This is a genomic window from Leucobacter muris, from assembly GCF_004028235.1.
Taxonomy (GTDB): Bacteria; Actinomycetota; Actinomycetes; order Actinomycetales; family Microbacteriaceae; genus Leucobacter; species Leucobacter muris.
Genome location: NZ_CP035037.1, coordinates 1,354,960 through 1,410,252, shown reverse-complemented (window position 1 = coordinate 1,410,252; position 55,293 = coordinate 1,354,960). Strand labels below are relative to the sequence as shown.

General features: G+C 70.1%; 54 protein-coding genes, 1 tRNA gene and 2 pseudogenes (2 of these 57 cut by a window edge). 23 read left to right on the top strand and 34 right to left on the bottom strand.

Annotated elements, in window-relative coordinates; translation table 11 throughout:
- The 3 genes in view from pepN to Leucomu_RS06660 are tightly spaced (each overlapping or abutting the next) and all read left to right on the top strand, a layout consistent with a single transcriptional unit that may run on beyond the window.
- Window positions 1–497 carry the final stretch of an aminopeptidase N gene (gene pepN / locus Leucomu_RS06670; protein WP_128386733.1) on the top strand. It extends 2,089 nt beyond the left edge of the window, so 497 of the gene's 2,586 nt are visible here — the last part of the coding sequence; its start codon lies off the left edge, out of view; it ends in the stop codon at window positions 495–497.
- A complete protein-coding gene (locus Leucomu_RS06665) occupies window positions 497–1,426 on the top strand; it encodes a mechanosensitive ion channel family protein (RefSeq protein ID WP_017884960.1) in 930 nt (309 codons plus the stop codon). The genes pepN and Leucomu_RS06665 overlap by 1 nt, the downstream gene beginning before the upstream one ends.
- Window positions 1,423–1,863, top strand: coding sequence for a globin (locus tag Leucomu_RS06660; protein ID WP_323368311.1), 441 nt, complete (start codon window positions 1,423–1,425; stop codon window positions 1,861–1,863). The genes Leucomu_RS06665 and Leucomu_RS06660 overlap by 4 nt, the downstream gene beginning before the upstream one ends.
- Before the next feature lie 78 nt (window positions 1,864–1,941).
- Here Leucomu_RS06660 and Leucomu_RS06655 read toward each other — a convergent pair whose 3' ends face one another.
- The 3 genes from Leucomu_RS06655 to Leucomu_RS06645 are packed head-to-tail and all read right to left on the bottom strand — an operon-like array spanning window position 1,942 to window position 4,195.
- Window positions 1,942–2,865, bottom strand: a complete 924-nt coding sequence (locus tag Leucomu_RS06655) for an NAD-dependent epimerase/dehydratase family protein (RefSeq protein WP_128386732.1) — start codon at window positions 2,863–2,865, stop codon at window positions 1,942–1,944.
- Between the two features lie 41 nt (window positions 2,866–2,906).
- Window positions 2,907–3,596, bottom strand: coding sequence for a type 1 glutamine amidotransferase domain-containing protein (locus tag Leucomu_RS06650; RefSeq protein ID WP_128386731.1), 690 nt, complete (start codon window positions 3,594–3,596; stop codon window positions 2,907–2,909).
- Window positions 3,593–4,195, bottom strand: coding sequence for a TetR/AcrR family transcriptional regulator (locus Leucomu_RS06645; RefSeq protein ID WP_128386730.1), 603 nt, complete (start codon window positions 4,193–4,195; stop codon window positions 3,593–3,595). The genes Leucomu_RS06650 and Leucomu_RS06645 overlap by 4 nt, the downstream gene beginning before the upstream one ends.
- Before the next feature lie 115 nt (window positions 4,196–4,310).
- Between Leucomu_RS06645 and Leucomu_RS06640 the strand changes: the two genes are divergently transcribed.
- Window positions 4,311–4,883, top strand: a complete 573-nt coding sequence (locus Leucomu_RS06640) for an HhH-GPD-type base excision DNA repair protein (protein ID WP_128386729.1) — start codon at window positions 4,311–4,313, stop codon at window positions 4,881–4,883.
- A 6-nt stretch (window positions 4,884–4,889) separates the two neighbouring features.
- On the opposite strand, the gene Leucomu_RS15695 is transcribed toward Leucomu_RS06640, so the two are convergent.
- Together Leucomu_RS15695 and Leucomu_RS15470 are read right to left on the bottom strand one after the other, a co-directional pair.
- Window positions 4,890–5,201, bottom strand: a complete 312-nt coding sequence (locus tag Leucomu_RS15695; protein WP_267128453.1) for a FadR/GntR family transcriptional regulator — start codon at window positions 5,199–5,201, stop codon at window positions 4,890–4,892.
- A 241-nt stretch (window positions 5,202–5,442) separates the two neighbouring features.
- A pseudogene (locus tag Leucomu_RS15470) lies at window positions 5,443–5,586 on the bottom strand (GntR family transcriptional regulator); the annotation flags it as partial.
- Between the two features lie 172 nt (window positions 5,587–5,758).
- On the opposite strand from Leucomu_RS15470, the gene Leucomu_RS06630 reads away from it, so the two are divergent.
- From Leucomu_RS06630 to gnd, 3 genes are all read left to right on the top strand, one after another.
- On the top strand, window positions 5,759–7,150 hold the full coding sequence (locus Leucomu_RS06630; protein WP_128386728.1) for a GntP family permease: 1,392 nt from the start codon (window positions 5,759–5,761) through the stop codon (window positions 7,148–7,150).
- A 1-nt stretch (window position 7,151) separates the two neighbouring features.
- Entirely contained in the window at window positions 7,152–7,709 is a 558-nt protein-coding gene (locus Leucomu_RS06625) for a gluconokinase (protein ID WP_128386727.1), read from the top strand.
- 62 nt (window positions 7,710–7,771) lie between these two features.
- A complete protein-coding gene (gene gnd / locus Leucomu_RS06620; protein WP_128386726.1) occupies window positions 7,772–8,806 on the top strand; it encodes a phosphogluconate dehydrogenase (NAD(+)-dependent, decarboxylating) in 1,035 nt (344 codons plus the stop codon).
- 121 nt (window positions 8,807–8,927) lie between these two features.
- Here the strand turns inward: gnd and Leucomu_RS06615 are convergent, their stop codons facing one another.
- The 3 genes and pseudogenes from Leucomu_RS06615 to Leucomu_RS06605 all read right to left on the bottom strand — a co-directional run bounded on the left by Leucomu_RS06615 (window position 8,928) and on the right by Leucomu_RS06605 (window position 11,811).
- Window positions 8,928–9,233, bottom strand: coding sequence for a helix-turn-helix domain-containing protein (locus tag Leucomu_RS06615; protein WP_128386725.1), 306 nt, complete (start codon window positions 9,231–9,233; stop codon window positions 8,928–8,930).
- Between the two features lie 568 nt (window positions 9,234–9,801).
- Window positions 9,802–10,599 (bottom strand): annotated as a pseudogene (locus tag Leucomu_RS06610) (IS256 family transposase); the annotation flags it as partial.
- A protein-coding gene (locus Leucomu_RS06605) for an IS3 family transposase (protein ID WP_128387751.1) occupies window positions 10,589–11,811 on the bottom strand; the annotation gives its coding sequence in 2 pieces (ribosomal slippage) (window positions 10,589–11,526 and window positions 11,526–11,811; 1,224 coding nt in all). The gene Leucomu_RS06605 and the pseudogene Leucomu_RS06610, both read right to left, overlap by 11 nt.
- A gap of 300 nt (window positions 11,812–12,111) precedes the next feature.
- Between Leucomu_RS06605 and Leucomu_RS06600 the strand changes: the two genes are divergently transcribed.
- A complete protein-coding gene (locus Leucomu_RS06600) occupies window positions 12,112–13,365 on the top strand; it encodes an IS256 family transposase (protein WP_228407350.1) in 1,254 nt (417 codons plus the stop codon).
- Here Leucomu_RS06600 and Leucomu_RS06595 read toward each other — a convergent pair.
- A complete protein-coding gene (locus Leucomu_RS06595) occupies window positions 13,356–14,222 on the bottom strand; it encodes a tyrosine-type recombinase/integrase (protein WP_128386724.1) in 867 nt (288 codons plus the stop codon). The two genes, Leucomu_RS06600 and Leucomu_RS06595, sit on opposite strands and share 10 nt — an antisense overlap.
- A gap of 89 nt (window positions 14,223–14,311) precedes the next feature.
- Window positions 14,312–14,686, bottom strand: a complete 375-nt coding sequence (locus tag Leucomu_RS06590; RefSeq protein WP_128386723.1) for a hypothetical protein — start codon at window positions 14,684–14,686, stop codon at window positions 14,312–14,314.
- 271 nt (window positions 14,687–14,957) lie between these two features.
- On the opposite strand from Leucomu_RS06590, the gene Leucomu_RS06585 reads away from it, so the two are divergent.
- A complete protein-coding gene (locus tag Leucomu_RS06585; protein WP_128386722.1) occupies window positions 14,958–15,812 on the top strand; it encodes an SDR family NAD(P)-dependent oxidoreductase in 855 nt (284 codons plus the stop codon).
- A 234-nt stretch (window positions 15,813–16,046) separates the two neighbouring features.
- Here the strand turns inward: Leucomu_RS06585 and Leucomu_RS06580 are convergent, their stop codons facing one another.
- The 4 genes from Leucomu_RS06580 to Leucomu_RS06565 are packed head-to-tail and all read right to left on the bottom strand — an operon-like array spanning window position 16,047 to window position 18,314.
- Complete coding sequence (locus Leucomu_RS06580; protein ID WP_128386721.1) at window positions 16,047–16,808, bottom strand: ABC transporter permease; 762 nt, start codon at window positions 16,806–16,808, stop codon at window positions 16,047–16,049.
- Window positions 16,805–17,605, bottom strand: a complete 801-nt coding sequence (locus tag Leucomu_RS06575) for an ABC transporter ATP-binding protein (protein ID WP_128386720.1) — start codon at window positions 17,603–17,605, stop codon at window positions 16,805–16,807. The genes Leucomu_RS06580 and Leucomu_RS06575 overlap by 4 nt, the downstream gene beginning before the upstream one ends.
- Window positions 17,602–17,985, bottom strand: coding sequence for a DUF1048 domain-containing protein (locus Leucomu_RS06570; protein WP_017884946.1), 384 nt, complete (start codon window positions 17,983–17,985; stop codon window positions 17,602–17,604). Before Leucomu_RS06570 ends, Leucomu_RS06575 begins: the two co-directional genes overlap by 4 nt.
- Complete coding sequence (locus Leucomu_RS06565; protein WP_128386719.1) at window positions 17,982–18,314, bottom strand: PadR family transcriptional regulator; 333 nt, start codon at window positions 18,312–18,314, stop codon at window positions 17,982–17,984. Before Leucomu_RS06565 ends, Leucomu_RS06570 begins: the two co-directional genes overlap by 4 nt.
- Before the next feature lie 235 nt (window positions 18,315–18,549).
- Here Leucomu_RS06565 and Leucomu_RS06560 point away from each other — a divergent pair, with 235 nt between their 5' ends.
- The gene (locus Leucomu_RS06560) at window positions 18,550–19,770 is read left to right on the top strand and encodes an MFS transporter (protein ID WP_128386718.1); all 1,221 of its coding nucleotides are present in this window, start codon (window positions 18,550–18,552) and stop codon (window positions 19,768–19,770) included.
- A gap of 161 nt (window positions 19,771–19,931) precedes the next feature.
- Here the strand turns inward: Leucomu_RS06560 and def are convergent, their stop codons facing one another.
- Window positions 19,932–20,495 (bottom strand): peptide deformylase, encoded by a 564-nt coding sequence (gene def, locus Leucomu_RS06555; protein ID WP_128386717.1) that lies wholly within the window; start codon window positions 20,493–20,495, stop codon window positions 19,932–19,934.
- A 126-nt stretch (window positions 20,496–20,621) separates the two neighbouring features.
- On the opposite strand from def, the gene orn reads away from it, so the two are divergent.
- From orn to Leucomu_RS06540, 3 genes are all read left to right on the top strand, one after another.
- Window positions 20,622–21,284 carry an oligoribonuclease gene (gene orn / locus Leucomu_RS06550; RefSeq protein ID WP_128386716.1) on the top strand — a complete coding sequence of 221 codons (663 nt, stop codon included), beginning with the start codon at window positions 20,622–20,624 and terminating at the stop codon, window positions 21,282–21,284.
- A gap of 393 nt (window positions 21,285–21,677) precedes the next feature.
- On the top strand, window positions 21,678–22,592 hold the full coding sequence (locus Leucomu_RS15170; protein WP_164884521.1) for a hypothetical protein: 915 nt from the start codon (window positions 21,678–21,680) through the stop codon (window positions 22,590–22,592).
- Window positions 22,559–24,010, top strand: coding sequence for a putative bifunctional diguanylate cyclase/phosphodiesterase (locus tag Leucomu_RS06540; RefSeq protein WP_164884520.1), 1,452 nt, complete (start codon window positions 22,559–22,561; stop codon window positions 24,008–24,010). The genes Leucomu_RS15170 and Leucomu_RS06540 overlap by 34 nt, the downstream gene beginning before the upstream one ends.
- Window positions 24,011–24,077: 67 nt before the next feature.
- Here Leucomu_RS06540 and Leucomu_RS06535 read toward each other — a convergent pair whose 3' ends face one another.
- A complete protein-coding gene (locus Leucomu_RS06535) occupies window positions 24,078–24,932 on the bottom strand; it encodes a hypothetical protein (protein ID WP_128386713.1) in 855 nt (284 codons plus the stop codon).
- A 229-nt stretch (window positions 24,933–25,161) separates the two neighbouring features.
- On the opposite strand from Leucomu_RS06535, the gene Leucomu_RS06530 reads away from it, so the two are divergent.
- Window positions 25,162–25,908 carry a GNAT family N-acyltransferase gene (locus Leucomu_RS06530; protein ID WP_128386712.1) on the top strand — a complete coding sequence of 249 codons (747 nt, stop codon included), beginning with the start codon at window positions 25,162–25,164 and terminating at the stop codon, window positions 25,906–25,908.
- Entirely contained in the window at window positions 25,908–26,840 is a 933-nt protein-coding gene (locus Leucomu_RS06525; protein WP_017884939.1) for a ThiF family adenylyltransferase, read from the top strand. The genes Leucomu_RS06530 and Leucomu_RS06525 overlap by 1 nt, the downstream gene beginning before the upstream one ends.
- A 214-nt stretch (window positions 26,841–27,054) precedes the next feature.
- Here Leucomu_RS06525 and Leucomu_RS06520 read toward each other — a convergent pair.
- A tRNA-His gene (locus Leucomu_RS06520) sits at window positions 27,055–27,127 on the bottom strand.
- 340 nt (window positions 27,128–27,467) lie between these two features.
- Between Leucomu_RS06520 and Leucomu_RS06510 the strand changes: the two genes are divergently transcribed.
- From Leucomu_RS06510 to Leucomu_RS06500, 3 genes are read left to right on the top strand one after another with little or no spacing between them, the layout of a single operon-like run.
- Entirely contained in the window at window positions 27,468–27,815 is a 348-nt protein-coding gene (locus Leucomu_RS06510; protein ID WP_017884915.1) for a metallopeptidase family protein, read from the top strand.
- Between the two features lie 14 nt (window positions 27,816–27,829).
- On the top strand, window positions 27,830–28,123 hold the full coding sequence (clpS, locus tag Leucomu_RS06505; RefSeq protein WP_031290206.1) for an ATP-dependent Clp protease adapter ClpS: 294 nt from the start codon (window positions 27,830–27,832) through the stop codon (window positions 28,121–28,123).
- Complete coding sequence (locus Leucomu_RS06500) at window positions 28,120–28,719, top strand: DUF2017 family protein (RefSeq protein WP_128386710.1); 600 nt, start codon at window positions 28,120–28,122, stop codon at window positions 28,717–28,719. The genes clpS and Leucomu_RS06500 overlap by 4 nt, the downstream gene beginning before the upstream one ends.
- Window positions 28,720–28,756: 37 nt before the next feature.
- Here Leucomu_RS06500 and dinB read toward each other — a convergent pair whose 3' ends face one another.
- Window positions 28,757–30,007, bottom strand: coding sequence for a DNA polymerase IV (gene dinB, locus Leucomu_RS06495; RefSeq protein WP_128386709.1), 1,251 nt, complete (start codon window positions 30,005–30,007; stop codon window positions 28,757–28,759).
- Window positions 30,008–30,020: 13 nt separating this feature from the next.
- Window positions 30,021–30,998, bottom strand: a complete 978-nt coding sequence (locus tag Leucomu_RS06490) for a sugar-binding transcriptional regulator (protein ID WP_128386708.1) — start codon at window positions 30,996–30,998, stop codon at window positions 30,021–30,023.
- A 108-nt stretch (window positions 30,999–31,106) separates the two neighbouring features.
- On the opposite strand from Leucomu_RS06490, the gene Leucomu_RS06485 reads away from it, so the two are divergent.
- The 3 genes from Leucomu_RS06485 (at window position 31,107) to glpK (ending at window position 35,351) form a co-directional block, all read left to right on the top strand.
- Window positions 31,107–32,828 carry a glycerol-3-phosphate dehydrogenase/oxidase gene (locus Leucomu_RS06485; RefSeq protein ID WP_128386707.1) on the top strand — a complete coding sequence of 574 codons (1,722 nt, stop codon included), beginning with the start codon at window positions 31,107–31,109 and terminating at the stop codon, window positions 32,826–32,828.
- A 123-nt stretch (window positions 32,829–32,951) separates the two neighbouring features.
- Complete coding sequence (locus Leucomu_RS06480) at window positions 32,952–33,698, top strand: MIP/aquaporin family protein (RefSeq protein ID WP_017884909.1); 747 nt, start codon at window positions 32,952–32,954, stop codon at window positions 33,696–33,698.
- 138 nt (window positions 33,699–33,836) lie between these two features.
- Window positions 33,837–35,351, top strand: coding sequence for a glycerol kinase GlpK (gene glpK, locus Leucomu_RS06475; RefSeq protein WP_128386706.1), 1,515 nt, complete (start codon window positions 33,837–33,839; stop codon window positions 35,349–35,351).
- Window positions 35,352–35,546: 195 nt separating this feature from the next.
- Here the strand turns inward: glpK and Leucomu_RS06470 are convergent, their stop codons facing one another.
- The 11 genes from Leucomu_RS06470 to Leucomu_RS06420 all read right to left on the bottom strand — a co-directional run bounded on the left by Leucomu_RS06470 (window position 35,547) and on the right by Leucomu_RS06420 (window position 49,660).
- On the bottom strand, window positions 35,547–36,695 hold the full coding sequence (locus Leucomu_RS06470) for a glutathione S-transferase C-terminal domain-containing protein (protein WP_128386705.1): 1,149 nt from the start codon (window positions 36,693–36,695) through the stop codon (window positions 35,547–35,549).
- A 182-nt stretch (window positions 36,696–36,877) separates the two neighbouring features.
- Window positions 36,878–37,210, bottom strand: a complete 333-nt coding sequence (locus Leucomu_RS06465; RefSeq protein WP_017884906.1) for a putative quinol monooxygenase — start codon at window positions 37,208–37,210, stop codon at window positions 36,878–36,880.
- Window positions 37,211–37,348: 138 nt separating this feature from the next.
- The gene (gene gatB / locus Leucomu_RS06460) at window positions 37,349–38,860 is read right to left on the bottom strand and encodes an Asp-tRNA(Asn)/Glu-tRNA(Gln) amidotransferase subunit GatB (RefSeq protein WP_128386704.1); all 1,512 of its coding nucleotides are present in this window, start codon (window positions 38,858–38,860) and stop codon (window positions 37,349–37,351) included.
- Window positions 38,860–40,395, bottom strand: coding sequence for an Asp-tRNA(Asn)/Glu-tRNA(Gln) amidotransferase subunit GatA (gene gatA / locus Leucomu_RS06455; RefSeq protein ID WP_128386703.1), 1,536 nt, complete (start codon window positions 40,393–40,395; stop codon window positions 38,860–38,862). Before gatA ends, gatB begins: the two co-directional genes overlap by 1 nt.
- A 14-nt stretch (window positions 40,396–40,409) precedes the next feature.
- On the bottom strand, window positions 40,410–40,745 hold the full coding sequence (gene gatC, locus Leucomu_RS06450) for an Asp-tRNA(Asn)/Glu-tRNA(Gln) amidotransferase subunit GatC (RefSeq protein WP_128386702.1): 336 nt from the start codon (window positions 40,743–40,745) through the stop codon (window positions 40,410–40,412).
- Between the two features lie 48 nt (window positions 40,746–40,793).
- Window positions 40,794–41,420: a DNA-3-methyladenine glycosylase I gene (locus Leucomu_RS06445; RefSeq protein ID WP_128386701.1), complete on the bottom strand. Its 627-nt coding sequence runs from the start codon at window positions 41,418–41,420 to the stop codon at window positions 40,794–40,796.
- A 226-nt stretch (window positions 41,421–41,646) separates the two neighbouring features.
- Window positions 41,647–44,082 (bottom strand): NAD-dependent DNA ligase LigA, encoded by a 2,436-nt coding sequence (ligA, locus tag Leucomu_RS06440; protein ID WP_128386700.1) that lies wholly within the window; start codon window positions 44,080–44,082, stop codon window positions 41,647–41,649.
- 112 nt (window positions 44,083–44,194) lie between these two features.
- The gene (gene mnmA / locus Leucomu_RS06435; RefSeq protein WP_017884900.1) at window positions 44,195–45,364 is read right to left on the bottom strand and encodes a tRNA 2-thiouridine(34) synthase MnmA; all 1,170 of its coding nucleotides are present in this window, start codon (window positions 45,362–45,364) and stop codon (window positions 44,195–44,197) included.
- Between the two features lie 95 nt (window positions 45,365–45,459).
- Entirely contained in the window at window positions 45,460–46,707 is a 1,248-nt protein-coding gene (locus Leucomu_RS06430; protein WP_041205805.1) for a cysteine desulfurase family protein, read from the bottom strand.
- A 26-nt stretch (window positions 46,708–46,733) separates the two neighbouring features.
- On the bottom strand, window positions 46,734–47,717 hold the full coding sequence (locus tag Leucomu_RS06425; protein ID WP_017884898.1) for a tetratricopeptide repeat protein: 984 nt from the start codon (window positions 47,715–47,717) through the stop codon (window positions 46,734–46,736).
- A gap of 2 nt (window positions 47,718–47,719) precedes the next feature.
- Window positions 47,720–49,660, bottom strand: a complete 1,941-nt coding sequence (locus tag Leucomu_RS06420) for a glycosyltransferase (protein ID WP_128386699.1) — start codon at window positions 49,658–49,660, stop codon at window positions 47,720–47,722.
- 383 nt (window positions 49,661–50,043) lie between these two features.
- On the opposite strand from Leucomu_RS06420, the gene Leucomu_RS06415 reads away from it, so the two are divergent.
- Entirely contained in the window at window positions 50,044–52,935 is a 2,892-nt protein-coding gene (locus Leucomu_RS06415; RefSeq protein WP_128386698.1) for a hypothetical protein, read from the top strand.
- Window positions 52,932–53,459, top strand: a complete 528-nt coding sequence (locus tag Leucomu_RS06410; protein WP_017884895.1) for a ribonuclease H family protein — start codon at window positions 52,932–52,934, stop codon at window positions 53,457–53,459. The genes Leucomu_RS06415 and Leucomu_RS06410 overlap by 4 nt, the downstream gene beginning before the upstream one ends.
- Before the next feature lie 132 nt (window positions 53,460–53,591).
- Here the strand turns inward: Leucomu_RS06410 and Leucomu_RS06405 are convergent, their stop codons facing one another.
- From Leucomu_RS06405 to Leucomu_RS06390, 4 genes are all read right to left on the bottom strand, one after another.
- The gene (locus tag Leucomu_RS06405) at window positions 53,592–53,768 is read right to left on the bottom strand and encodes a hypothetical protein (protein ID WP_228407315.1); all 177 of its coding nucleotides are present in this window, start codon (window positions 53,766–53,768) and stop codon (window positions 53,592–53,594) included.
- A 159-nt stretch (window positions 53,769–53,927) separates the two neighbouring features.
- Window positions 53,928–54,530, bottom strand: coding sequence for an aggregation-promoting factor C-terminal-like domain-containing protein (locus tag Leucomu_RS06400; RefSeq protein WP_017884893.1), 603 nt, complete (start codon window positions 54,528–54,530; stop codon window positions 53,928–53,930).
- 87 nt (window positions 54,531–54,617) lie between these two features.
- Entirely contained in the window at window positions 54,618–55,217 is a 600-nt protein-coding gene (locus Leucomu_RS06395; RefSeq protein WP_017884892.1) for a DivIVA domain-containing protein, read from the bottom strand.
- Window positions 55,217–55,293, bottom strand: the end of a protein-coding gene (locus Leucomu_RS06390) for a phosphatidate cytidylyltransferase (RefSeq protein ID WP_128386697.1). The gene runs 841 nt beyond the window's last position; only the last 77 of its 918 coding nucleotides appear in the window; its start codon lies beyond the right edge, outside the window; it ends in the stop codon at window positions 55,217–55,219. Before Leucomu_RS06390 ends, Leucomu_RS06395 begins: the two co-directional genes overlap by 1 nt.

Sequence of the window (55,293 nt, the reverse complement as noted above, 5' to 3'; positions counted from 1 at the left end):
TCAGCTGGGAGCTGCTCACCGCGCTCGCCGCCGGCGGTCGTGCCGACGCGGATCGGATCGAGCGCCAGCTCGAGACCGACCGCACCGCGAACGGCAACCTGTCGGCCGCGCACGCCCGCGCCGCACTGCCCACCGCCGCCGACAAGGAGCGCGCCTGGGCCTCGGTGTTCGATGAGAGCGACAAGCCCAACGCGATCGTGCGCGCGACCGGCGCGGGCTTCACGCGCGCCCACGACCGCGCGCTGCTCGAGCCGTTCATCGACCGCTTCTTCGCGGCGCTGCTGCCCGTCTGGGAGTCGCGCAGCTACGCGATCGCCGAGGAGCTGATCGACGGCTTCTACCCGGCCCCCCTCGCGAACGTCGAGCTTGCCGAGGCCACGCGCGCCTGGCTCGCCGCCCACGTCGACGCGCCCGCCGCGCTGCGCCGCATGATCGTCGAGCACCTCGCGGGCGTCGAGCGCGCGCTTCGCGCACAGCGGGCGGACCGGGAGGCCTGATGGCGGCATTCCGGTTCGAGGGCGTCGAGGACGTGCCGGAGGTGGTCGGCAACGCGTTCGTCGACTTCGTGACGGCGTATCAGGTACCGTTGCGGATCCTGCTGATCGTCGCGGTCGCGGTGGTGCTCAACTGGGTGCTCCGCAGGATCCTCATGCGCACCGTCACCCGCATCGTGCAGGGCGTGAAACGCGCGCAGGACGTCGACACCACCTCGGAGATCCAGGCCGCGCCCTACGTGAACGCGCGCGCCGTGCAGCGCACGCGCACGCTCGGCACCGTCGGCCGCGCGGTGATCACCTGGGTGGTGGTGGTGATCGCGCTGATCCTCGTGCTCTCCGAGCTCAGCGTGAACGTGGGCGCGCTCGTCGCCTCCGCCGGCATCGTGGGCGCGGGCCTCGCCTTCGGCGCGCAGAACATCGTGAAGGACATCCTGAACGGGATATTCATGGTGTTCGAGGATCAGCTCGGCGTCGGCGACATCGTCACGATCGGCGAGGTGAGCGGCACCGTCGAGGACGTGGGGATCCGGGTGACCCAGGTGCGAGCGATGGATGGCACGCTCTGGTTCGTGCGCAACGGCGAGATCCTCACCCTCGGCAACTCCTCCCAGGGGTGGGGCCGCGCGCTCATCGACGTGACGGTGCGCGCCGACAGCGATCTCGCCGAGGTGGAGCGCGTCACGCTCGAGACGGCGAAGGGCCTCGTGCACGACCCCGCGATCGCCCGGAAGATATCGGGCGAGCCCGAGATCTGGGGTGTGGAGAGCGCCTTCGGAGACCGCGCCACCCTGCGGCTCGCGGTGCGCACGCGCCCCGAGGCGCAGTGGGCGGTGCAGCGCGCGCTGCGCGCCGCACTGATCCGCCGCTTCCAGGAAGCGGGCATCCAGCTCGCCACCGAGCTGCCGAAGTACCCGGGAGGTGCAGCGTGAACGAACAGCAACCGCCCCCGCCGAGGCTGACCCTGCGGGCGAGCGAAGAGGGGCCCGCGGTGACCGACACCCTCTGGGCCCAGGTGGGCGGCATCGAGACGTTCGAGCGCATCGTGCGCGCGTTCTACGCGGGCGTGCGCGAAGACCCGGTGCTCGCGCCCATGTACCCCGACGCCGACTGGGAGGGCGCGATCTGGCGGTTGCGCGCCTTCCTCGAGCAGTACTGGGGCGGGCCGACGACCTACTCCGAGCAGCGGGGTCATCCGCGGCTGCGCATGCGTCACGCGCCGTTCCCCGTCACGCCCGACGCGAAGGAGCGGTGGCTGAAGCACATGCACGCCGCGCTCGACGAGGCGGCGCTGCCGCCGATGCACGATGCCGCGTTCCGCGACTACGTCGAGCGGGCCGCGCTCGCCATGGTCAACCGCTTCGAGTAGCCGGCGATCACGGCGGCGGGTCTGGCCCCGGTCTGCCCCTGGGCGCCGGGCCAGACCCGGGCCGACCGCCGGCGCCAGTCACCCCTCGCCGAGCATCTCCGCGATCCCGGCTCGATAGTCGGTGACCTCGAAGCCCGGGAACCGCGTCGCGAACTTCGACGAGTCGAAGATGTTGTCCTGGCGGTAGCGCGGCAGCAGTTCGGCCGCCTCCTTGGCCGCCGGGCTGACCAGCCCGCCCAGCTTGAACGCCCACTCGGGCACCGTGGTGAACGCGATCTCCCGTCCGGAGATCTCGGAGGCGATGCCGATCAGCTGCGCGTAGGTGAGGCGATCCCGGTCGATCGGCAGGTGCCACGTCTGCCCGTAAGCGTCGGGGGTGTTGCCGATGAGCGCCATGGCCCGGCTGGCGTCCGGAGTCCAGATGAGGCTGCGCTTCGCGCGGGCGTTCAGTGGGACGAGGGGCCGCTTGCCCTGCTCGATGCGATCGAACACGGCCGAGTTGGTGAGGCTCTGCGTCTTGCCCGGTCCGTAGAACTCGGGGGCTCTGCAGATCACGGCGTCGATCGCACCGGCTTCCATCTCGCGCAGCAGCATCGTGGCGATCCGGGCCCGCACCGTCGCCTTGCGCCCGACCGGCTCGAACGGAGTGCGCTCGGTCTGAGGCGCGGCGGTGCGGGGGTACATGTAGGTGTTGTCGAAGAACACGAGCCTGCTGCCGTGCTTCTGGCAGGCCGCGATCGTGTTCGCCATCATGGTGGGGAACCTCTGCTCCCAGAGGTCGGAATCCATGGGCAGGCCGACGGTGAGGTACACGACGTCGCTGCCCGCCACGGCCTGATCGGTGGCCTCGGCATCCATGAGGTCTGCGGGGACGAGCTGATCAGTGTCGTGGATCTTGCTGGGGTTCCTGCTCACGAGGCGGATCTCCTGAGTGAAGTTCCGGTGGAGTTCGCGGGCGAGCTCTTCGGCGATCTGGCCGCCGGCTCCGAGTATCGTCTGCATGGTGTGTCTCCCTGGTCGATTCGGTGTGGTCGTGCGGCGCGTCAGAGAAGCGCTGAGACCGCCGCCGCGGTCTCCTTCGCCGAGCCGGGGTTCTGCCCGGTGACGAGCCGCCCGTCGACGACCGTGTTGGAGACGAACGGCAGCAGGGCCTTCGAGTATCGCGCACCGCGGTCCTTCATTCGCTCCTCGACGTTGTAGGGCACGAGCTTCGCCACGCCCGCGAGCACTTCCTCCCGCCAGGAGAACCCGGTGATGCTGCGGCCGGCGACCAGGTGGCCTCCGTCGGAGAGTCGGGTGTTCAGCAGGCCGCAGTAGCCGTGGCAGACCGCCCCGACAACGCCACCGCGCTCGAAGATGTCGCGCGTGATCCGCTGCAGCCCCTCGCTGCCGGGGAAGTCGAACATCACCGCGTGGCCGCCGGTGAAGTAGATCGCGTCGTAGTCGGCCGAGTCGACCTCCTCGGGGGCTGCCGTGTGCTCCAGCAGCGCCATCCGCATCGGGTCGCGATACCAGGACTTGGCGGAACCGTCGAGGTTCGGGAAGGCGAGCGATCGGGGTTCCAGAGGCGATCTGCCGCCTGCGGGGCTCACCAGGGTCTGCTCGAAGCCCCGCTCGGCGAAGACGTCGAAGGCGTGGGTCAGCTCAGAGAGCCAGAGGCCGGTCGGGTGCGTCGGGTCGGCGTCGTAGTGGTCGACGTTGGTGACCGCGATCAGTACGCGTCTGGAGGTCATGAGGCTCTCGATTCGGGATCGGGTGATGGGGAGGGGGTGATTGCGGCGAAGGTCGCGCGCACGCGATCGTCGACGGCGCTCGGGTCGGCATTCGGCAGCTTGCCGTCGAGGTGCAGGAAGGCGAGCCCGTGGGCGAGCGACCAGCCGGCCGTCGCCAGAGCGACGGGGTCGGCGTGCGGGAAGACGCCGGCCATCACGCTCTCGAGGTACTCGTGCAGGGCGCCGGCCGCGCGCACCCGATCGTCGTCCTGCTCGTCGCACTCCCGCCCGAACATCAACCGGAAGAGCGCCGGACGCCGCAGGGCGAAGCGCACGTACCCGACCGCGATCTCGGCCACGTCGGCGGCGCATTCCGGCGCACGCCCATCGCCGGTGATCGCGTCCATCAGCTCGTGCAGCCCGTGCACGGCCAGCGCCGACTCGAGCGCGTCGCGATCGGCGAAGTGCCGATAGGGCGCGGCCGTGGACACGCCCGCTCGCCGGGCGATGGCGCGCAGCGAGAACGACTCGCCGGCCTCGAGCATCTCGAGGGCGGCGAGCACCAGCGACGCCCGCAGATCACCGTGGTGGTAGCCCGCCCGAGCGGATTCGGAGTCCATCGACACTCCTTCACAAAGTAAGCACTGCTTACATTAGCACGGTCTCCTCGGATCCGACCCATCCCGCAGCGCAGCGCCGCAGCGCATCGGGAGCCCCGGGTGCGATACTGGGGCCATGGATCTGCACCTCACCGACGACACCGAGGCCGACCGCCTGCTCACCGAGAACCCGCTCGCGCTCCTGATCGGCATGCTGCTCGATCAGCAGGTCGCGATGGAGGTCGCATTCTCGGGGCCGCTCAAGATCGAGCAGCGGATCGGCGCCGTCGATGCCGCCGCCATCGCCGACTGCGACCCCGACGACTTCGCCGCCGCCTTCAAGCAGTCGCCCGCCGTGCACCGGTTCCCCGGGTCGATGGCGGCGCGGGTGCAGACGCTGTGCCGCACGATCGTCGACGAGTGGGGCGGCGACGCCTCGGCCATCTGGCAGCAGGATGAGCCCGACGGCAAGACGGTGCTGAAGCGCCTCAAGGCGCTGCCTGGCTTCGGCGACCAGAAGGCGAAGATCTTCCTCGCGCTGCTCGGCAAGCAGTGCGGCTTCGACGGCGCCGGCTGGCGGGAGGCGTCGACCCCCTACGGCGAGGAGGGATCCTTCCGCAGCGTCGCCGACATCACCTCCCCCGAGACCCTGCTCAAGGTGCGAGAGACGAAGCGCGCCGCGAAGGCAGCGGCGAAGCAGCGGGGCTGACGCCGCTCAGCCGCGCCCCTCGCGCAGCATCGCGACCGCCGCCTCGTCCACGATCGAGCGGGCGCAGGCCTCGGCACGATCCGCGTCGCCCGCCCGCACGGCCGCGGCGACCTCGCCGTGCAGCGCGAGCGCATCGGCGCTCGCAACGTGCGGCATGAGCGCGTGGTGGGTTCGCCCCTCGAGCACGGCCACGACGACGCTGCCGAGGCTCGCGAACATCGGATTGCCCGAGGCCTCGAGCAGCGTGCGATGGAAGGCGATGTCGTGGGCGAGGTACTCCTCGGCGTCGGCGGATCGCGAGGTGCTCGCCATGCCCACGTAGGCGGCCGCCAGCTCGCCGCACTGCGCGGGGGTCGCGCGGTGCGCGGCGAGGCGCGGCAGCCGGCTCGACCGCCGCGCGGAGCTCGCTGAGCGTGCGGAGCAGCTCGGGGCGCTCGGGGCCGTCGAGCCGCCACCGCAGCACGCGCTCGTCGTAGGGCTGCCAGGAGCTCGAGGGCTGCACCGTGATGCCGATCCTCTGCCGCGCGGTGACCATGCCGAGCGACTCGAGCACACGCACCGCCTCGCGGATCACGCTGCGCGAGACGCCGTGGGCCGCGGCGGCCTCCTCGACCGAGAGCCGCTCGCCGGGAGCGCGCAGCCCTGCGGCGATCTCGGCGCCCCAGCGTTCGGCGATCTCGGCGTGCAGCGGTCCCTGACTCACACCCTCAGCTTACGGTTATGAACAGAGTTCATTCCACGCTCCCGAAATATACACGACTTATTTTCGAAGCATTCTTGAAATAACCGGCTTATTTGGTTAGTCTCACTTCAGCCACCTCGGCAGCCGCTCCGCAGGATTCCACCCGGAGCCCGAAGAAGGATAAGGAACGAGGATGTTTCCCACGAGTCTCTTCCCCATGGCCGACGAGGTGGTTCCCGTCGGCTCGGACGCGCAGCTCATCGTCGCGGCGCTCGCCGGCTTCGCCGTCATCATCCTGCTCATCACCTGGCTCAGGGTGCACCCGTTCCTCGCGCTCACCATCGGCGCGCTGGGCGTGGGCATCGCAGCCGGTATGGAGTCGCTGCAGGCTCTCACAAGCTTCACGGCGGGCTTCGGCTCAACCGTCGGCGGCGTCGGCGTGCTCATCGCGCTCGGCGCGATGTTCGGCAAGCTGCTCGCCGACTCCGGCGGGGCCGACCGGATCGTGGACACGCTCGTCAAGCGCTCCAGCCCCCGCATGCTGCCGTGGACCATGGGCCTCGTCGGCGCCGTCATCGGCCTGCCCATGTTCTTCGAGATCGGCCTCGTGCTGCTGATCCCGATCATCATCCTCGTCGCCCGCCGCTCAGGCCTCGCCCTCATGAAGATCGCGATCCCCACGCTCGCGGGCCTCTCGGCGATGCACGGCCTCGTCCCACCCCATCCCGGCCCCCTCGTCGCCATCGACACGCTCGGCGCGAACCTCGGCCTCACCCTCGCCTTCGGCGTCATCGTCGCGATCCCCACCGTCATCGTCGCGGGCCCCCTCTTCAGCACCTACGCCGCCAAGTGGGCCCCGGTGCCCGTGCCCGAGATGTTCGTCGGAGCCGATGGCGACCAGGCGGAGGCCCGCCCCCGCCCCTCCTTCGCGGCGGCGCTCACCGCGATCCTGCTGCCCGTCGTGCTGATGATGGTGAAGGCGCTCACCGAGGTCTTCGTCGCCGAGCCGAGCGGCTTCTGGTGGAGCATCATCGACTTCCTCGGCACTCCCGCCATCGCGCTGCTCATCACCCTGATCTTCGGCATCTTCGTGCTCGGCGGCGGCGCCCGCATGACCCGCTCCAGCGTCTCGAAGACGCTCGAGGAGAGCCTGCCTCCCATCGCCGGGATCCTGCTCATCGTGGGCGCGGGCGGCGCGTTCAAGCAGGTGCTCATCGACACCGGCATCGGCGAGGTCATCACACGGGCCGTGATCGACAGCGGCATCTCGGTGCTGCTGCTCGGCTGGGTCGTGGCGGTGCTCGTGCGCGTCGCCACCGGCTCGGCCACCGTCGCCACCGTCACCGCCGCGGGGCTCATGGCTCCCGTCGCCGCGACGCTCCCCTCCCCCGAGGTCGCCCTGCTCGTGCTCGCGATCGGCAGCGGCTCGGTGTTCCTCTCCCACGTCAACGACGCCGGCTTCTGGCTCGTCAAGCAGTACCTCGGCACCAACCTGCCCCAGACCTTCAAGACCTGGAGCGTGCTCGAGTGCCTCATCTCGGTCGCCGGCCTCATCGGCGTGCTGCTGCTGGACCTGGTGGTGTGACATGGCGCAGAACGACACCCCGACCGTGCTCGTGCTGATGGGCGTCTCCGGCTGCGGCAAGTCGACCCTCGCGGGTCTCCTCGCCGGCGCGCTCGGGTGGGATCTCGCCGAGGGCGACGACCTGCACCCCGAGGCGAACGTGGCGAAGATGGCCGCGGGCGAAGCGCTCACCGACGAGGATCGCTGGCCCTGGCTCGACAGGATCGCCGAGTGGATCCGGGATCGCCAGCAGGCGGGCATGCCCGGCATCGTCACCTGCTCGGCCCTGCGGCGCGTCTACCGCGACCGCATCGGCGGCCCAGGCGTGCTCTTCGTGCACCTCGAGGGATCGCGCGACGTGGTCTCCGAGCGGCTCAGCCGCCGCCTCGACCACTTCATGCCGCAGAGCCTGCTCGGTTCGCAGTACGCGACGCTCGAGCCCCTCGAGCCCGACGAGAACGGCATCGTCATCGGCGTCGCCCGCCGCCCCCGCGAGCTCGCGTCCGACCTCATCCGACGCCTCGGGCTGCGCCGGCTGCCCGGGGCCACCGAGGCCATCACCACGATCCCGAGCGACTGACCGGCCCCGCCCCAGCATCCGCACCGCCCCGCACCACGCCCACGCACCAGGAGGACCCCCTCATGCACTTCGGCATCATCGGACTCGGCCGCATGGGCGCGAACATCGCCCGCCGCGCCATGCGCGCCGGGCACGCGTGCGTCGCGTACGACGTCGACCCGCGATCCGTGGAGGCTCTCGCCGCAGAGGGGGCGAAGGGCGTCGCCGGGATCGCCGAGCTGGTCGAGGCGCTGCCCGCGCCGCGCGTGATCTGGCTGATGATCCCGGCCGGTCTCACCGGCGACGTCGTGGCCGAGACGGCGCGGCTGCTGAGCGCCGGCGACATCCTCATCGACGGCGGCAACTCCCACTACCGCGACGACGTGCGCCGCGGCCGGGAACTCGCCGAGCGCGGCATCCACTACGTCGACGTCGGCACGAGCGGCGGTGTCTTCGGGCTCGAACGCGGCTACTGCCTCATGGTCGGCGGCCCCGACGAGGCCGTCGCCGCCGTCGAGCCGCTGCTGCGATCCCTCGCCCCCGGCGCCGGCGACGTGGCCCGCACCCCGGGCCGCGAGGGCGAGCACAGCCCCGAGGAGCTCGGCTACCTGCACTGCGGTGCGACCGGCGCCGGCCACTTCGTGAAGATGGTGCACAACGGCATCGAGTACGGCATGATGGCGGCCTTCGCCGAGGGCCTCAACCTGCTCGAGCACGCCAACGCCGGCGCCGAGCGCGACGAGCTCTCCGTCGAGCACGCCGCCGAGGTCGCCCCGCTCGACGAGCCCGAGCTCTACCGATTCGACATCGACACCTCGAGAGTGACCGAGCTGTGGCGGCGCGGATCGGTGGTCTCGTCGTGGCTGCTCGACCTCACCGCCGCCGCGCTGCGCGAGAACCCCTCCCTCGACGGACTCGCGGGTCGGGTCTCCGACTCGGGCGAGGGCCGCTGGACCGTGAAGGCCGCCATCGACGTCGGCGTGCCCGTGCCCGTGCTGGCGGCGTCGCTGTTCGAGCGCTTCTCGTCGCGGGGCGAGGATCGCTACGCCAACCAGGTGCTCTCGGCGATGCGCCAGCAGTTCGGCGGCCACCGCGAGCTGCCCGGCTCCCGGGCGTAGCGGCTGCGAGGAGGGCGGCCGCGGCGGCCGCCGCCGCGATGGCCGATCGCGCACGGCCGCGCCCCGCTGCGCTACGCTGGAACCCTTGCCTCCGTAGCTCAGTGGATAGAGCAACGGCCTTCTAATCCGTTGGTCGCAGATCTTCTACCCTCGCAAGCGCGGGGGCTTTCTGTTGTGTGGGTACCGCGGCTTCGATCGGCGCCTTGCCGATTAGGTAGTCAATCGAGACCTCGAAGATCTCGCCAAGTGCGATTGCGTCCTCAAGCCCCCAGCTCCCTTTGCCGTGGATCTTGTTGTTCAGAGTGCTCGCGCTCATGGCAAGCCGCAGAGCGAGTTCCTTCTGTTGCAGACCATTGATGAAAATCAGGTGGTTCACCCGCACGGACACGATCTGCTGCAGGCTCTGCGAAAGTTTCGGCTCTCCCATAAGCCCAGAGTAGCGCGATTCTTCACCGCATTGGGCAGGATTCGATAATCCCTCTTAGTTCCACTTATCGAATCTTGTGCTACTGTCGGACCATGCCAACGTCAAACGATGACGCAGCTAGGGAACTCCGCGAACTTGCGAAGAAGGCTAGCCTCACGGGGTCGAGCCTGGCGCGCAAGGTCGGGAAGTCACCTCGTTGGGTTCAGCGTCGCTTCAACGGCGATACAAGACTCAGCGTGGACGACTACAACCTCCTTCGCAACGCGATCGAAAAGCAGTCCTGAAAACGAACGAACCCCCGGAGTTGCACCTCCGAGGGTTCGTGATATCCCAGAAAGGAACATCCATTCGTGTCTCGCAAGTATGACACGATCTCGCGCGCTGCCGAAACGCCTGGAAGCAATTTCACAGCACCCGAGATCTCCAATTCTCCCACGCCCGCCCTTGAATACGATAGATCAGGCCCCGCAACTGCCGATGACTTCGCTTCAGTTTCGGCGAAGCTGCTGACTATTCACGCACAGCACGCGGGTCTGTCCGATAAACGGTGTGTGGGATCCGGCGGTTTTCATTCGTGAGTGGTTTTCTCGAACCGTCCGGCGAAGGTGATCGCGAACGCGTTCAGCGCGGGCTTCCACCTCATCACCCAGCGTGCCCTTCCGCCGCCAGTCGGGTCAAGCGACCGCGTCACGAGGTAGAGACATTTCAGCGCGGCGGCCTCGTTGGGAAAGTGCCCCCGAGCTCTCACGGCGCGCCGATAGCGAGCGTTGATTGACTCGATCGCGTTGGTCGTGCAGATCACCCGCCGGATCTCGACGTCATACTCGAGGAACGGCACGAACTCCGCCCAGCTGTTCTTCCAGAGCTGCACGATCGCCGGATACCGTCCGCCCCACTCGGCGGCGAACTCCTCGAACCGATCCTTCGCCGCCTGCTCCGACGGGGCCGTGTAGACGGGTTTGAGGGAACGGACGATCGCGTCGCGGTGTTGCCGCCCGGCGTAGCGGAAGCTGTTGCGGATCAGATGGACGATGCACTGCTGGACGACCGTTTGCTCCCAAGTGGTGTTGATCGCCTCCGGGAGACCCTTCAGCCCGTCGCAGACCGCGATGAGCACGTCCTCGACACCCCGGTTCTTCAGCTCGGTGAACACCTGCAGCCAGAACCTCGCACCCTCCTGACCGTCACCGGCCCAGATGCCGAGGATGTCGCGTTCCCCGTTCACGGTGACGCCCATCACGACATAGAACGGGGTGTTCCTCACCTGCCCGTCACGGACCTTCACCACGATCGCGTCGACGAAGATCACCGGGTAGAGTGAATTGGCCTGGTTTGAGTTCCGACCGGTTTTCCTGTCAACCTGTCGGTGACAGAAGTTCCTCGGCCTCAGTATAGTAGGCCTGCTCGACCTCGATCGGGGTACGCATATCGAGCTCCCCGTGAAGGCGCTCATGGTTCCACCACCACACGTATTCGAGGGTCGCGAGTTCGACCTGCTCAACCGTCCGCCAGGGGCCCTGCTGTCGGATCAGTTCGGTCTTGTAGAGGTTGTTGACCGCCTCAGCCATGGCATTGTCAAAACTGTCGCCGACCGTCCCGGTCGAGGGCACTGCTCCGAGTTCCGCAATGCGATCCGTATAGACCATGGCGGTGTAATTCGACCCGTGATCGGCGTGATGGATCAGGCCATCGAGCCTGCCGCCCGATTGCCACGCAGCCATATCGAGTGCCTGCATCGGCAGAACCTCAGATTTCAGCGTCGCAGCGACATTCCAGCCCACGATTCTGCGCGAGTACACGTCAGTGACGAACGCGACATAGGCGAACCCAGACCAGGTGGCGACGTAGGTCACGTCGCACACCCAGAGCTTGCGCGGCCCGTCAGCGGCGAATCTCCGGTTGACGAGATCGGCAGGCAGTGCCGCCGTTTTGTTAGGGCGTGTGGTGAACACGCGCTTTGATTTCCGTACCCCGCGCACGCCGGCGAGCCGCATCAGACGCTCGGTCTGGTCGCGGCCGATCTTCCACCCCTCACGCTTCAGCAGGGCATGCATCTTCCGGCGCCCGTACACGCCATAGTGCTTCGCGTGGAGCCGCCGGATCTCAGGGAGGAGCAACTCGTCGCGCAGCTGCCTGGCTGAGGCCGACCGGGCTTTCGCGGCCCGGTATCCGCGGGAGGTGAGGAACCCACGAACTGCCGCACGCAGCGTACGACAGAGGAACTCGACCCCGAAACGATCACGGTACTCGTCGATGAATCTGATCATTTCGTTCGTGGCCGGTCGAGTTCCTTCGCGAAAAACACGCTCGCGGCTTTGAGTACCTCGTTGGCCTTACGGAGCTCGCTCACCTCGCGGCGTAACCGCCGGTTCTCCTGGGCCATATCGATCGAGGTGCCAGGCTTCGCGCCGGTATCGATGTCGTAGCGGCGCTGCCACACGCGCAGCGTCTCCGGGCTCACTCCGAGGAGCCCACCGACGTGTCGGCAGGCCGCGGTCAGCGACTCGTGCTCGGGACGGGCTTCGGCGAGCATCCGAAGTGCGCGCTGGCGAAGTTCAGGGTCATATTTGCTTGGCATCGTAGTTCCATCCTTGTATAAAGATCGGAACTCAAACCAGGCCAATTCAGTCAGCGTCTCGTCACCGGTGTTGGTTACGACCAGCCGGTAGGGGACGGTGTCACCCGCGTATCGTGTCGGATAGTCGTCCACGTTCTGCGCGTCATGCCAGCCGCCGTCGGAATCTTGCACGTACTTCTTGATCGAGATCGAGTTCACAGCCGCGATCGGGACTGTCTGAATAATGGTGTGTGAGGGTCCGGCCTGATCCGAAAGGAGATGGCCGTGGCTGACACGACCACTGTCGTTGTTGACGACGAGATGATTGATCCCGTGACCGGGGAGATCATCGATCAGAAAGAACTCGCAGAACGCTTGCTCGCGCAGGCGAAGGAGCAGGGCGTGAGCCTGACGGGGCCGGGCGGCCTGCTCAGCCAGCTCACGAAGAACGTCCTCGAGACCGCGCTGAATGCCGAGTTGACCGAGCACCTCGGCCACGAGCACGGCGGGACCCCAATCGGCGAGAACATGCGTAACGGGACGCGGGTCAAGACGGTGCTGACAGAGATCGGCCCCGTCGAGATCGAAGTCCCGCGAGATCGAGACGGGTCGTTCGAGCCGGTGATCGTCCCCAAGCGGAAACGCCGACTGGACGGCATCGATCAGATCGTTCTGTCCCTTTCCGCTCGGGGGTTGACGACCGGTGAGATCGCTGCGCATTTCGACGAGGTCTATGGGGCGAAGGTCTCCAAGGACACGATCAGCCGGATCACCGAGAAGGTCGCCGGGGAACTCGCCGAATGGTCGAGCAGGCCGTTGGATGCGCTCTACCCGGTGATCTTCGTCGACGCGATCGTGGTGAAGGTCCGTGACGGGCAGGTGAGGAACACCCCGTTCTATGTCGTGATGGGCGTCACCGTGAACGGGGAACGCGACATCCTCGGCATCTGGGCCGGTGACGGTCAGGAGGGTGCGAGGTTCTGGCTGCAGGTGTTCACCGAGCTGAAGAACCGGGGTGTCGAGGACGTGCTCATCGCGGTCTGCGACGGGCTGAAGGGTCTCCCGGAGGCGATCAACACCACTTGGGAGCAAACGGTCGTCCAGCAGTGCATCGTCCATCTGATCCGCAACAGCTTCCGCTACGCCGGGCGGCAACACCGCGACGCGATCGTCCGTTCCCTCAAACCCGTCTACACGGCCCCGTCGGAGCAGGCGGCGAAGGATCGGTTCGAGGAGTTCGCCGCCGAGTGGGGCGGACGGTATCCGGCGATCGTGCAGCTCTGGAAGAACAGCTGGGCGGAGTTCGTGCCGTTCCTCGAGTATGACGTCGAGATCCGGCGGGTGATCTGCACGACCAACGCGATCGAGTCAATCAACGCTCGCTATCGGCGCGCCGTGAGAGCTCGGGGGCACTTTCCCAACGAGGCCGCCGCGCTGAAATGTCTCTACCTCGTGACGCGGTCGCTTGACCCGACTGGCGGCGGAAGGGCACGCTGGGTGATGAGGTGGAAGCCCGCGCTGAACGCGTTCGCGATCACCTTCGCCGGACGGTTCGAGAAAACCACTCACGAATGAAAACCGCCGGATCCCACACACCGTTTATCGGACAGACCCCACGGGAGGGTTCGTTGCCATGTGTCGATCGAGGAGTCGGACACTCGGCGATAGCGAGAGAGGCTTTGGAGGTCAGAATGACGCATGCCGGCGGCGATCACTTCGGTTGGTGCTCCGGCTTCGCCGAGCTCCGTGGCATACCACGCTCTGAGATTGTGCGGGCGGTGTCCGACGATGCCGGCTCGACGCATGGCATCGCTGAGAACTCTCGAGACATTGTTGGCGGTGACGTGGCCATTGCCACTTGGGGACGGGAACCAGAGTTCGGCCCGAGGGTACTTCTGCGCCTCCTCCCACACGAGTGGGTGCATTGGGCGCCACACCTCTTTCCCACCCTTGCCTTCGGCAGAGAGGATCCGACGACGCTCCCAGTCGATACTTCGACCGCCATGCACTGCTGCGATCTCGACGGCCCGATAGGACTGATAGGCATAGAGCAGGACGTACATGCGGGTCTTCGCATAGATGCCGGAGTTGATGAGCAGTTCGAGGTCGACCGTTTCGACTGGGTTCGCTTCAGCTTTAATGACGCGTACTCGCGGGAGTCGCACCGCGGGATTGTCAAGGCGGAATCCTTCATCCTGCACCCAGGTCCAGAAGCCGTGGAAAAGGCTCCTGTACCGCTGTCGAGTGGCGGGCATGAGGTTGTCTCGTCCGAGGTCCACGATGAGGTCGTGTCGTGTCATCGAGAGGATGCTCTTGCCAGTGCGGCGCAGTGTCGCGCGAAGGCTTATGGTGTGCTCTTTGATGGTCCGCTTACGATATCCGCATGCGGTGGCAAAGGTTGCCCAGTAGGCTAGGATAGCCTCGTCGTCCATGTCTTCATTGTCTCCTGATTTGATTGGCACACGTCACTGAGTGAAATCGGAGACTAGCGAATAATGCCAATGAGGGTTTTTCGATAGGATCAGGAGTTTTGCTCCAGGAAGAGGTCTCGCATGGCATCCGCTATTGCGCATGAGCGCTCGAGCTGTCGGCGACCTTCGCCATAGTCCTCGCGCGCAGCGGCGCGGAACGCAGCAGCGTGCACGAGATCCCGAAGCGCGGCGAGGCGGACTCGCGACCGCTCGCGACGTTGGAAGTCGCTTTCGCAGCAGCCGAGGCCGGGGCACGCTTCGTCACCCCTGCCACCGCAACGCTGGCATATCTCGAGTTCGTCGCCCCAACCGCGGTCGAGCCCGGATCCGCAGCAGGCGATACACCAGTGCCGTCCGGCGGCGAGTTCGGCGACGGGGTCGCCAGCAACGTACCGGTCATTGCCGCAATCGATGACGGTCGCCACGATCAAGCCTTCGCAGCGAACCCGAGGTCGGCGGAGCGCAGACGGGGAGCGTCATAGATGCTGATCACCGGCGCGATTCGGTCACTCGAACCTGCAACCATATAATCCGTCGGTCGCAGGTTCGAATCCTGCCGGGGGCACTCACCGCTCCGCTTCGACGCGCACCGGCCGGGCGCCCCGAACCATGCCGATACACCCGCCGGAGGCCCGCTGGAACACGCACGGCTCGCTCGTTAGGCTGAAGGAAGCAGCGCGAGGTGAGGAGCGGGCGATGAGCGAGAGTCGAGTAGCGGTGGTCACCGGGGCGGCGAGAGGGATCGGCCGCGCCTCCGCGGTCGCACTCGCCAGAGCCGGGTACCGCATCGCGGGCGCAGACATCGCGGCGCCCGCCAGTTCCGCGATGGACTACGAGCCCGCGACGCCCGGCGATCTCGCCGAGACCGGTCGGCTCGTCGAGGAGGCCGGCGCCGAGTGGCTGCCGGTCGTCTTCGATCAGCGCGACAGGCGCGCCGTCCGCGAGGGCTTCGCGCAGGTCGCGGATCGGTTCGGCGGCGTCGACGTGGTGTTCGCCAACGCCGGGATCCAGGGGTTCGCCCCGCTGCTCGAGATGAGCGACGAGCTCTGGGACGACCAGATCGACATCAACCTCACCGGCACCGCGAACGTGCTGCGCGCGGCCGCGCCCCTGCTCGTGGAGCGCGGCGGCGGGCGCATCATCATCACCTCATCGACTCAGGGCCAGCACGGCACCCTCGACGGCTCCGGGTACTCGGCGTCGAAGTGGGGGCTGCTCGGCCTCATGAAGTCTGCCGCGCTGGAGCTCGGGCGGTACAGGATCACCGTGAACGCAGTGATCCCCGGCCTGATCGATACGAAGCTCACGCGGCACGAGGATCGCTACGCGCAGATCATCCGCAGCGGCGGCAACGAGCCGAGCGGCGACGTGGGGCAGGACGAACGGGCGGCAGCGGCGGCGCAGCGCAAGAAGCTGCCCCTGGGGGTGCCGTGGGTGGAAGCCGACGACGTTGCCCCGCTCGTCGTGTTCCTCGCGTCGGAGGAGGCCCGCATGGTCAGCGGCACGAGCTTCGCCGCGACGGGCGGCGACAGCGCCAACGTCACCGCGTGACGGGGCGCGCCGAGGCGGCGCGAATCGAGGCGGGGCGTGCGAACAGGATCCCGGTGCGTAGCCCGGGTCCGGCGGAGCCGGGCTCGGGAGCCGAGTCGTGCCAGCTGCATCCCGACGGATGGTCGAAAAGGGCACCGCCGAGGCGCGAGCCGAGCGCTTTTCGACCACTCGCGCCGGTCGCCGCGGCGCGGGCCACGCGACGCGCGACGCGCGTGCCGCCCCGCGCGCGGGCGCCTAGCCTGCCCGACGCCGGTACAGCACGATCGAAGCACCCGCCGCGGCGACGAGGATCCCAGCGCACCAGGCGAGCGCCACCCAGATCTCGCCGCTCACGGGCTGCTGCGCGAGCAGCCCGCGGATCGCGTCCACGATCGACGTCACCGGCTGGTGCTCGGCGAAGAACCGCACCGGCGCGGGCATGGTGCCGGTCGGCACGAAGGCGGAGCTGACGAAGGGCAGGAAGATCAGCGGATACGAGAAGGCGACCGCCCCGTCGAGGCTCTTCGCCGCGAGGCCGGGGATCACCGCGATCCAGGTGAGCGCGAGCGTGAACAGCACCAGGATCCCGAGCACCGCGAGCCACTCCCCGACTCCCGCGCCGCTCCCGAACCCCACGAGCAGCGCGGCGGCCACGACGACCGCGAGCGAGACGAGGTTCGCGACGAGCGAGGTCAGCACGTGCGCCCAGAGCACCGACGAGCGTGCGATCGGCATCGACTGGAAGCGCTCGAAGATGCCGGTGTTGAGGTCTTGGAACAGGCGCATCGCGGTGTAGGAGACGCCCGACGCGACCGTGATGAGCAGGATGCCGGGCAGCATGTAGTCGACGTAGGGGGTGGCTCCGGTGTCGATCGCCCCGCCGAGCACGAGGACGAACATCAGCATGATCGCGATCGGCATCACGGCGGTGGTGATGAGGGTGTCGGGGCTGCGCAGCACGTGGCGCAGCAGCCTCGCGTGCAGCACACCGGTGTCGTGGATCAGGTAGCGGTTCACCGTTCCTCTTCTCGGCTGCCGGCCCCGATGACCGCCAGGAACACCTCTTCGAGCGAGGGCTGCTTCTCGACGTACTCGACGCGAGCCGGCGGCAGCAGCTCCTTCAGCTCTTGCAGGGTGCCGTTCGCGATGATCCGGCCCCGATGCAGGATCGCGATGCGATCCGCGAGCTGCTCGGCCTCCTCGAGGTACTGCGTGGTGAGCAGCACCGTCGTGCCTCCGCGGGCGAGCTCGCGCACGGCCTGCCAGACCTCGAGCCGGGCCTCGGGATCGAGCCCGGTCGTCGGCTCGTCGAGCAGGATCACCTCGGGGTCGCCGATCAGGCTCATCGCGAGGTCGAGGCGCCGCCGCATGCCGCCGGAGTACGACGAGGCCCGCCGACCCCCCGCCTCGGTGAGCGAGAAGCGCCGCAGCAGCTCGCGCGCCGCGCGCTCGGGATCCGGCAGGTGCCGCAGCCGCGCCATCAGCACGAGGTTCTCGAGCCCGGTGAGCACGCCGTCGACCGCGGTGAACTGCCCGGTCAGGCTGATCGCGCGGCGCACCTCGGCGGGCCGGCTCGACACGTCGAAGCCGGCGACAGAGGCCTCGCCGGAGTCGGCGCGCAGCAGGGTGGTGAGGATCCGCACGAGCGTGGTCTTGCCCGCGCCGTTCGAGCCGAGGAGCGCGCAGATCGCGCCCCGTTCGACGGCGAGGTCGACGCCCCGCAGCACCTCCACCGCGCCGAACGACCGGGTGATCCCGCTCATGCGGATCGCGGGGGCCGGGGGCGCCTGGGAGGCCCGTGCGGCGGCGCTCATGGCCTCCGACCTCCGTCGACATCGTCGGCGCCGTCGAGCGCGTCGATCGCCGCCGCGAGCCGGCGCCGCTCCTTGTTGATCCACTGCCCCTCCGAGTAGTTCGCGAGGAAGGTCTCGGCGAACGCGACCGGATCGTCGCCGACGACGGCGCGCACCGGGGTGCCGTCTGCTGCGGCCTGCTCGAAGAGGTCTGCGAGGTCCTCGGTCATGCGCACCAGCACCTCCCCCTTCGATACGGCGCCGAAGTGCATGAGGTAGCGCTCGACCGCTTGGGTGGCCGTGCGGTAGTCGGCTGGCAGCGTCTTGATGCGCGCCTGGCACTCGCGCCAGCGGCGCTTCTCGCCGAGGTCGCCGAGGATGGTGTCGAGGAATGTACTCATGAGGCTGCTCCCTGTCGAAGTTGGATGATGCGATCGGAGAGGAAGCCCCACGACTCCCAGAACTCGTCGAGGTAGGCACCGCCCCGCGCATTGAGGGAGTACACCTTGCGCGGCGGGCCCTTCTCGGACGGGGTCTTGGCGACGGCGACGAGACCTCGCTGCTCGATGCGCACGAGCAGGGCGTAGACGGTTCCCTCGGCGATGTCGGCGAAGCCGAGCTCTTGGAGCCGCGCGCGGATCTGGTAGCCGTAGCTCGGCTGCCCGGAGATGATGGCGAGCACGATGCCCTCCAGCACGCCCTTCAGCATCTCAGTCATCTGCCGCGCCACGGCCCCGCCTCTCACTACATAGCATTACTGGGTACCACTACACCGTAACGCTAAGTAGCGGTCCCCGCAACCAGGCTGGCGCCGCGCCGCTCGCGCGAGGACGGCCCGCACCCCGCGAGTGGTCGAAAGATGCCCCGCCTCCGCGAGCGGCGAGCGCTGATCGACCACTCGCGCGGGCACAGCCCGCGGGCCGCGCAGGCCGGGCGCTCCGAGGGCGGGCGGGTAGGATCGTCGGATGCGCGACACCACCCGGCCCCGACTCCCCTTCGAGGTCTGGGCCCTCGTCGCGGGCGGCTTCACGGTCGCGCTCGGCTACGGCGTCGTCGCGCCCGCGATCCCGCAGTTCGCGCTCGAGTTCGGCGTCTCGGCGTTCGCGGCGTCGGCCATCGTGAGCGCCTTCGCACTCATGCGCCTGCTCTCGGCACCGCTGGCGGGCTGGGTGGTCGGCCGATTCGGCGAGCGGCGCACCTACACGGTCGGCATCCTCATCGTGGCGCTCTCGACAGGAGCCGCGGCATTCGCGGCCGACTACACGCAGTTCGTGGTGCTGCGCGGCCTCGGCGGGGTCGGCTCGACCATGTTCACGGTCGCGGCCACGGCACTGCTCGTCAAGGTGAGCCCGCCCGACGCGCGCGGCCGCGTCGCGAGCCTCAACGCGGCGGGCTTTCTGCTGGGTGGCCTGCTCGGGCCCGTGTTCGGTGGCATCGTGGCGAGCTTCGGGCTGCGCGCACCGTTCGTGTTCTACTTCGCGACGCTGCTCGCCGCGGCGACGGTCGTGGCGGTTGCGCTGCGCCGTTCCCGGGCAGCGGGCGCCCCGGTGCCGCTGAGCGGCGCGGAGGCGGAGGCCGGCTCGGCGCTGCGGCTCGGCGAGGCCCTGCGGGTGCCGCAGTACCGCGCGCTGCTGCTGTCGGTGTTCGCGTTCGGGTGGGCGTCGTACGGAGTGCGAGTCTCGGTGCTGCCGATCCTCGTCGCGGTCGCGTTCGGCGGCGACGCGACGGTCGCCGCCTGGGTGCTCGCCGCGTACGCCGCCGGCAACGCGATCCTCATCTTCCCCTCGGGCCGCTGGAACGACACCCTGGGCCGCAAACCCGTGCTCATCACGGGCATGGCGGTGCTCGCGGTCACCTACGCAGCGGTGCCCGCCTCCCCCGGGGTCTGGACGGCGGCGGCCGTGATGTTCGTCGCGGGTGCGGGATCGGCGCTCGTCAATCCGGGCCAGCAGGCGGTGCTCGCCGACGTGCTGGCGCAGCGCCGGGGCGGGCAGGTGGTCGCGGGCTACTCGATGATGAGCGATCTGGGCGGCGTGCTCGGGCCCGCCGTCGCGGGCGCCGTAGTCGACCTCGCGGGCTTCGGCTGGGCGTTCGGGATCACGGCGGCGCTGCTCGTCGCAGCGTCGATCGCGTGGTCGCTGATCCCGGACTCCCGCGGCCTCGCCCCCGCGGATTCGGCCCGCTGAAGCGGTCCGCCCAGCTCCACCCCCTGCAGAATCGCGGAGTCCCGTATCGGCGGGTTCACGCCGCGGGACGCGGCGATCCGGGCCTCCGCGTCTTCCGAGAGAGCGCGCAGCAGCGAACTCGCGGGGCTCGGCGCCGGACGTCGGGCCGCGAGGGCGGGCGCTCAGCCTTCGAGGTCGTCGAGGCCCGGCAGCCAGCTCAGGCCGGGGCGGCCCCAGCCGTTCCTGCGCTGCGCCTTCTGCGCCCCGCGGTTCTCGGGGTGCACCAGCCGGTCGACGTACAGCAGGCCGTCGAGATGGTCGAACTCGTGCTGCAGGATACGCGCGAACCACCCGCTCGCCCTCACCTCGAACGGCTTGCCGTCGATGTCGTGCGCGCGCAGCAGCGCGCGCGGCGAACGACGCAGGGCGAAGCGCTCGCCGGGGAACGACAGGCAGCCCTCGACCTCGTCCTCGCCGGGCAGGCCGGGCTCGATCGGCGCGATCCACAGCTCGGGGTTCACGGCGACGCCCTCGGCGGGCGCCTCGTCCTGGTCGTCGTACATCCACACGAAGATCCGCTTGCCGACGCCCACCTGCGGGGCGGCGAGGCCGACGCCCGGCGCGGCCACGGTCGTCTCGAACATGTCGTCGACGAGCGTGCGGAGGCCGGCATCGAACTCGGTGACGGGGGCCGCGGGACGATGGAGCACGGGTTCGCCGGAGATCACGATGGGAAGAACTGCCATGTGCACCAGTGTAGGGGCGGGCTGCACGGCGCCGGCGGTAGACTGGTGCGGTTCGGGATCGGCGATCCCGAACCGCACAGAGCAGCCAGCTACGAGCAATTACGCATCGGGGAACGAGGAACGACCGTGTCGAACGTGCCAGCGGATCAGATCGTCTGGATCGACTGCGAGATGACCGGTCTCGACGTGGATCAGGACGGTCTGTGCGAGATCGCGGTCATCGTGACCGACTTCGAACTGACGCCCCTCGACCCCGGTTTCGAGGCGATCATCAACCCGGGCGCCGAGGCGCTGGCGCGGATGAACGACTTCGTGCGCAAGATGCACACCGAGTCGGGCCTGCTGCCCCGCATCGAGAACGGCCTCTCGCTCGAGCAGGCCGAGCAGCAGGTGCTCGACTACCTGCGCGGGCTCGTCACGCCCGGCCGTCGCCCGCTCGTCGCGGGCAACACGATCGGCATGGACCGCCGCTTCATCTCGAAGTACCTGCCGGGGCTCGACGAGCGACTGCACTACCGCAGCATCGACGTCTCCACGATCAAGGAGTTGAGCCGCCGCTGGTATCCGGCCGCCTACTTCGGCGCTCCCGAGAAGCGCGGCGGCCACCGCGCGCTCGCCGACATCGCCGAGTCGATCCAGGAGCTGGCCTACTTCCGCAGCACCGTGATGGTCGCGGGGCCCGGCCCCGACAAGGCCGCGTCCGAGGCCCTCGCGCAGACCGCGAGCGCGCGGTATGCCCCCATCCTCGACGGCCTGCAGCAGCAGTCCGAGGGCGTCGTCGAGCCCTGAGCCCGGCTCGCCTCCGCCCCGTCGCCGCACGCTTCGAAGCGCCGGATCGGCGGGGGCGTCCCTCCGCGTGCGAACAGGGGTGAGCGTGGCGTCCTTCTCTCGCCAGGCGCAAGACGCCGTCTCAGTAATCGACACCTGCTGACGAAACGGCGGCGCGGCCGCATTCCCCTCGCCGACCCGCCCGCGTGACACTCCGTCGCAGCGGCGAACCCCAGATTCTCGAGGCCCCCGCAGAACACAGGCGATCACCGGCCTCGCGACGCGAAACGCCGTTCGCGGGCCTGCGGAAAGCACTCCCCTCGCGCGCTCCGCGTGCCATGATTGACCTTGCGAAACCGCAGCGGCCGCGTCTCGACAGCCGCGTGGAGTGTGCGGACATCAAGAGGAGGGCCAGTGTTCAGGCTCATGGATACGACGAGGCGGGGCAATCTCTTCGCCGCCCCCTTCGTCGTATTGGCTCTGGCCGTCATCGGCTACGGCGTCTACCGCCTGATCGGCTCGGTGCCCGAGTCCTGGACGCTCGTGCTCACCGTCATCGCGAGCGTGATCATCTGCGGTCCGCTCCAGCTGCACGTGGGCCGCTCCCCCGGCTTCCCTCTCGTCGGCGTCGCGATCGCGATGCTCGCGATGCCGCCGATGGAGGAGCTCACCCTGCTCAACGTGTCCATCTGGGCGACGGGTCTGCTGATCTCGCAGACGTTCATGCGTCGCAACCTGGTGCACGCGCTCTATCTGACCGGCCTGAGCTCGGTCGCGGCCCTCGCCTTCGTTCTGGTCCAGGCCGCGCTGATCGACCTCGGGGTGTGGCTGCCGCTCGACTTCCTCGCCGCGACCGCCGTCTACTACGCACTGTTCCTGCTCGGCGAGTTCGCCCGGCAGTGGAGTGGCGCCGACCCGGATCGCAGCGTGCGCCTCTCCACGATCGACCCCCTGCGGCTCGGACTGGTCGTACTCGTCGTCGCCGCGACGGCGACCGCCATGGCCTACTTCGACTCCGAGGTCATCCCCTGGCTCGAGCAGGATCCCACGGCCGACCTCACGCCGCTCATCGTGCTGCTCGCGGCCTCGCTCTTCTACATGTTCGCGCAGCGCACCCGGTTCGCGGGCATCGAACGCCGACTCAGCGCGCTCGTGGAAGCGGCCGTCGAGCTGCCCCGCGTCACCGCCGAGGGCGGGCTCGCCCCGGCCCTGCTGAGCCGGGTGCAGACCATCGTGCAGGCCAAGCAGGTGGAGCTGCGCGACGGGGCCCCGAGCGCAATGAGATCGGCGCACCGGTGCAGCTCGAGTTCGGGCGGGAGCAGTATGTGATCGCGTCGCAGAAGGCCGGCGGCGCCCCGTTCGAACGCGAGGACGAGCGCGCCCTCGTCACCCTCGCCCACGTGGCGAGCGAGACGGCCCGCGCTCATCACGAGGTCGAGACCCTCGAGCGTCGGGCGAACAGCGACGCCCTGACGGGGCTGCCGAACTACGGGGCCTTCCAGAGGGCACTCACCGACGCCAACGAGAACCGCTCCTACCACGAGGGCATCGCGCTGCTCTTCATCGACCTCGACAACTTCAAGAAGCTCAACGACAGCCACGGCCACCGCACGGGCGACGAGCTGCTCAAGGCCGTCGCCGCGCGGCTGCGCGAGGAGGCGGGCGGCGGAGACTTCGTCTCGCGCGTCGGCGGAGACGAGTTCGTCATCATCTTCTCGGACCTCGACAATCTGGAGCAGGCGAAGGCGTCGGCCGACCGGATCATCGAGGCCGTCGCCCAGCCGCTCATCATCGAGGGGCATCACGTGCGCCCCGCCCTCAGCGCCGGGCTCGCGTTCTCGGGCCACCGCGAACTCGACGCACAGGCTCTCGTCGAGGACGCCGACCGTGCGATGCTGCACGTCAAGCGCTCGCGGCGCCGGGGCGGGCCGGCCTCGGGCAGCGGCGTGAGCGTCTCCTCCCACCGATCGACGCGCACCAACGAGATCGTCGCGCGGGCGATCCGCGAGGATCGGCTGCTCGTCGCCTTTCAGCCCATCGTGAGCCTCGATCGCGGCGAGATCTGGGCGTTCGAGGCGCTCGTGCGATACGTCGATCCCGAGATCGGCCCCATCTCGCCGCCCTCGCTCGTCGCACGCGCCAAGAGCCTCGGTCTCATGAACGAGCTCACGAGGCAGGTCATCACCAAGGCACTCCACGCGGCCGACGAGTTCCACCGCGTCGAGCCGGGCATCAGGTGCATGACCATCAATCTCGAGCTCGGCCAGATCACGGAGGCCGAGCTCGGGCCGTTCGTGCGCAATGCGGCCCGCACGCACCCCGATATCTCGCTCTGCGTCGAGCTTAACGAGCGCTCGCTCCACGCGGTCACCGACGAGCTGCGGCGCGACGCCGAGGTGCTGCAGGCGGCCGGCGTGGTCATCGCGCTCGACGACTACGGCTCCGACGCCTCATCGGTGGGCGCACTCGTGCACTTCCCCATGAACATCCTCAAGATCGACAAGAGCCTCATCGACGATCTCAACGATGCGCGGCAGCGCGAGGTCATCAAGGCGCTGCAGGGCTTCGGCGACAACCTCGGGTACACGGTGATCGTCGAGGGCGTGGAGACGCACGAGATGGCCGAGGTGCTCACGGGTCTCGGCGTGCGCAGCGCGCAGGGCTACCACTTCGGCCGTCCGCTCTCGTTCGAGCAGGCGATGAAGCGCCTGCGCCGCTCGGGGGCGGGTGCCATCGTCGACGCGTAGCGGATCGGGTTCGGGATCCGGATTCCGACCTCATCCGGCGCCACCCCCCTCGATGACAGGCCTCGGTTCAGTACCCCGAGTCGGGATCCGGGTCGGGAGTGACGTCGATGCCGCCGCTGAGCCGCGCGACGGCCTCCTGCACGTTGAAGTCGGGGTCGGGCTCGATGAAGGCGTCGACCACGCCCACGAAGGCGAGCGCGGCCACCGACCAGGTCTCGTCGCCGCGATCGGTGACGAAGTCGAAGTGGGACTCGACGAGGGCGGGCACCGTTGCACGCACGATCCCGAGCCCCTCGATGACCGAGGCCGCGGCGACGACGAACGGCTGGTAGTCACCGTGGAACTGGGGCTTCAGGCGGTACCCGACGGTGGGAAGCACGTTGCGGTAGAAGCTCTCCATGGTCTCGACGAAGGCGAGTTCGCTCGCCCTGAGCGCGTCGATCACCCGCGTGCGGGTCGCCGCGTGAGGCCACGACATGATCGTCGTGGAGAGCGCGGCGTAGGTGCGCCACTTGTTCGAGGCGGTCACCACGTCGAAGTTGTACTGCGCGGCGGTGCGAATGATGTCGATGAGCACCCTGCGGCGCCCCTCGCCCGACCGCAATTCGTCGACCCGCATGCTGAGGTGCTGCCAAGTGCTCAGCAGTGTCTGCGAGTCGGCGTGATCATCGCGGGCCTGATTCGCCAGTTCGCAGAACAGGTCGGCGAGGAACGCGTCGGGGGTCGGCCACACCCGCGAGAACTGCTTGGCGGTCACTCCCGCCTCCGACGAGAGCTGCTCGATGAGCGCGCCGCTCAGCCCCAGGGAGAGGCCCACGGACTCCACGTGACGGGTCGCGCTGACCAGCACCCTGGTGCGCACATCGTCGGCACCCGACACGGTCGACGGCCCGGTCGCCTCGCTCCGACTGTCCTCAGGCACGACGGCCCCCTCTCTCCGACTTCGCAGTCGCTTCATCGTACCAATTTGGGCGGCCTCATCACGGCTTTTCATGGCCGCGTCTTCCACGACGATGCGGTCGCATAGGGCAGAATAGAACCTCGACCGGGCCGTTCGAGTTCGGAGTCCGGGGGAAGCATGAGCGGGTCGTCGCGGTTGGGGCGGAGCAGCACACAGGAGGTCCTGACCATTGTCACGCATTGATCGCACGGTGACGAATCACGCAGTGATCCCCGTCGTCGCCTCGGCGCTGTTCGCCGAGAACACCGGCGCGCGGCTGGCCTGCGGCGTGATCGCCGCCGACGGAGCGCCCCTGCCCGGCCTGGAGGCGGAGTACGCGGCGCACTTCCAACTGCGCAGACGGGTGTACGTCGACCAGACCGGCCAGCTCGACGCGAGCGAGCTGCAGCCGGACGGCACCGACCGCGACGCCGACGACGCCCGCTCGATCACCTTCGGCGTGTTCGAGAACCACCGCTCGGGCGTACGGGTGCTCGGGGTGTCGCGCCTCATCATCCGCGGCGAGCAGGAGCTGCCGGTCGAGGAGTTCTGCCCCGACTCGTTCGCGCCGGGCGAGCTGACCCCGAAGAGCGTCGAGGTCTCGCGCGTCATCGCGCGCCACGAGTCGGCCGCGGTGCAGGATCTCGTGCAGTGGCACCTGTTCGCGGTCATGCTCGCGTACGTCGCGAACCATCGCCTCGAGCGCACCTTCGCGATCATCGAGCCCTGGCTGGAGCGCCACCTCAGGAGCATCATCGCGATCGCGGCGATCGGCGAGCCGCGCTACGTCGAGCACTACCTCGACTACAACGTGCCCATCGAGATCGACATCCCCGCCTCCGCCCGGCTGGCGAACGCCCGGGAGGGCGGTGTCGTCGACCGGTACCGCGCCGCGGAGCCGGCGATGAGCTTCTTCGGCCGCGTCGCAGGCGGCTCCTGCCGCGAGCAGGCCGCCTGATGAGGAGCATCTCCTCCCCCGAGTTCGCCCGGAACTACGGTTTCTGGAGCGAGCTGGAGCAGCGAGCGCTCATGGAGGCGCGGGTCGCGATCGCGGGAGTGGGCGGCGACGGGTTCCAGCTGGGCCTCAAGCTCGCCCGCATGGGGGTGTCGAAGTTCAGCATCGCGGATCCCGAGGTGTTCGAGCCCGAGAACGTCAACCGGGTGGAGGGCGCCACCACCTCGTCGTTCGGGCGTCGCAAGGCCGAGGTGTTCCGGGAGCGCGTGCTCGACATCAACCCCGACAGCGAGGTCGAGGTCTTCCTCGACGGTGTGACCGCCGAGAACATCGATCCGTTCATGCGGGGCGCCTCGCTGGTGCTCGACGAGTCGGAGCTCACGAAGCCCGAGATCGGCACGCTCATCGCGCGTCGCGCTCGGGCGCAGGGCATCCCGGATCTGCTCGTGATGAACGTGGGCTTCGCCGCGCAGGTGACCTCGTTCGCGCCGCGGTCGCCGTGGACGTTCGAGCGCTTCATGGGCTTCACCGCCGACACGCCGCTCGACGAGATCGCCGAGACGGGTGTCGATCTCTCGCGCTGCCTGCCGTACATCCCGGGATACACCGATCTGCGATCGCTGCAGGCCGTGACCGGAGAGGGCGGGGCGGCCCCAGCACCGCTCCCCTCCATCTCGATCGGCGTCGACGCCGCGTCGGCCATCGGCAGCGCTCAGGCGTTCCTGCACCTGACCGCGGGAGTCGCGAACCGTCGCCGCTCGCCGGTCTGGGCCCCGCGCATCGCATACACCGACGCCTACGCGCTGCGCACGCGCATCGTGCGCGCCGGACGGCCGTCCCACGTGCGGCACCTGCTGCTGGCCGCGGCACGGCAGCGGGTCGGCCTCAACCCGCGCGCCGACTACACGCTCGCGGACATCGCCCGCCGATCCTGACCCCGCCGACCGACCGGCGATGGCGGGGCGGGCGCGCCGCCCGTGCCGCCCGTTCCGGTCGACTGCGCCCGTGCCGCTCGACCGCGTCCCTGGCGGTCGGCTGCGGCAGCGACCGCGACCTCGTGAGACGGTGTCGCCCCGGGAATGGGCGATAGCCTCAGCACACGCGCCACAAACACAAAAACCCCTGACGAACAGGGGTTCTTGTGATCCGGGTGGCTAACGGGACTTGAACCCGCGACCACCGGCACCACAAGCCGGTGCTCTACCAACTGAGCTATAGCCACCATACTGACCGCGCTCACCGGGGCGAACGAGGCAACCCCACGATCATAGCCCATAGCGCCCCCTCTTCGCCAAACCGACGCACCGATCGACGCTCGGGCACCCCGAACCCCGCACAGCGGGTGCGCGAGCGTCGATCGGTGCGGCACGACGCGGTAGGGATCGGTGCGGAGCGGTGCGGTGCGGGAGGCGGTGCGGAGCGGCACGGAGGCGGCGCCGGGATCCGCCCACGAGGCCCCGGGATCCGCGACGCGGGACACCGGGATCCCCACATCGGGCGCCGAGACCCGCCGCGCACGAATCTCCCACGCGCGGGTCAGCGCTTCTGTGCAGGGTGAAAACATGCTCGAGATGTCGCATGAGGAGTTCGAATCGATGGTCGCCGACGGCCTCGATTCGCTGCACGACGACATGCTCGAGCAGCTCGACAACGTGATCTTCCTGGTCGAGGATCGGCCGATCGACGGCAGCGACATCCTCGGCGTGTACGAGGGGTTCTCGCTCGCCGAGCGAGGCGTGTACGGCTACGGCGAGGAGCCCGACCGCATTATCCTGTTCCGTGAGAACCTGCTGCAGCACTGCGGCGACCGAGACGAACTCGTGCAGGAGATCCGCGTCACCCTCGTGCACGAGATCGCGCACTTCTACGGCATCACCGAGCAGCGCATCCACGAACTCGGGTGGGGTTGACCCCGGTGGTCACAATGGGCGCGACGAGCACCGGAGCCGAGCGGCGGGAGGCCCAACAGGTCGCCGCCGAGCCCGTGTGGCAGACGGTGGTGTGGGACGACCCGGTGAACCTGATGTCGTACGTGGCGTACGTCTTCCAGACGCACTTCGGCTTCGATCGGGATCATGCCGAGGAGTTGATGCTGCGAGTGCACCATCGAGGCAGCGCCGTCGTCGCCGAGGGCGGCCGCGAGGCGATGGAGATGCACGTGGAGGCGATGCACGGGTACGGGCTGTGGGCCACGGTGAGACAGGCGGGCGACGCATGAGACTGCTGCCGCTGCAGGAGGGCGGGCTGCGGCTGCTGCTGGAGCACGACGAGGCCGCGATGCTGGATCAGCTGGTGACACAGCTGATCCACCTGCTGCAGAGCCACAGCAGCACCGCGCTCGACCCGGATCCGCTGTTCGCGAGCCTCGAGGTGGGCGGGTCCGACGAGGCTCCCGACGATCCGGCTCTCGCGCGGCTCTTCCCCGACGCGTACGAGGACGACGACGACGCCGGCGCGTTCCGCCGGGTCACCGAGCAAGGCCTGCTCAACCGCAAGCTGCAGGACGCGATGCAGCTGACCTCGGCGCTCGGCCTCGGCGGCATGCCCCACGAGGAGCGCACGGTGGAGGTCGACATTCCCGCCGCAGAACTTCCGGCCTGGGCGCGCACGCTGACCGCGCTGCGGCTCGCGATCGCCGCGCGTATCGGCCTCGACACCGCGGGCGATCACGCCTCGCTGCTCGACGAGGACGAGACGCGGGGCACCGTCATGGTGTTCGACTGGCTCGCCGCGATCCTCGAGTCGGTGCTGGCGATCATGGCGGCCGATCCCGGCGACGCCGAGCACGACGACACCGACGACGACCCGTTCTGACGACTCGAGTCGATGCGGACCGGCGCGTCCCCGCCCCCTAGTCGGGCGCCTGCAGCGCACGCGGGTCGACGACCTCGCCCCGCTCCTCGAGCAGGCTCGCGGGCCGCACGCCGGCGGCGCCGAAACGGCCCCGCACCTCGTCGACGGCCTGGTCCACTGCGCGCCAGTCGTCGTCCTCGCTCCACAGCGCCGCGATGTCGCTGCCCGCGGCGAGCAGCTGCTCGGCCCGCACCCCGATGAGCCGCACGGGGCGGCCCGCCGCCCCGAGGCCCTCGAAGAGTTCGACGGCGGTGCGGTAGATGCGCTGCGACGAGTTCGTGGCCTCGGGCAGCGTGCGGGAGCGGGTGACGGTGTCGAAGTTCTCCCACCGCACCTTGATGGAGACGGTGCGGGCCTCGGCTCCGGCGGCGCGCAGCCGCTCGCCCGTCCGCGTCGCGAGCCTCAGCAGCTCGCGCTGCAGGGTGCCGGTGTCGCGCACGTCGGTGGCGAACGTCTCCTCGTGCCCGATGCTCTTCTCCGCACGGGAGGTCTCGATGCGTCTCGCGTCGCGGCCGTTCGCGAGTTCGTGCAGGCGACGGGCGTTCGCCGCGCCGACGACCCGTTCGAGGGAGTACAGCGGCTCGCGGGCGAGGTCGCCGACCGTGTGGATGGCGCGGGCCTGCAGGGCTCTCGACGTGGCGCGCCCCACACCCCACATCGCCTCGATCGGCAGCGGGTGCAGGAACTCGAGGGTGCGCGCGGGCGGGATCTCGAGCACGCCGTCGGGTTTGGCGCGCTGCGATGCGAGCTTCGCCACGAACTTGGTGCCGGCGAGACCGACGGAGGCCGGAAGGCCGGTGCGTTCCCGTACCCGCTGACGCAGCTGACGGGCGATCTCGGCCGGCTCGCCGAACAGGCGCACGGACCCTGCGACGTCGAGAAAGGCCTCGTCGATGCTGAGGGGTTCGACGAGCGGCGTGAACTCCTCGAAGACCGCCATGACCTGCCGGGAGGCGCGGCGGTACTTCTCGAATGTCGGGGCGACGAGGATCAGCTGGGGGCAGAGCTGCTTGGCCCGGGCGACGGGCATCGCGGATCGCACGCCGAACCGCCGGGCCTCGTAGCTCGCGCTCGACACCACGGATCGGGCGGTGTCGTGCGCCGCGGCGACGGGGAGTCCGCGCAGTTCGGGCCGGTCGAGCAGTTCGACCGACACGAAGAACGAGTCCATGTCGACGTGCAGGATCGACGCGGTGCTCCGAGCGCCGCCGGGCCGCCCCGAGCCCGTGTCGCCCGCTCCCCCGCTCATGCCCGTCATCCTCTCACGAGCCCGCGCTGTCGGCGGCGAGCACCTGCCGGGCGAGCCGTTCGTCGACGACGAGGTCGGTGATGATGCCCGCGGCGAGGGCGCCGCGCAGGCTGTCGCGCTTCGCCGCCCCCGATACGACGCAGAGCCGCTGCGGGATGCGCCGCACCACGTCGAAGCGGGGCCCGCTGGAGCGCTCATTCATCGCGATCCCGTCGGTGCCGCCGTCGGCCCGGTAGAAGACCGTGGCGCAGTCGCCCACGACGCTCTGATCGACGAGTGAGCGCAGATCGTCGTTGCCGAGGTATCCGCCGGAGTAGATGTGCGATCTGGGGTCGCCGATGCGGGAGCCGAGGCCGAACACGAAGAGGTTGACCGCGGCCTGCAGGTCGATCACGCGGCTCACGGCGCGCTCGCGCCAGAGCGCGGTACGGGTGGTCGGGTCGTCGAAGATGGCGGGCACCGGGAACTCGTAGACCTCTGCCGAGAAGGCGCCCGCGAAGCCGCCGAGCAGTCCGGTCGCATAGGAAACCCCGGTGGTGCGGCCGTTCGCCGCGCCGTTCATCTGCACGACGCGGGTCTCGGCGGTGGGCTTGCGTGGCAGGCTGCGCGCGACCGCGCTGGTGGTGGATCCCCACGCCACTCCGATGGTGGTGCGCGGCGCGACCGCGGCCGCGATGAGCTGCGCGGCGGCCTGGGCCGTGCGCTCCAGGCGCTCGTTCTCCGACTGCCGCTCCGACCCCGGCACGACGTGCGCCGTGATCCCGAACCGCTCCGAGAAGCGCTGCTCGATGCGGGAGCGAGCCTCCTGCGGGGAATGGATGCGGATCTCGACGAGGCCCGTCGCGCGGGCGTGCGTGAGCAGGCGGGAGACGGAGGATCGCGAGACGCTCAGGCCTTCGGCGATCGCCTCCATCGTGAGGTTCTGCTGGTAGTAGAGCTGCGCCGCTCGCAGCGCGTCGCGCGTTTTCGCAGGACTCTGCCGTTCGGCCATGTCGTCACGCCTCCGATCCGTCACCATTCTGCACATATGTGCAAGTACTTTGCAATTCAGTTCAGAAGTGGAGCATTCTGGCCGAAACAGTCTCGAAAGGTTCTGGAAATGAACGAGCGCTCAGCTTCAACCCGCCCCTCGGTCGAGCAGCTTCGGGCCCGCCCCCATGCCGACGTGCTCATCATCGGCGGCGGCATCAACGGCATCGCCACCTTCCGCGATCTCGCTCTGCAGGGCATCGACGTCGCCCTCGTCGAACGGGGCGACTTCGTTTCGGGCGCTTCGTCGGCTTCGAGCCACATGGTGCACGGCGGCATCCGCTACCTCGAGAACGGCGAGTTCCGCCTTGTGAAGGAGTCGGTCGCCGAGCGCAACCGGCTCGTGCGCAACGCCCCCCACTACGTGCGCCCACTCAAGACCACGATCCCGATCTATTCCACCTTCTCGGGGATCCTCTCGGCGCCCTTCCGCCTCCTCGTCACGCACGGACGCGGCAAGCCGAACGAGCGCGGCGCGGCGCTCATCAAGATCGGCCTGATGATCTACGACACCTTCTCGCGCGGGGGCGGCCGGGTGCCCCGCCACCGCTTCCTCGGCAAGACCCAGTCGCTCAAGGAGCTACCGCAGCTCAACCCCGACCTCAAGTACACCGCCACCTACTACGACGCCTCGATGCACGACCCCGAGCGCCTCGCGCTCGACGTGCTGAACGACGGCCTGCTCGCGGGCGGCGACCGCGCCCGCGCGGCGAACTACCTGCCGGCCGTCGGCAGCGCCGAGAACGGCGTGCGGCTGCGCGACGAGATCACGGGCGAGGAGTTCGACTTCTCGGCCCGCCTCATCCTCAACACGAGCGGCCCCTGGACCGACATCACCAACGAGACCCTCGGCGACACCACCCGCTACATGGGCGGCACGAAGGGCTCCCACATCGTGCTCGACCACCCCGAGCTGCTCGCCGCCACCGGCGGGCGCGAGATCTTCTTCGAGCACTCCGACGGGCGCATCGTGCTCATCTACCCGCTCAAGAACCGCGTGCTCGTCGGCACCACCGACATCGACGCGGATCCCGCGAAGCCGGTCGTCTGCACCGAGGAGGAGGTCGACTACTTCTTCGACCTCGTGCACCACGTCTTCCCGAAGATCGCGGTCGACCGCTCCCACATCGTCTACTCCTTCTCGGGCATCCGTCCGCTGCCCCGCCACGACGACACCGCCCCCGGCTTCGTCTCGCGCGACTACCGCATCGTCGCCACCGACCACCGCTCCACGCCCGTGCTCAGCCTCGTCGGCGGCAAATGGACCACGTTCCGCGCCCTCGCCGAGCACCTCACCAACGAGGCGATGGCGCAGCTCGGCAAGCAGCGCCGCGTGAGCACCGAGAAGCTCGCCGTCGGCGGCGGCGACGGCTATCCCGTCGACGCGGCCTCCCGCCTGCGCTGGCTCGCCGCGCACTCGGACGGACGCGATCGCGGCCGCGTCGCCGTGCTGCTCGACCGCTACGGCACCCGCGCCACCGAGGTGCTCGCCGCAACGCCCGAGCAAGATCCCGAACTGCCCGAGCTGCCCGGCTACACCGCCGCGGAGCTCGAGCATCTCGCCACCACCGAGCAGGTCGTGCACCTCGACGATCTGCTGCTGCGCCGCACCTCGATCGCCTTCGTCGGCGGGCTCACCGAGGAGCGCGTGCGCGCCGCGGCCGAGGCGATCGCTCCCGCTCTGGGCTGGAATGAGGGTACGATCGCGGCAGAGGTGGATCGCACGATCGAACTGCTGCGTGAAGCACATCGCATCGATGCTTCGAAGGGAGGCTCATTCATCGCCGGGTGAGCGATCCGCTTCCCCATCGGGCCGGAAGCCCCGGCTCTCGCAATTCACTTCTTTCTCTCACAACCTCCGCGACGCCGCAGTGGCGACGGGAGATGCACATCTGAAAGGTCAATGGAGACAACTATGGACGTTAATCTCGGACTGTACTTCCTCTCCGAAATGGTCGGCACGGGCCTGCTCGTGCTGCTCGGCTGCGGCGTCGTCGCGAACGTCGCCCTCGCGAAGACGAAGGGCAACGCCGGCGGGTTCCTGATGGTGAACTGGGGCTGGGGCCTCGCGGTCTTCGCCGGTGTGCTGGCCTCGGCCTACTCCGGCGCGATCCTGAACCCCGCCGTCGGCATCGGCCTGCTCATCGCCGGCACCATCGACGCACCGATGTTCTTCGTGGCGTTCGCCGCCGAGATGGTCGGCGCGATCATCGGCGCGATCCTCTGCTGGGCCGCCTACAAGCAGCACTTCGACGACGAGCCCGAGGCGGCGAACAAGCTCGGGGTGTTCTCGACCGGCCCCGCGATCCGCTCCTACGGCGCCAACTTCGTCACCGAGGTCATCGCGACCTTCGTGCTGGTGTTCATCATCCTCGCGTTCGCCGACTACGGCGACGTCAACGTCGGCGTGCCCGGCGGCCTCGGCCCGCTGACCGCCCTCCCCGTCGCCCTGCTCGTCGTCGGCATCGGCGCCTCCCTCGGTGGTCCCACCGGATACGCCATCAACCCCGCCCGTGACCTCGGCCCCCGCATCGCGCACGCGATCCTGCCGATCAAGGGCAAGGGCAGCAGCGACTGGGGCTACGCCTGGGTGCCGGTCGCGGGCCCGCTCGTCGGCGGCGCGATCGCGGCCTTCGCAGCGCCCGCTCTGCTCTCGCTGTAAGCACCACCCGGGCCGGGGCGGCTGCCCCGGCCCGCATAGCACCGATCTCAACGGAGGGGCCGGCCGCGGAGGCCCGCGGCCGGCCCCTCCTCACACCACGGCGACGCATCGCCGCATCGCCGCTTCGAAAGGAACTCCATGTCCAAGTACGTCATCGCCATCGATCAGGGCACGACCTCGAGCCGCGCCATCATCTTCGATCGGTCGGGATCCATCATCTCGGTCGGGCAGAAGGAGCACGAGCAGATCATGCCGCAGGCCGGCTGGGTCGAGCACGACGCGACCGAGATCTGGCAGAACGTGCAGGAGGTGATCGGCATCGCCCTCGGACGCGCCGACCTCACCCGGCACGACATCGCCGCGATCGGCATCACCAACCAGCGCGAGACGGCGGTCGTCTGGAACAAGAAGACCGGCAAGCCCGTCTACAACGCCATCGTGTGGCAGGACACGCGCACGCAGGACATCGTGGACCGTCTCGCGGCCGACGGCGGCACCGACCGCTTCAAGGAGATCGTCGGGCTGCCGCTCGCCACCTACTTCTCCGGCACCAAGATCGTCTGGATCCTCGAGAACGTCGAGGGCGCGCGCGAGGCGGCCGAGGCCGGCGACCTGCTCTTCGGCACGACCGACTGCTGGGTGCTGTGGAACCTGACTGGCGGCGTCGACGGCGGCGTGCACACCACCGACGTCACCAACGCCTCGCGCACCCTGTTCATGGATCTCGAGACCCTCGAGTGGCGCGACGACATCCTCGAGGTGTTCGGCGTGCCGCGCTCGATGCTGCCCGAGATCAAGTCGTCGTCCGAGGTCTACGGCCACGCCGAGGACTCGTCGCTGCTGCGCGAAACCCCCATCGCGGGCATCCTCGGCGACCAGCAGGCCGCCACCTTCGGCCAGGCCGCCTTCCAGGCGGGCGAGTCGAAGAACACCTACGGCACCGGCTGCTTCCTCATCTTCAACACCGGCGAGGAGATCGTCCGCTCGAAGAACGGGCTGCTCACCACCGTCGGCTACAAGCTGGGCGACGGCCCCACCCACTACGCGCTCGAGGGTTCCATCGCGGTGACGGGCTCGCTCATCCAGTGGCTGCGAGACCAGCTCGGCATCATCGAGTCGGCGCCGCAGGTCGAGGAGCTGGCGGCGAGCGTGCCTGACAACGGCGGCGTCTACATCGTGCCCGCCTTCTCGGGCCTGTTCGCCCCCTACTGGCGCCCCGACGCCCGCGGCGCCATCGTCGGGCTCACCCGCTACGCGAACAAGGGCCACATCGCCCGCGCCGCGCTCGAGGCCGTCGCTTTCCAGACCCGCGACGTGCTCGACGCGGTGAACGCCGACGCGGGCGTCGACCTCACCGAGCTCAAGGTCGACGGCGGCATGGTCGCGAACAACGCGCTCATGCAGTTCCAGGCCGACGTGCTCGGCGTGCCCGTGGTGCGCCCGGTCGTCGCCGAGACCACCGCGCTCGGCGCCGCCTACGCGGCCGGCCTCGCAGTGGGCTTCTGGAACGGCCTCGACGACCTGTCGGCCAACTGGCAGGAGGATCGCCGCTGGGAGCCCGAGATGGAGGACGCCGACCGCGACCGCCAGCTGCGCAACTGGCGCAAGGCCGTCACCAAGTCGATGGACTGGGTCGACGACGACGTCAAGTAAGCGTCGCAGGCACGACTCACCTCGGTGCCCCGGGGCGGCGGGAGAGATCCCGCCGCCCCGGTTTCGTCTGCGCGGGAGGTGCGGCCGCGGGGCGGATGCCGCCCCGCGCCGGCGCGGTGATGCCGGCCGGCCGGCGGGTCGACCGGGGGCCGACCGGCGAGTCGACCCGCCGCCGGGCCGACTGGCTCCGCTCGGCTACAGCTGGTAGAGCGGGTTGTGGCCGGCGGCGATCCGCTCCCCCTCGCGCACCGGGCCGGGCGGGGTGCCGTCGCCGAACGGCTCGCCGCCGAGACGCTCTCGCCCGTGCGGGTCGAGCCAGTTGCCGAGGTCGGGGCCGGCCGGCACGATCCTCGTGGGGTTCACGTCCTCGTGCGTGATGTAGTAGTGCTGCTTGATCTGCACGAAGTCGATCGTGTCGCCGAAGCCGGGCGTCTGGAAGAGGTCGCGCGCGTACCCCCACAGGTGCTCCATCTCGGCGAGCTTGCTGCGGTTCGTCTTGAAGTGGCCGTGATACACGGGGTCGAAGCGCGCGAGCGTGGTGAAGAGCCGCACGTCGGCCTCGGTGATCGTACCGCCCATGAGGTAGCGGCGGGGCGAGAGACGCTGCTCGAGCCAGTCGAGCGCGTCCCAGAGCCGGGCGTAGGCGGCGTCGTAGGCCTCCTGGCTGCCCGCGAAGCCGCAGCGGTAGACGCCGTTGTTCACCTCGGTGAAGACGCGCTCGATCACGGGCCACATCTCGTCGAGCAGATCCCGGGGCAGCAGGTTCGGCGCGCCCTCGCGGTGGAACTCGCGCCACTGCGTCGAGAAATCGAGGGTGATCTGCGGGTAGTCGTTCGTGACGACCCCTCCGGTGGGGATGTCCACGATGGCGGGCACCGTGATCCCCCGCGGGTAGCCGGGGAACCGCGCGAAGTAGTTCTGCTGCAGACGCTCCGTGCCGAGCACCGGGTCGCGGCCGTCGGGATCGAGGTCGAAGGTCCAGGATCGCGCGTCGTGGGTGGGTCCGGGCCGTCCGAGCGAGATCGCGTCCTCGAGGCCCAGCAGCCGGCGCACGATGACGGTGCGGTTCGCCCAGGGGCAGGCGTTGGCGGCGACGAGCCGGTAACGCCCGGGCTCGACGGGCCACGCTTCGGCTCCCTCGCCGAGGCCGTATCCCAGCGAACCGATCTTCGAGGGCGGCGGGGCGGGCAGCCGTCGGACTGCTGCGGGGTCGGCGACGATGCGGTCCTCGATGTAGTTCGTGTCGCGGCTGAACTCGGCGCCGCTCGTCACGTACGAGCCCCTGGTCGAGTGCTCGCTCTCGTGCGAACCGGTGGCGTCTGATGGTGCGGCGGTGTCTGACATGCGGTGCCTCCTCGGGGACGGTGCGGGTTCCGATGGCGCGGCTCGCGCCGCTGCGCCGAGTCTATGCGGGGATGCTTCGGAGTCGCTCAGACGGTCGCCGGGCGCTTCGCGCGGAGAGCGGTTCGCCCCGGGGCGCGAGTGCGCTCCCGGGGCGACCGGTCAGGGCTGGGGTCTCGACGGGGTCAGGCCCCGCCGTCGATCCTGAGTTCGCCCATCTCGTCCCAACCGGCGCCCTCGACCTTGCGTGACACGATCTTCGGGGTGCTGACGAGCAGCGGTCGCATCGCTTCGAGCCCCTTCGGGAAGTGCTCGGAGCCCACGTGGGCGCTCGCGGCCTCGTCGTCGGCGAAGGCCTCGACGAGCACGAACTCATCGGGGTTCTCGACGCTGCGCGACCACTCGAACCAGAGGTTGCCCGGCTCGGCGCGGGTGGCCTCGGTGAACTCGGCAGTGTGCTCGATGAAGACGTCGGCGAACTCGGGCTTGACCTGGTATTTCACCACGATGAAGTACATGTGCGGTGCCTCTCTGCCCGGTGAGGGCCTCTCGTTTCTTCGGTGTCGGCGGCGCGGGTGCTGCGTCGCCGCCGCCGCTCGATCCACCCCGCGCGACGCCGCCACGTGCGGCGCGCACGAGGCGAACGCCCCGAGCGCCTACTTCGCGCGTTCCAGTACCAGCTCGCGCACTCGGGCCGCGTCGGCCTGGCCGCGCATCGCTTTCATGACGGCGCCGATGATGGCTCCCGCGGCCTGCACCTTGCCGTCACGGATCTTCGCGAGCACGTCAGGCTGCTCGGCGAGAGCCGCGTCGACGGCCTCGATGAGCGCGCCGTCGTCGGAGACGATCCCGAGCCCGCGAGCTTCGACGATCTCGGCCGCCGTGCCCTCGCCGTCGATGATGCCAGCGATGACCTGTCGGGCCAGCTTGTCGTTGAGCGTGCCGGCGTCGACGAGCTCCACGACCGAGGCGATCTGCTGGGGCGTGATGAGCTCGGCGGGCACTGCCGAGCGCTCGTTCGCGATGCGTGCGATCTCGCCCGTCCACCACTTGCGGGCGGTCTGCGGCGGCACGCCGGCGCTCACGGTGGCCTCGATGCTGGAGAGCAGGCCCGCGTTCACCACGTCCTGGAACTCGAGTGCGCTGAACTGCCACTCCTGCTTCAGGCGTCGGGTGCGCAGCGTCGGGTGCTCGGGCAGCGCGGCCCGCAGCTCCTCGACGAGCTCGCGCGACGGGGTGAGCGGCGCGAGGTCGGGCTCGGGGAAGTAGCGGTAGTCGTCGGCGTCGCTCTTGGGCCGACCCGGCGAGGTCTCGCCCGTGTCCTCGTGCCAGTGGCGCGTTTCCTGCGTGATGGAGCCGCCGTCGGCGAGGATCTGCGCCTGGCGCTGGATCTCGTAGCGCACCGCCCGCTCGATCGAGCGCAGCGAGTTCACGTTCTTCGTCTCGGTGCGGGTGCCGAGCACCGACATCCCGGCGCCCTCGTTGCCGCGGGGGCGCAGCGAGACATTCGCGTCGCACCGCAGGTTGCCCCGCTCCATGCGGGCGTCGGAGATGCCGAGCGCGATGACGATCTCGCGGATGGTCGCCACGTAGGCCGCTGCGATCTCGGGAGTGTCGGCTTCGCCGCCGAAGACGGGACGGGTGACGATCTCGACGAGGGGCACGCCTGCGCGGTTGTAGTCGACGAGCGAGTACTCGGCGCCCTGGATGCGGCCGGTCGAGCCGCCCACGTGGTTGAGCTTGCCCGCGTCCTCCTCCATGTGGGCGCGCTCGATGGGCACGTGCACGACGCGGCCCGAGGCGAGTTCGATCTCCACCGATCCGTCGTACGCGATGGGATCGTCGTACTGCGAGATCTGATAGTTCTTCGCCATGTCGGGGTAGAAGTAGTTCTTGCGGGCGAAGCCCGAGACCTCGGCGATCTCGCACCCGAGCGCGAGCCCGAGGCTGATCGAGCTGCGCACCGCCTGCTCGTTGATCACGGGCAGCGCTCCGGGCAGGCCGAGGCACACGGGGGTGAGGTTGGTGTTGGGGTCGGACCCGAACGCGTTCGGCGCCGACGAGAACATCTTCGTGCGGGTGTTGAGCTCGACGTGCACCTCGAGGCCGATCACCGGCTCGAAGAGCTCGAGGGCCTTCTCGAAGTCCATCAGCTTGGTCTTGGCCATCAGTTCGCCGCCTCTCCGGTCGAAGCACCTGCAAGGGAGGGGGCCTGCGCCCAGAAGGGCGAGCCGTCGCGCTCGGCGATGAGGCTCTCGATCGCGGAGCCGGCGCGGTACAGCCGCGCGTCCTCGAAGGCGGGCGCCATGAGCTGCAGGCCGACCGGCAGGCCGTCCTCGCTCGCGGTGCCGATGGGCAGGCTGAGCCCCGGGATGCCCGCGAGGTTCGCGGGGATCGTCGTGGCATCGTTGAGGTAGTCCTGCAGCGGGTCGCCGCCGTGGGCGCCGAGCTGCCACGCGGTGGTGGGCGCGGTGGGCGACGCGATCACGTCGACCTGTTCGAAGGCGCTCGCGAAGTCTCGCTGGATCAGGGTGCGCACCTTCTGCGCGCTGCCGTAGTAGGCGTCGTAGTACCCGGCGGAGAGCGCGTAGGTGCCGAGGATGATGCGGCGCTTCACCTCGGCGCCGAAGCCCGCGGCGCGGGTTTCGCTCATGACGCTCTCGACCGTGCCGCCGCCCTCGGGCGCGACCCGCAGGCCGAAGCGCACGGAGTCGTACTTGGCGAGGTTGCTGGAGGCCTCGGCGGGCAGGATCAGGTAGTACGCGGCGACGGCGTACTCGAAGTGGGGAGCGTCGATCTCGACGATCTCGGCTCCCTGCGCGGCGAGCAGAGCGAGGGCCTCGTCGAAGCGCGCCTTCACCCCGGCCTGCAGGCCGTCGAGCATGAGCTGCTTCACGACGCCCACGCGCAGGCCCGCGAGGCTCGAGGGATCGGCGCCTCGGCGAGCGGCTTCGGCCATCGAGGGCCAAGCGAAGTCGAGCGACGTCGAATCGTGGCGATCGTGACCGGCGATGACGTCGTGCAGCAGCGCGGTGTCGAGCACGGTGCGGGCGCACGGGCCGATCTGGTCGAGCGACGAGGCGAGCGCGATCGCGCCGTAGCGGCTGACGCCGCCGTAGGTGGGCTTGACGCCGACGGTGCCGGTGAGGGCGGCGGGCTGGCGGATCGAGCCGCCGGTGTCGGAGCCGAGCGCGAGCGGGGCCTCGAAGGCGCCGACGGCCACGGCCGAACCGCCGCCCGAGCCGCCGGGCACCCGGTCGGCCGCCCACTGGTTGCGGGTGGGGCCGTAGGCCGAGTTCTCGGTCGACGAGCCCATCGCGAACTCGTCCATGTTCGTCTTGCCGATGTTGACGAGCCCGGCCGCGCGAGCCTTGGCGACCGCGGTCGCGTCGTAGGGCGAGCGGTACCCCTCGAGGATCTTGGAGCCCGAGGTGGAGGGCATGTCGGTGGTCACGAGCACGTCCTTGACGGCGAGCGGCACACCGGCGAGCTCACCGAGGACCTCTCCCGAGGCTCGGCGAGCGTCGATCTCGCGCGCCGCTGCGAGCGAGGCGTCGGCGTCGGTCGCGAGGAAGGCGTTCAGCGCGCCGTCGACGGCGGAGATGCGGTCGAGGTGGGCGCGCGTCGCCTCTTCCGAGGAGACCTCGCCCGCGGCGAGCTTCGCGGCGAGCTCCGCCGCGGTCAGCTTGATCAGTTCGCTCACTGCTGCCGCCCCCTTCACTGCTCTTCGCCCAGGATCGACGAGACCCTGAACATGCCGTCGGTCGTCTCGGGCGCGTTCGCCAGCGCCTGCTCGCGGGTGAGCACGTCGGCGATCTCGTCGGGCCGCGTCACGTTGTTCAGCGGGATCGGATGGCTCGTGGCCGGCACGTCGTCGCGCGCGACCTCGCTGACCTTGGCGATATTGGCGAGGATCGAGTCGAGCTCAGTCGTGAGCGAGTCGATCTCCGCGTCGGTGAGGGCGATCCGGGCGAGGCCGGCGAGATGCTGCACGGTCTGCGCCGTGATCTCGCCGCTCGCCCCGGCACGTTCTGCCGCAGGGGTCTCAGGCATGCTGCTCCATCGTGACGTGGTGAATGGGGTTCGGTGAACCACACCATCCTACCGAGGGCCGGGCTCGGGCTCCCTGCGGGTGCCGTCAGGGTTCCAGAGGCCCGAGCACCCTCGCCGGTGGCTGCTCATGAGGTGGACGTCGACGATGCCGATGGCGCACATGAGCGCGTACACCGTCGTCGGGCCGACGAAGCTGAACCCTCGGCGCTTCAGCTCCTTCGCGAGCGCGTGCGACTCGGGCGACGTCGAGGGCACATCGGCGTCGGTCTCGGGCGTCGGAGAGCGCTCGGGCATGTACGACCAGACCAGCTCGGACAAGCCCTCCCCCGTCTCCTCTCGCAGGCGCAGCGACGTGCGCGCGTTCTCGACCGTGGCCATGATCTTGCGCCGGTTGCGGATGATGCCTTCGTGCTGGAGCAGGCGTTCGACGTCGCCCTCGTCGAACACGGCCACGCGCCGCGGCTCGAATCCCGCGAATGCCTCGCGGAAGGCCTCGCGCTTGCGCAGCACGGTGATCCAGGAGAGACCGGATTGGAAGCCCTCCAGGCTCAGCCGTTCGAACACCCCCGCCTCGTCGGTGACCGGCATCCCCCACTCGGTGTCGTAGTAATGGGTCAGCAGGGGATCCTGCCCTGCCCAGCTCGCACGAACCATCTGGCGCGGTTCCTGAGGCATGGTCGCTCCTTTCCGGGGTCTTCGTGCGGCGTCCGGTACCACCGGATGCCGCGCTGCCCTCAACGCTAATGAACGGCGCCCGACCCGAGAGCCGAAACCGGCGAACTGTGGATAACTCGACCGTTTGTCGCTCGGTGGGAGCCTGTGAGCGAGGGCTGCTGGACGCCGCGGCGACTCGCTCCGCCCCGACGCGGGAGGCTTTAGACCGGATCCCGCGCCGCCCGGATCACTCCCCCGCGCCGCTCGCCTCCGAGCCGTTCGTCTCGGTGCCGCCCGCGCCCGCGGTGCCCTCCTCCGCGTCAGTCACGGCCTCGTCGTCGTCCTGAGCGAGCGCCGCCGGGCCCTCGGTGACGAGCACGGCGAACTGCGCGGCGTCGAGCACGGGGATGCCGAGATCCCTGGCCTTCGTCTCCTTCGAGCCCGCCCCCGGGCCCGCCGCCACGTAGTCGGTCTTCTTCGAGACGCTCGAGGCCGCCTTGCCGCCGGCCTGGATGATCGCCTCCTTGGCCTCATCGCGCGTGAACCCCTCGAGCGTGCCGGTCGCGACGACGGTGAGCCCTGCGAGCACCCCGCCCTTCGCGACCGCGGCGCCGGGGCTGGGGTGCCCGGGAGTCGACCACTGCACCCCGGCCGCGGCCCAGCGATCCACGATCTCGCGGTGCCAGTCGACCTCGAACCACTCCTTGAGCGATTCGGCGATGATGCCCCCCACGCCGTCGACCTCGGAGAGCTCTTCGACCGACGCCTCCCGGACCGCGTCGAGCGAGCCGAACCACTCGGCGAGAGCCCGTGCCGCCACGGGGCCCACGTGCCTGATGTTGAGGGCGACGAGCAGCCGCCACAGCGGCTTGGTCTTGGCCTTCTCGAGTTCGGCGAGGAACGTCTCGGCGTCCTTCGAGGGCAGGATCACACGATGGTCTTTGCGGTAGCCGGCCTTGCGCCGCGCCGCGGGATCGAGTCCCTCGGCCTCGGGCGGGTACTCGAGCAGCACGCGCTGGAACGGCGAGCGCCGCCTCGGCTCGCCCGTCTCCTCGTCGATCACCGGCTCGCCGGTCTCGCTGTCGCGCACCACGACGGTGATGGGCACGAGCTCTTCGAGGCTCAGGTCGAAGAGCCCGGCCTCGGTCTCGAGCGGCGGATCGGCGGGCACCTCGGGCTGCGTGAGCGCAGCCGCCGTGATCTCGCCGAGCACCTCGACGTCGAGCGCGCCCCGCGACCCGATGTGCTCGACACGGCCGCGCACCTGAGCGGGGCAGGCGCGCGCGTTGGGGCAGCGCAGATCGATGTCGCCCTCTTTCATGGGGCGCAGAGGGGTGCCGCACTCGGGGCAGCGCTCGGGCATCTGCCACTCGACCTCGCTGCCGTCGCGCAGTTCGAGCACGGCTCCGAGCACCTCGGGGATCACGTCGCCCGCCTTGCGCAGCACGACCGTGTCGCCGATGAGCACCCCCTTGGCCTTGACGACCTGCTGATTGTGCAGGGTGGCCTGGCGCACCGTCGATCCGGCGACCTTCACGGGCTCCATGACGGCGTAAGGCGTCGCCCGACCGGTGCGGCCGACCCCCACGCGGATGTCGATGAGGCGGGTGTGCACCTCCTCGGGCGGGTACTTGTAGGCGATCGCCCAGCGCGGAGCCCGACTCGTCTCGCCGAGCTCGGCGTGCAGGTCAAGCTCGTCGACCTTCACCACGATGCCGTCGATCTCGTGCTCGACGTCGTGCCGGTGCTCGCCGCGGTCGGCGATGAACGCGACGACCTCGTCGATGGTGTCGAAGACGCGCGAGTGGGGCGAGACGGGCAGCCCCCACTCGCCGAGCAGGCCGTACACCTCGGACTGGTTCTCAATGCCGGGGTGTTGCCAGGCGCCGATGCCGTGCACGTACAGGGAGAGCCGCCCGAGCCGGTCGCGCATGAGCGCCAGGTCGGTCTCGCTCTTCTTCTCGGCGCGCTGGCGCAGGGTGCCCGCGGCGGTGTTCCGCGCGTTCGCGAACTCGGGATAGCGGATCGAGATGCGCTCCTCGGGCACGCCCTTGGCGCGCTGCTCGGCGGCGTATTCGGCCTGCAACTCGTGCTGACGCTCGTTGAGCGCCTCGAAGTTCTCGCTGCTGAGGAACACCTCGCCGCGGGCCTCGAAGAAGTCGGGGATGCCCTCGCCGTGCAGTTCACGCGGGATCACCGGGATCAGCTCGACGTTCTCGGTGATGTCCTCGCCCACCCGGCCGTCGCCTCGGGTGGTCGCGGTCTCGAGCACGCCGCGCCGGTAGGCGAGGCTGATCGCGAGCCCATCGATCTTCAATTCGGAGAGCCAGCGCACGTCGCGGCCGGCGGCGGCGCGGGTCTTCTCGGCCCACTCGCGGAACTCGTCGAGCGAGAAGACGTTGTCGAGGCTGAGCATGCGCTCGGCGTGCTCGTGCTCGGGGAACCCGGCCGACACGACGGCGGCGCCGACCTCGCGCGTGGGACTGTCCTGCCCCGCGAGTTCGGGGAAGGCCCGTTCGAGCGCTTCGAGCCGGTGGAACATCTCGTCGTACTCGGCGTCGGAGACGAGGCTCGTCGCCTCTGAGTAGTAGGCGCGGCGCAGGCGCTCGATCTCGACGGCCAGGCGCTCGGCCTCGGCGCGCGCCTCATCAAAGTCTATGGGGATCTGCGCGTTCTCGTTCACGCCTCAAGTCTAGGAACAGCGCGGCCTCGGTGAGAGATCCGGCGTCGGTGAAACGCATTCGGCTGCGACGCTCTCACCGGGCCCGGATCCCGCCCCGAACGGGCGATGCGCCTCAGCCGCCGACGGCCGCGGAGTTCGACGCCGGCACCGCACGGTCGATCGTGAACTGGCCGAGCACGCGGGTGCCGATGTAGACGACGGCGGTCTGGCCCGGTGCGACCCCCAGCAGCGGCTCCGCGCGCTCGAGGTCGATGTCGACCACCACCTCGTGCGTGGCGCCCTCGCGGTGCTGCTCGGTGCGCTCCGTTTCGAGGATCGGCTCGAGCCTCGCCCGCGCGGGAACCGGATCGGCGTGGGCGCGGATCTGCACCTCGCAGTCGAAGGGATCGCTCACGTCGAAGCCCGGCTCTCCGGCCCAGCTGAACCGGCCGCCGGCGATGCGGCCGATCGCGAGGCTCTGCTTGGGGCCGACGACCACCTGGTTCGAGACGGGGCGGATCGACAGCACGTAGCGCGGCTGCCCGTCGGGTGCGGGCCTGCCGAGTTGCAGACCGCGCCGCTGTCCCACGGTGTAGCCGTGCGCGCCGTCGTGGCGGCCCACCACCTCGCCCGATTCGTCGAGGATCTCGCCTGGTTCGCGCTCGAGGTGGTCGGAGAGCCAGCCGCGCGTGTCGCCGTCGGGGATGAAGCAGATGTCGTGGCTGTCGGGCTTCTGCGCGACCTGCAGGCCGCGATCCTCGGCCTCCGCCCGGATCAGCTCCTTCGAGGGTGTGTCGCCGAGCGGGAAGTAGCAGTGCGCGAGCTGCCGCTCGGTGAGCACGCCGAGCACGTACGACTGGTCCTTGGCCCAGGCACTCGCCCGGTGCAGTTCGCGGCCGTGGGGGCCGTCCTCGAGGCTCGCGTAGTGCCCGGTGGCCACGGCGTCGAAGCCGAGGGCGATGGCCTTGTCGAGCAGCGCGGCGAACTTGATCTTCTCGTTGCAGCGCATGCACGGGTTGGGGGTGCGGCCCGCGGCGTACTCTGCGATGAAGTCGTCGACGACGTCCTCCTTGAAGCGTTCGCTGAGATCCCAAACGTAGAAGGGGATGCCGAGCAGGTTGGCTGCGCGGCGGGCGTCCATCGCGTCCTCGATCGTGCAGCAGCCGCGGGATCCGGTGCGCAGCGTGCCGGGCATACGACTGAGGGCGAGGTGCACGCCGACCACGTCGTGCCCCGCTTCAACGGCGCGCGCCGCCGCCACGGCGGAGTCGACGCCCCCGCTCATCGCCGCCAGAATCTTCATCCGATCCATTGTACGCGCCCGGCGCGGCGCGCAACCCGATCCCTCGCGCCCGGCCCCTCAACCGCTGCGCCCTCGTCGCCGCAGCCCTTCGGATCTCAGGCGAGTCCCGCGGCGCGGGCGCGCTCGAGCGCGGCGGGCAGGGCGGCGAGCAGCGCGTCGACCTCGTCGTCACGGGTGTCGGGGCCGAGCGTGAAGCGCAGGGCGCCGGCCGCTTCGGCCTCGGATATCCCCATCGCGAGCAGCACGTGCGAGATCTCGGCGACGCCGGCCCGGCACGCCGAACCGACCGAGACCGAGACCCCCGCCGCGTCGAGCAGGAACACGAGCGAGTCGCCCTGACAGCCCGGGAAGGTGAAGTGCGCGTTCCCCGGCACCCGCACCGGTTGGTCGACGGGTTCGAGCGCCGCGTCCCTGCCCGGGCCCGTCGCGGCCGCCCCCTCGGCAGCCCACGGCTCCGGGCCGCGCAGCACGGCGCTCGGGTCGGCCGCGCGCACGCCCGCCACGAGGCGGTCGCGCAGCGCGCGGAGCCGAGCGGCACGAACCGGCTCGGGGCGCCCGTCGGGATCGACGGCGAGGTCGAGGGCGGCGGCGAAACCGACGGCGCCCGCGACGTCCTGGGTGCCGGATCGCGCCCGCTGCTGGGTGCCGCCGTGCAGCAGCGGCTCGGCCGCGATCCTCCGTCCCAGCACGAGGGCGCCGACGCCGACGGGCCCGCCGATCTTGTGCGCGGAGACCGACACCGCGGCCGCCCCGGCCGCCGCGAAATCGATGGGCAGCTGCCCCAGGGCCGACACGGCGTCGACGTGCGCGGGAAGCCCCGCGCTCGCGGCGATCCGGCACAGCTCGGCGACCGGCTGCACGGCCCCGACCTCGTTGTTCGCCCACAGGAACGAGACGAGTGCGACGTTCTCGGCGCCCTCCTGCGCGATCGCGGCCTCGAGCACGGCGGGGCGCAGCACCCCGTCGGCATCGATGGGCAGCCATCGCAGGCGTGCGCCCTGGAAGTCGCGCAGCCACTCGGCGGCCTCGATCGTCGCGTGGTGCTCCCCCTCGGCGACGAGGATCACGGCGTCGGGCCCGAGCGAGGCGCGGCGCGCCCAGTAGATGCCCTTGAGGGCGAGGTTGATCGACTCGGTGCCGCCGCCGGTGAGGATCAGCTCTGCGGTGTCGCAGCCGAGCGCGCGGGCGATGCGCTCGCGCGCCTGCTCGAGCAGCTCGCTCGCCCGTTGCCCGTGCCCGTGGGTGGAAGCCGGGTTGCCGACGACGCGCAGCGCGTCGGTGTAAGCGGCGAGCACCTCGCGCGGCATCGGCGAGGTCGCCGCGTGGTCCAGGTAGGCTCGCACGTCGCTCACGTCAGGGGCGCACCCGCTCAGTAGAGCAGGTTCGCCAGACGGCCGCGCGCGGCGAGCACCCGCGGATCCGCGATGCCGACCACCTCGAAGAGCTCGAGCAGGCGCTCACGGATCGCGGCGCGGTCGTCGGCGTCGGTGCTCGCGGCGAAAAGATCGAGCAGCCGCAGGAAGGCGTCTTCGACGTGCCCGCCCGAGATGTCGAGGTCGGCGACGCGCATCTGCGCTGCGACGTCGCTCACGTCGGCCGCGGCGGCGCTGCGGATCTCGTCGGCGGTGACGCCCTGCAGGCGCTGCAGCAGCTTCATCTGCACGAGCGCGGCGCGGGCCTCCGCGTCGGCCGGTGCCTTCACGAGCACCGCCTCCCACTCCGAGACCGCGGCGGCGTAGTCGCCGCGTTCGGCGGCCTCGACGGCGGCGCGGTGCGCCTCTGGGATCTCGGGCTCGGCGGGGGCGGCGGGCGCGCCCTGCGCGTCGGCGTCGCCCTGATCCGGAGCGCTCACGCGACCCGTCACGCCGTGCTGCTCGGCGAGCTGCACGAGCTGGGTGAAGAACTCCCGCACCTGCGCCTCGGGTACGGCCCCCTGGAAGAGGGGCACCGGCCGGCCGCCGACGAGCGCGACGACGGTGGGGATCGACTGCGCCTGGAACGCCTGCGCGAGGCCGGGATTCGAGTCGACGTCGACCTTCGCGAGCAGCACGCGGCCGTCGAACTCGCGCGTGATCTTCTCGATGACGGGGCTGAGGGTCTTGCAGGGCTGGCACCACTCCGCCCACAGGTCGAAGACCACGGGCACCACCGACGAGAGCTGCGCGATCTGCTCGAAGGTCTCGTCGGTGACGTCGAGCACGAGCGAGGGCACGTCGACCGTCTGCCCGGTTCCCTGGGCCTGGTCTGCGGTCGGCGCGCCGGGCTGGCCGCCGGGGCCGGCCTGGCCGCGAGCCGCGAGGTGGCTCAGATCGACTCCTCCGCCGGGAAGGCGCGCGGGCATCTGCTGCGTCATGTCTAGTTCCTCACTCCCACGAGTTCGCTCGTCACACCGAGCAACTGGATCTTGCTTCCGTCGGTCTTGCTGGGCACGTAGAAGAGCAGCTGGTGCGCGACCTCCTGCACGAGTCTCTCCTGCTCCCCAGTGAGCCCGGAGAGCGCCGTCACGGCGCCGTTCGCCTGCGGCTTGTAGCGGCCGCCGGCCGCGTCGACGATCTGCTCCTCGATCACGGTCGTCGCCACGAGTGCCCCGCCCACACCGGTCGACAGCGCCACGGGGGCCTCGTCGCCCTGCCGCGCGGCGACCGAGTAGACCATGGTCTGCCCCTTGCCGTCCGACTGCACCTGGGCCTGCTCCGCGAGGGTCTTGCCGTAGTTCTGCAGCAGCGTGTCCTCTGCGATGTCGAAGGCCTCGGCCTCGGGCACGTCGGGGCCGCCCTGCAGCACTGCCGCGAACTGCGCGCCCACGTCGCCCGGAGGCAGCACGAGCGACTCGATGTCGTTCGCGAGCAGTGCCGTGCCCTCCTCGGCGGGGGCCGCCTGCGGCATCGAGATGCCGCCGCGCAGCGCGATGACCCGCGACACGTGGTAGTTGTCCTGCGGCGTCTCCTGCGTGAGCACGAGGGCGAGCGAGGGTGACGCGGCGGCCGTCTCGGTCGGCTCGCTCTCGGACCCCTCGCCGTCGGCATCCTCGACCACCGGATCCTCGGGGTCGTCGACGCCGCGCGTCGAAGCCACGGTGACGAACAGGGTGCGGGGCCACGACTCGGTGCTCTGCACGAGTTCGTAGTCGAGTTCGTCGTCGGTGATGCGCGGAGGAATCACGCTGTAGTCGGGCATGGTGGCCCGGATCGTGTAGTTGGCGGTGCGCTGCGCGAGGGCGTCTCCGACGAAGCGGTCGCCGAGCAGGTCGACGTTCAGGGCGTCGTCGGCCTCGTTCGCGACGTTCGAGATGCGCTGCACGATGCGGCTGAGCTGCCCGTCGGTGACGGGCACCGGTGCGGCTGAGGAGGGCGTGGGCGCGGGGGTCTCCTCCTGCGTCGTCTCGGGGCCGAACTGGGGCCAGTAGCTGGGCGAGCAGCCGGTGAGCCCGATGACCGCGACCGCGCCGAGGGCCGGGATCGCGAGACGTCGCCGCAGTCGGGTGCGACGATCGGCGCGCATCGAGGCGCTGCCGCCCCCGGAGGCCCCGGATCCGCCGTCCGCTCCGTCGACGGGCGCAGCGGTGCCGCGCGCGGCGCCGGGCTTGGAGAACGCGTTGCGGATGCCCTGCAGCGGGCCGCGACGGCCGCGCCGCGGGCCGAGCCCACGTCGGTTGTGGTCGACGGCGAGCAGATACATCACCGCGCCCGCGAGCGCGAACAGGCCGCCGGCCGCGAGCAGCGGGCCGGCCCAGGGGGTGTTGGGGTCCTGCGCCCACACGAGCGAGACATCGGTGGGCACGGGATCTTCTCCGTTCGACGCGATGAGCACGGACTGGTCGGCGCCCAGCGAGACGGGCACGCGAAGGGTGCTGGCGTCGGCGCCGGCGCCCTCGTCGTCGACCGAGCGCTCCTCGAGCCACAGGTCGCTGCCGCGGGGGTCGCGCGGCTGCGGGGTCTCGGCTTCGGCGCCCGCCTCGGGCGCGTCGACCACGGCCGGGGCGATGAGGGCGCTCAGCAGGCGCTGCTGCTGCTTGTCGACCGTGAGCTCGGCGTGCAGGTAGGGCTCGAGCCAGCCCTCGACGTCGCGGGTCTGACCGGTTGCCACGAACGCCTGCTCGCTTCTCACGACGATGTTGGCCTGGCCCGGCACCTTGGCGAGCTCGGTGCCGTCGATGAGCGCGTAGCCGGCCTCGGAGTTGGTCTCGACCGGAAAGCTGATCTCGGAGGGGCCTGCGAGGAAGGTGCGCTGGCCGATGCCCAGCAGCAGCAGAACACCGGAGATCACCAGCGCTGCGATCGCGAGCACATATCGCACGGGGGCTCCTATCCACGGTTGACGGCGCCCGATCACCCCTCACGGCCGGTGGCCGGGGGCGCGTCGAGCACGACTCTTCATGACAACGCTACCGGAGCTTCCTCGACGCGGCATGGATGCGGCATGGATGCGGACTGGTGGACCGCGGTCTCGGCGACGTCGCGCCGGGCCTGCCCGAACGCCCGCGACCCCGCTCCGGGCCGGGTGATTTTTCCGAGGATCCCCGCCTCATCCTCTGACGAGTGCGATAATCTGGACCTCATTCTCCGTGCCAGCCCATCCGCTCCGCGGGGCGCGCACGAAATCGTTCGATTCCCGGAGGCCCAGTGTCCGAATCAGCTCAGCAGTTCTCCCCTGCCTTCCGCGGGTACAACCGCGAAGAAGTGGACGAGCGCATCGGATCCCTCACCGGGCACATCGCCACCCTGCAGTCGCACCTCGAGTCGCTGCAGTTCGCCCACCAGCAGGCCACGCAGACTGGCCAGGAGCAGCGCCAGCTCATCGCCGAGCTGCAGGACCAGGTCGCCGAGCTCGGCGCCAGCGGCTACTCGGGGCTCGGCCTGCGGGTCGAGAAGAGCCTCAAGATCGCCGAGGATCACGCCCAGCGCCTCATGGCGCAGGCCGACCTCGACGCCGAGAAGCTGCGCCGCTCCTCCGAGGAGGAGGCGAAGCGCGTGCTCACTCAGGCGCAGGCACGCGCCGACGAACTGCTCTCCTCGGCCTCAGAGCAGGCCGAGATCATCATCACCGGCGCCCGCACCGATCTCGCCGAGCAGACCGCGGCTGCGAACGCCGAGCGCGAGCGTCTCGTCGACGAGGCCCGCCGCGACGCCGAGCTCACCGTCAGCTCCGCCTCCCGCGAGGCCGCCACCGAGCGCGAGACCGCGCACCGCGACGCCCAGGCAGAACTCGCCGCCGCCCGAGCCGAGGCCGAGCAGCTCACGGCCGAAGCACGCTCCGCCGCGAACGAGCTGCGCGCCGAGACCGAGCGCCACGCCGAGGCCTTCGCCAGGCAGAAGGCCGAGAGCGAGCGCGAGGCCGAACTCGAGCGCGCTCGACTCGTGCAGGAGGCCGAGCGCGCCCGCGCCGAGTTCGAGGCCAAGCGCCAGCGCGAAGAGACCGAGCTCGAAGAGCGATACACCGAGCGCCAGCGCGAGCTCGAGGGGCGGCTCGAGGCCGAGCGCCGGGCCCTCACCACCGAGATGGACACGCTGCGCGGCCGCATCGCGCAGGAGCGCCAGGAGCACGACGAGGCACTCGCCGTCGAGCGGGAGCAGCACGAGCGCCGCATCGCCTCCGAGCAGCAGGTGCACGCCGACCGCATCGCGCAGGAGCGCGAAGCGCACGAGGCCGCGATCGCGCGCGGCCTGGAAGCCCAGCAGGCCGAGCTCTCGACGCTCGCCGAGCAGGGCACCCGCGAACGGGCGCGCGCAGACGAGCTCGCAGCCCGCGACCGCGCCGAGGCGCAGCAGCGGCTCGAGGCCGAGCTGGCCGCCGCGAGCGAGCGGCAGGAGCAGCAGCTGCGGCAGGATCTCGAGGCGCACGAGGCGCGCATCGCTGCTGAGCGCGAGGCCCACGAGCAGACCATCGCCGAAGAGCGCGACGCGCACGATGAATCGATGCGCGCCGAGATCGTCTCGCACGAGGCGCGCCTCAAGAACGAGCGCGACGCTCAGGAGGAGCGCCTCTCGGCCGAGCTCTCCGCCCACGTCTCCCGCCTGGCGCGCGAGCGCGAGACGCACGAGCAGAGCATCGCCGAGGAGCGCGAGGCCCACGATCGCGCGCTCGCCGACGAGCGCGAGGAGCACGAGGCGCGCATCGACCGCGAGCGCGAAGAGCACGAGGCCCGCATCGCGCAGGAGCGCGAGGAGCACGAAGCCCGCATCGACCGCGAGCGGGGCGAGCACGACATCGCCATCGCCCGCGAGCGCGAAGAGCACGAGGCCCGCATCGACCGCGAGTCCGAGGCGCACGACGCCCGCATCGCCGAGGAGCGCGAGCTGCAGGAGCGCGAGCTCGCCGCCCAGCGCACCGCGCAGCAGAACCTGCTCGCGACTGAGACCGAGGCCCACGAGACGCGTCTCGCCCGCGAGCGCGAGGCCCACGAGAACCGCATCGGCAGCGAGCTCGCGAGCCACCAGGATCGCCTCATCGCCGAGTGGGAAGACCACCGCGGCCGCATCGACGCCGAACGCGAGGCCCACGAGCGCGAACTCGCTGACGAGCGCGCTCGGCAGCAACAGCAGCTCGCTCGCCAGCGCGAAGAGCACGAGGCTCGGCTCACCGACGAGGCCACCGTGCACGCCGAGCGGCTCGCGTCGCAGCTGCGCGAGCACGAGCAGCGCATCGCGGACGAGACCGCGGCGGCCGAGGAGCGCCTGCGCATCCAGCGCGAGGAGGCCGCCGAGAGCCTCGGTCTGCAGCGCGAGGAGCTCGAGCTGCAGGTGGATCGCGAGCGGGCGAGACTCGCCGCCGACATCACCCGTGAGCGCGAGGAGCACGATCGCGCCATGGCCGCCGCCCGCGCCCAGCATGAAGACGACCTGCGCCGCGAGCGCGAAGCGCAGGCCGCCGCGATCGAACGCGAGGTCGCCGCCAAGCGGGCCGAGGTCACCGAGGAGACCGACCTGCTGCGCACCGACACCGTCGCCGAGCTCGCCGAGCACCGGGCCGCCGAGGAGGCGCGCCTCGCGCAGCTGCGCGCCGAGACCGAAGACGCGGTGCGCTCGATGCACGAGCAGATCGAGGCCGACACCCTCGAGTTCAACACCTCGTCGGCTCAGCAGCGCGAGGCGCTCGAGCAGGAGCTGGCCGCGCGCCAGCAGCAGGCCGCGGAGGCGTCGCGCCGCGAGATCGAGGCCACCCGCACCGAACTCGCCGAGCTGCGCTCGCAGCTCGAGGAGGCGCGCGCCGAGTACGAGCGCATCACCGCCGAGGCGGCTCAGCACGCCCGCAGCACCCGCGGCGAAGCCGAACGTCGCGCCGCCGAGATCGTGCTCGAGGCCGAGCAGCGCGCCCAGACCACCTTCGCGGCCGCCGAGGATCGCGCCACGAAGGTGCTCGCCGCAGCCGAGGATCGCATGACCCAGCTGAAGGTCGAGCGCGGCGCCGTGGCCCGCTACTTCGAGAGCCTCGGAGAGGTGCTCACCAATGCCCAGAAGATGAGCACGGTCGCCGGCCGCATCGTCGAGCAGCCCGTGATCGAGGGATCGGCTCCCGAGCCAGCCGCGAGCGACTCGGCCGCGACGCCCGCCGTCGAGAGCGAGCAGGCGTGACTCTCACCGCAGCAGCCGACGGATCGGCCCTCGGCAACCCCGGCCCCGCCGGCTGGGCATGGGTGGTCGACGGCGAGCAGTGGCGCGCCGGCGGATGGCCGCGCGCCACCAACAACCAGGGCGAGCTCATGGCCGTGCTCGACCTGCTGCACGCCACCGCCGAGCGGGCGCACGAGCCCCTGCACGTGCTGTGCGACAGCCAGTACGTCATCAACTCCGTGACGCAGTGGATGCCCGGCTGGAAGCGCCGGGGCTGGCGCAAGGCCGACGGCAAGCCCGTGCTCAATCGCGAGCTGCTCGAACAGCTCGACACGGCCCTCGCGGGTCGCGACGTACGGTTCGAGTGGGTGAAGGGCCACGCCGGGCATCCGCTCAACGAGGCGGCGGATCAGCGCGCCCGCGCGGTGGCCCTGGCCTTCCAGGCCGGCATCGAGCCCGATCACGGGCCGGGTCTCGCCGGAGCCACGACGCCGAGCCCCGAGGTCGACGTCACCGCGCCGACCGCTCCCCCGACGCTCTTCTAGGCGGTTCGCCGGCGGCTCTCGCGCGTCCGTCGACGGGCGCGAGGGAACGGCACGTCTTCGCGTCGGCATCGGCCGGTTCCGCCCCTCATCGTGGCGAGGGCGACGGGCGAGGCTCGGGCGGCGCGGGGGCGCTCAGGCTGATTGCCAGCAGTACGAGTGGTAGTGGCGGCGGTCGCGCACGGCGGCCTCATCGCCGAAGAAGTGCTCGGCGCTCCAGACCACCACGTGCGCCTGCCCGGGCGGCACCTCGTTCGCGCAGGCCGGGCACCGGTAGCTCTTCTCGGCGCGGTGGGCGGGAATCTCGCGCACGAACCATTCGACGCCGCGCCGCGTCTCCTTGCGAGCGCCCCCCGTATGCGAGACGGGTGACGTCGCGGGGCGGCACGGCAGCCGCTCGCTGATACTTGTTGACGCGTCGACTACGCGCCACGGCTGGCGCCCTCTCGGCTGCGCCGGCTCACCGGCCGCTCACCACCAGTGGTTCGAGGTCCAGAACCCGTAGGCGGCCGCCCAGCTTCCGTAGCGACTCACGGCGTAGCCGTTCGCCCAGCGCAGGTTGTCGACCGGGTCGTAGCCGCTGCCGGGCACCTTGCTGCAGGGGTTCGCCTGGATCAGACCGCACGCACCCGAACTGGCGTTGGTCGCGTTCGGGTTCCAGCCGCTCTCCTTCGAGGCGATGTAGTCGACGTAGCCCCAGTCGCTCTCGGCGATACCGGCGGCGGCCATCCACTCGGCGGGCGATCCCCCGCCCGTGTACTTGGGCGGGGCGCCCGCGGCCTGCGGGGCCGCCGACTCCTCAGCGGCCTTCTTCGCCGCAGCGGCGGCCTCTTCCTCGGCCTTGACGCGTCGCTGCTCGTCCTGAGAGATCTCGACCGGCACCTCGGTGTAGACCAGGTCGGCCTCGGCGGAGACGTTGGGGGTGAACTCCTGATGGATCCGCTCCTGGAACGCCATCGACTCGGCATCGGCGGGCGCGCTCGGCATGGCGAGCGGGGCGACCACCGCTCCACCGAAGATTCCGGCGACCGCGAGCACCGCGACCGGAACTTTGAAACGGGACCAGCGCGACATGGGGGCGGAGTTCACAACAGACACAATGTAACGATTCTATCTCAGAGGCTCGAGTCGTTCAATGGGAACGGGAAAGATGCCGAGCGATCACCGCGTCGCGAGGATCAGCTCGACCACCGCGTCGAGCAGCGCGTCCACCTGATCCTCGTCGTATCCCCGCCACTGCGAGTGGAACACGACGTCGCGCACCTCGGCCGGCGAGAGGCCGAGCTCACGCCGCTCGAACATCTCGAAGATCCGATCCAGGAAGGCGTCCACCTGCGAACGCCGGTACCCGGTGGCGAAGACGCCGCGCCTCCGAAAGCGCTTCCCGCGGGGCCGCTGCATGCGGCCGCGCACCTCGGAGAGCAGCTGGCGGGTCTCCTCCCACCACGCCTCCTCGCCCTCGGCGCGCACGCGAGCTCGCCGCTCGCGCTCGAAGAAGACCTCCTCGAGGCGATCCATCGCTGCGTCGACGTACCGCGAGGCGTACCCGCCGCGCTTCAGCCCGAACGCCGTGCGGCGCACCTCCTCCGCGGTCATCGAACCCTCGCCCGCCCCTTCGTATGTGGCTCGGGCGCGATCGAGGAAGGCGTCGACCTGTTCGGGTTGGTAGCCGAGCTGGGAACCTGAGGCGACGGGGAAGGAGGAGTGCACCGGACCATTCTTGCGGACCGAGCGCTTCTGCTGCTGAGAGGGCTCTGTCATCACACCACCCCCAGCGCCAGCGCCACGCCGTAGACTCCGACCGCCGACGGCAGCAGCGAGTCGAGGCGGTCGAGGA

Bases quoted from the DNA above. Each gene is read 5' to 3' on its own strand.
- Leucomu_RS06625 (WP_128386727.1), top strand. From the start codon at position 7,152: ATGGCGCAGAACGACACCCCGACCGTGCTCGTGCTGATGGGCGTCTCC.
- Leucomu_RS06425 (WP_017884898.1), bottom strand. From the start codon at position 47,717: ATGACGCAGCAGATGCCCGCGCGCCTTCCCGGCGGAGGAGTCGATCTG.
- gatB (WP_128386704.1), bottom strand. From the start codon at position 38,860: ATGGCCAAGACCAAGCTGATGGACTTCGAGAAGGCCCTCGAGCTCTTC.
- Leucomu_RS06470 (WP_128386705.1), bottom strand. From the start codon at position 36,695: ATGTCAGACACCGCCGCACCATCAGACGCCACCGGTTCGCACGAGAGC.
- Leucomu_RS06615 (WP_128386725.1), bottom strand. From the start codon at position 9,233: ATGGGAGAGCCGAAACTTTCGCAGAGCCTGCAGCAGATCGTGTCCGTG.
- Leucomu_RS06445 (WP_128386701.1), bottom strand. From the start codon at position 41,420: ATGCCTCAGGAACCGCGCCAGATGGTTCGTGCGAGCTGGGCAGGGCAG.
- glpK (WP_128386706.1), top strand. From the start codon at position 33,837: ATGTCCAAGTACGTCATCGCCATCGATCAGGGCACGACCTCGAGCCGC.
- gatC (WP_128386702.1), bottom strand. From the start codon at position 40,745: ATGCCTGAGACCCCTGCGGCAGAACGTGCCGGGGCGAGCGGCGAGATC.
- Leucomu_RS06480 (WP_017884909.1), top strand. From the start codon at position 32,952: ATGGACGTTAATCTCGGACTGTACTTCCTCTCCGAAATGGTCGGCACG.
- Leucomu_RS06655 (WP_128386732.1), bottom strand. From the start codon at position 2,865: ATGCAGACGATACTCGGAGCCGGCGGCCAGATCGCCGAAGAGCTCGCC.
- def (WP_128386717.1), bottom strand. From the start codon at position 20,495: ATGGCAGTTCTTCCCATCGTGATCTCCGGCGAACCCGTGCTCCATCGT.
- Leucomu_RS06500 (WP_128386710.1), top strand. From the start codon at position 28,120: ATGAGACTGCTGCCGCTGCAGGAGGGCGGGCTGCGGCTGCTGCTGGAG.
- Leucomu_RS06585 (WP_128386722.1), top strand. From the start codon at position 14,958: ATGAGCGAGAGTCGAGTAGCGGTGGTCACCGGGGCGGCGAGAGGGATC.
- clpS (WP_031290206.1), top strand. From the start codon at position 27,830: ATGGGCGCGACGAGCACCGGAGCCGAGCGGCGGGAGGCCCAACAGGTC.
- Leucomu_RS06560 (WP_128386718.1), top strand. From the start codon at position 18,550: ATGCGCGACACCACCCGGCCCCGACTCCCCTTCGAGGTCTGGGCCCTC.
- Leucomu_RS06650 (WP_128386731.1), bottom strand. From the start codon at position 3,596: ATGACCTCCAGACGCGTACTGATCGCGGTCACCAACGTCGACCACTAC.
- dinB (WP_128386709.1), bottom strand. From the start codon at position 30,007: ATGAGCGGGGGAGCGGGCGACACGGGCTCGGGGCGGCCCGGCGGCGCT.
- Leucomu_RS06525 (WP_017884939.1), top strand. From the start codon at position 25,908: ATGAGGAGCATCTCCTCCCCCGAGTTCGCCCGGAACTACGGTTTCTGG.
- Leucomu_RS06640 (WP_128386729.1), top strand. From the start codon at position 4,311: ATGGATCTGCACCTCACCGACGACACCGAGGCCGACCGCCTGCTCACC.
- Leucomu_RS06395 (WP_017884892.1), bottom strand. From the start codon at position 55,217: ATGACAGAGCCCTCTCAGCAGCAGAAGCGCTCGGTCCGCAAGAATGGT.
- Leucomu_RS06575 (WP_128386720.1), bottom strand. From the start codon at position 17,605: ATGAGCGCCGCCGCACGGGCCTCCCAGGCGCCCCCGGCCCCCGCGATC.
- Leucomu_RS06400 (WP_017884893.1), bottom strand. From the start codon at position 54,530: ATGTCGCGCTGGTCCCGTTTCAAAGTTCCGGTCGCGGTGCTCGCGGTC.
- Leucomu_RS06665 (WP_017884960.1), top strand. From the start codon at position 497: ATGGCGGCATTCCGGTTCGAGGGCGTCGAGGACGTGCCGGAGGTGGTC.
- Leucomu_RS06510 (WP_017884915.1), top strand. From the start codon at position 27,468: ATGCTCGAGATGTCGCATGAGGAGTTCGAATCGATGGTCGCCGACGGC.
- Leucomu_RS06465 (WP_017884906.1), bottom strand. From the start codon at position 37,210: ATGTACTTCATCGTGGTGAAATACCAGGTCAAGCCCGAGTTCGCCGAC.
- Leucomu_RS06600 (WP_228407350.1), top strand. From the start codon at position 12,112: ATGATTGATCCCGTGACCGGGGAGATCATCGATCAGAAAGAACTCGCA.
- Leucomu_RS06595 (WP_128386724.1), bottom strand. From the start codon at position 14,222: ATGGACGACGAGGCTATCCTAGCCTACTGGGCAACCTTTGCCACCGCA.
- Leucomu_RS06485 (WP_128386707.1), top strand. From the start codon at position 31,107: ATGAACGAGCGCTCAGCTTCAACCCGCCCCTCGGTCGAGCAGCTTCGG.
- Leucomu_RS06490 (WP_128386708.1), bottom strand. From the start codon at position 30,998: ATGGCCGAACGGCAGAGTCCTGCGAAAACGCGCGACGCGCTGCGAGCG.
- mnmA (WP_017884900.1), bottom strand. From the start codon at position 45,364: ATGAAGATTCTGGCGGCGATGAGCGGGGGCGTCGACTCCGCCGTGGCG.
- Leucomu_RS06570 (WP_017884946.1), bottom strand. From the start codon at position 17,985: ATGAGTACATTCCTCGACACCATCCTCGGCGACCTCGGCGAGAAGCGC.
- Leucomu_RS06630 (WP_128386728.1), top strand. From the start codon at position 5,759: ATGTTTCCCACGAGTCTCTTCCCCATGGCCGACGAGGTGGTTCCCGTC.
- Leucomu_RS06645 (WP_128386730.1), bottom strand. From the start codon at position 4,195: ATGGACTCCGAATCCGCTCGGGCGGGCTACCACCACGGTGATCTGCGG.
- gnd (WP_128386726.1), top strand. From the start codon at position 7,772: ATGCACTTCGGCATCATCGGACTCGGCCGCATGGGCGCGAACATCGCC.